The organism is Limimaricola pyoseonensis (assembly GCF_900102015.1).
GTDB classification, from domain to species: Bacteria; Pseudomonadota; Alphaproteobacteria; order Rhodobacterales; family Rhodobacteraceae; genus Limimaricola; species Limimaricola pyoseonensis.
In genome coordinates this window covers 112,265-167,144 of record NZ_FNAT01000004.1, presented here as the reverse complement: position 1 = coordinate 167,144, position 54,880 = coordinate 112,265, and the positions used below count along the sequence as shown (strand labels likewise).

At 72.4% G+C, this 54,880-nt stretch carries 52 protein-coding genes (2 of these 52 cut by a window edge); 31 read left to right on the top strand and 21 right to left on the bottom strand.

Annotated elements, in window-relative coordinates; translation table 11 throughout:
• Both BLT43_RS10565 and BLT43_RS10560 read right to left on the bottom strand, forming a co-directional pair.
• On the bottom strand, positions 1 to 312 hold the beginning of the coding sequence (locus BLT43_RS10565; protein ID WP_090113081.1) for a TRAP transporter substrate-binding protein. Its footprint begins 660 nt before the window's first position; the window shows 312 of its 972 coding nt (coding positions 1-312); its start codon is at positions 310 to 312; the stop codon falls past the left edge of the window.
• Between the two features lie 38 nt (positions 313 to 350).
• Positions 351 to 905 carry a gluconokinase gene (locus BLT43_RS10560; protein WP_090112654.1) on the bottom strand — a complete coding sequence of 185 codons (555 nt, stop codon included), beginning with the start codon at positions 903 to 905 and terminating at the stop codon, positions 351 to 353.
• 91 nt (positions 906 to 996) lie between these two features.
• Here BLT43_RS10560 and gntR point away from each other — a divergent pair, with 91 nt between their 5' ends.
• Positions 997 to 2,016, top strand: coding sequence for an HTH-type transcriptional regulator GntR (gntR, locus tag BLT43_RS10555; RefSeq protein ID WP_090112652.1), 1,020 nt, complete (start codon positions 997 to 999; stop codon positions 2,014 to 2,016).
• A gap of 86 nt (positions 2,017 to 2,102) precedes the next feature.
• Positions 2,103 to 2,735, top strand: a complete 633-nt coding sequence (locus tag BLT43_RS10550) for a nucleoside/nucleotide kinase family protein (RefSeq protein ID WP_090112650.1) — start codon at positions 2,103 to 2,105, stop codon at positions 2,733 to 2,735.
• A 58-nt stretch (positions 2,736 to 2,793) separates the two neighbouring features.
• Here the strand turns inward: BLT43_RS10550 and BLT43_RS10545 are convergent, their stop codons facing one another.
• Positions 2,794 to 4,053, bottom strand: a complete 1,260-nt coding sequence (locus tag BLT43_RS10545; RefSeq protein ID WP_090112648.1) for an aminotransferase class V-fold PLP-dependent enzyme — start codon at positions 4,051 to 4,053, stop codon at positions 2,794 to 2,796.
• Positions 4,054 to 4,258: 205 nt separating this feature from the next.
• Between BLT43_RS10545 and BLT43_RS19135 the strand changes: the two genes are divergently transcribed.
• Together BLT43_RS19135 and BLT43_RS10535 are read left to right on the top strand one after the other, a co-directional pair.
• Complete coding sequence (locus BLT43_RS19135) at positions 4,259 to 4,639, top strand: antitoxin Xre/MbcA/ParS toxin-binding domain-containing protein (protein ID WP_090112646.1); 381 nt, start codon at positions 4,259 to 4,261, stop codon at positions 4,637 to 4,639.
• 80 nt (positions 4,640 to 4,719) lie between these two features.
• Entirely contained in the window at positions 4,720 to 5,541 is an 822-nt protein-coding gene (locus BLT43_RS10535; RefSeq protein ID WP_165612587.1) for an alpha/beta fold hydrolase, read from the top strand.
• Positions 5,542 to 5,548: 7 nt separating this feature from the next.
• Here BLT43_RS10535 and BLT43_RS10530 read toward each other — a convergent pair whose 3' ends face one another.
• The gene (locus BLT43_RS10530) at positions 5,549 to 6,025 is read right to left on the bottom strand and encodes an Lrp/AsnC family transcriptional regulator (protein ID WP_090112642.1); all 477 of its coding nucleotides are present in this window, start codon (positions 6,023 to 6,025) and stop codon (positions 5,549 to 5,551) included.
• A gap of 108 nt (positions 6,026 to 6,133) precedes the next feature.
• On the opposite strand from BLT43_RS10530, the gene BLT43_RS10525 reads away from it, so the two are divergent.
• Positions 6,134 to 7,570 carry an aminotransferase class V-fold PLP-dependent enzyme gene (locus BLT43_RS10525; RefSeq protein ID WP_090112640.1) on the top strand — a complete coding sequence of 479 codons (1,437 nt, stop codon included), beginning with the start codon at positions 6,134 to 6,136 and terminating at the stop codon, positions 7,568 to 7,570.
• 8 nt (positions 7,571 to 7,578) lie between these two features.
• Here BLT43_RS10525 and BLT43_RS10520 read toward each other — a convergent pair whose 3' ends face one another.
• On the bottom strand, positions 7,579 to 8,442 hold the full coding sequence (locus BLT43_RS10520; RefSeq protein ID WP_090112639.1) for a LysR family transcriptional regulator: 864 nt from the start codon (positions 8,440 to 8,442) through the stop codon (positions 7,579 to 7,581).
• Between the two features lie 147 nt (positions 8,443 to 8,589).
• Here BLT43_RS10520 and BLT43_RS10515 point away from each other — a divergent pair, with 147 nt between their 5' ends.
• The 6 genes from BLT43_RS10515 to BLT43_RS10490 are packed head-to-tail and all read left to right on the top strand — an operon-like array spanning position 8,590 to position 14,241.
• Complete coding sequence (locus tag BLT43_RS10515; protein ID WP_242652275.1) at positions 8,590 to 9,420, top strand: putative hydro-lyase; 831 nt, start codon at positions 8,590 to 8,592, stop codon at positions 9,418 to 9,420.
• Between the two features lie 16 nt (positions 9,421 to 9,436).
• The gene (locus tag BLT43_RS10510) at positions 9,437 to 10,477 is read left to right on the top strand and encodes a TRAP transporter substrate-binding protein (protein ID WP_090112638.1); all 1,041 of its coding nucleotides are present in this window, start codon (positions 9,437 to 9,439) and stop codon (positions 10,475 to 10,477) included.
• A 4-nt stretch (positions 10,478 to 10,481) separates the two neighbouring features.
• Entirely contained in the window at positions 10,482 to 11,015 is a 534-nt protein-coding gene (locus BLT43_RS10505; protein WP_090112636.1) for a TRAP transporter small permease subunit, read from the top strand.
• Complete coding sequence (locus BLT43_RS10500; protein ID WP_090112634.1) at positions 11,012 to 12,289, top strand: TRAP transporter large permease; 1,278 nt, start codon at positions 11,012 to 11,014, stop codon at positions 12,287 to 12,289. The genes BLT43_RS10505 and BLT43_RS10500 overlap by 4 nt, the downstream gene beginning before the upstream one ends.
• 24 nt (positions 12,290 to 12,313) lie before the next feature.
• On the top strand, positions 12,314 to 12,967 hold the full coding sequence (locus BLT43_RS10495; protein ID WP_090112632.1) for a DUF2848 domain-containing protein: 654 nt from the start codon (positions 12,314 to 12,316) through the stop codon (positions 12,965 to 12,967).
• A complete protein-coding gene (locus BLT43_RS10490; protein ID WP_090112631.1) occupies positions 12,964 to 14,241 on the top strand; it encodes an amidase family protein in 1,278 nt (425 codons plus the stop codon). The genes BLT43_RS10495 and BLT43_RS10490 overlap by 4 nt, the downstream gene beginning before the upstream one ends.
• A gap of 46 nt (positions 14,242 to 14,287) precedes the next feature.
• Here the strand turns inward: BLT43_RS10490 and BLT43_RS10485 are convergent, their stop codons facing one another.
• The 4 genes from BLT43_RS10485 to BLT43_RS10470 form a co-directional block, all read right to left on the bottom strand.
• A complete protein-coding gene (locus BLT43_RS10485; RefSeq protein WP_090112628.1) occupies positions 14,288 to 15,049 on the bottom strand; it encodes a potassium channel family protein in 762 nt (253 codons plus the stop codon).
• A gap of 62 nt (positions 15,050 to 15,111) precedes the next feature.
• Positions 15,112 to 16,383, bottom strand: a complete 1,272-nt coding sequence (locus BLT43_RS10480; protein ID WP_090112626.1) for a hydroxysqualene dehydroxylase — start codon at positions 16,381 to 16,383, stop codon at positions 15,112 to 15,114.
• Positions 16,380 to 17,234, bottom strand: a complete 855-nt coding sequence (locus BLT43_RS10475) for a squalene/phytoene synthase family protein (RefSeq protein ID WP_090112624.1) — start codon at positions 17,232 to 17,234, stop codon at positions 16,380 to 16,382. Before BLT43_RS10475 ends, BLT43_RS10480 begins: the two co-directional genes overlap by 4 nt.
• A complete protein-coding gene (locus BLT43_RS10470) occupies positions 17,231 to 18,139 on the bottom strand; it encodes a squalene/phytoene synthase family protein (protein ID WP_207497501.1) in 909 nt (302 codons plus the stop codon). Before BLT43_RS10470 ends, BLT43_RS10475 begins: the two co-directional genes overlap by 4 nt.
• 113 nt (positions 18,140 to 18,252) lie before the next feature.
• On the opposite strand from BLT43_RS10470, the gene crtI reads away from it, so the two are divergent.
• The 4 genes from crtI to BLT43_RS10450 are packed head-to-tail and all read left to right on the top strand — an operon-like array spanning position 18,253 to position 23,282.
• A complete protein-coding gene (gene crtI, locus BLT43_RS10465) occupies positions 18,253 to 19,818 on the top strand; it encodes a phytoene desaturase family protein (protein WP_090112620.1) in 1,566 nt (521 codons plus the stop codon).
• Positions 19,815 to 21,347, top strand: coding sequence for a phytoene desaturase family protein (locus BLT43_RS10460; protein WP_090112618.1), 1,533 nt, complete (start codon positions 19,815 to 19,817; stop codon positions 21,345 to 21,347). The genes crtI and BLT43_RS10460 overlap by 4 nt, the downstream gene beginning before the upstream one ends.
• The gene (locus tag BLT43_RS10455) at positions 21,331 to 22,158 is read left to right on the top strand and encodes a lysophospholipid acyltransferase family protein (RefSeq protein ID WP_090112616.1); all 828 of its coding nucleotides are present in this window, start codon (positions 21,331 to 21,333) and stop codon (positions 22,156 to 22,158) included. The genes BLT43_RS10460 and BLT43_RS10455 overlap by 17 nt, the downstream gene beginning before the upstream one ends.
• Positions 22,158 to 23,282 (top strand): glycosyltransferase family 2 protein, encoded by a 1,125-nt coding sequence (locus BLT43_RS10450; RefSeq protein ID WP_090112614.1) that lies wholly within the window; start codon positions 22,158 to 22,160, stop codon positions 23,280 to 23,282. The genes BLT43_RS10455 and BLT43_RS10450 overlap by 1 nt, the downstream gene beginning before the upstream one ends.
• Here BLT43_RS10450 and BLT43_RS10445 read toward each other — a convergent pair.
• The 4 genes from BLT43_RS10445 to BLT43_RS10430 all read right to left on the bottom strand — a co-directional run bounded on the left by BLT43_RS10445 (position 23,279) and on the right by BLT43_RS10430 (position 27,953).
• Positions 23,279 to 24,652 carry an aldehyde dehydrogenase family protein gene (locus BLT43_RS10445; RefSeq protein WP_090112612.1) on the bottom strand — a complete coding sequence of 458 codons (1,374 nt, stop codon included), beginning with the start codon at positions 24,650 to 24,652 and terminating at the stop codon, positions 23,279 to 23,281. The two genes, BLT43_RS10450 and BLT43_RS10445, sit on opposite strands and share 4 nt — an antisense overlap.
• Positions 24,649 to 25,356 carry a DUF2238 domain-containing protein gene (locus BLT43_RS10440; RefSeq protein ID WP_090112610.1) on the bottom strand — a complete coding sequence of 236 codons (708 nt, stop codon included), beginning with the start codon at positions 25,354 to 25,356 and terminating at the stop codon, positions 24,649 to 24,651. The genes BLT43_RS10445 and BLT43_RS10440 overlap by 4 nt, the downstream gene beginning before the upstream one ends.
• 60 nt (positions 25,357 to 25,416) lie before the next feature.
• Entirely contained in the window at positions 25,417 to 26,409 is a 993-nt protein-coding gene (locus tag BLT43_RS10435) for a type I glyceraldehyde-3-phosphate dehydrogenase (RefSeq protein ID WP_090112607.1), read from the bottom strand.
• Between the two features lie 215 nt (positions 26,410 to 26,624).
• Complete coding sequence (locus BLT43_RS10430; protein WP_090112605.1) at positions 26,625 to 27,953, bottom strand: replication initiation protein; 1,329 nt, start codon at positions 27,951 to 27,953, stop codon at positions 26,625 to 26,627.
• A gap of 554 nt (positions 27,954 to 28,507) precedes the next feature.
• Between BLT43_RS10430 and BLT43_RS10425 the strand changes: the two genes are divergently transcribed.
• Both BLT43_RS10425 and BLT43_RS10420 read left to right on the top strand, forming a co-directional pair.
• Complete coding sequence (locus BLT43_RS10425) at positions 28,508 to 29,911, top strand: AAA family ATPase (RefSeq protein ID WP_090112603.1); 1,404 nt, start codon at positions 28,508 to 28,510, stop codon at positions 29,909 to 29,911.
• Positions 29,889 to 30,974, top strand: a complete 1,086-nt coding sequence (locus BLT43_RS10420) for a ParB/RepB/Spo0J family partition protein (RefSeq protein WP_090112601.1) — start codon at positions 29,889 to 29,891, stop codon at positions 30,972 to 30,974. The genes BLT43_RS10425 and BLT43_RS10420 overlap by 23 nt, the downstream gene beginning before the upstream one ends.
• 228 nt (positions 30,975 to 31,202) lie before the next feature.
• Here the strand turns inward: BLT43_RS10420 and BLT43_RS10415 are convergent, their stop codons facing one another.
• Entirely contained in the window at positions 31,203 to 32,504 is a 1,302-nt protein-coding gene (locus BLT43_RS10415) for an NAD(P)/FAD-dependent oxidoreductase (RefSeq protein ID WP_090112597.1), read from the bottom strand.
• Positions 32,504 to 33,850, bottom strand: coding sequence for a glutamine synthetase family protein (locus BLT43_RS10410; protein ID WP_090112595.1), 1,347 nt, complete (start codon positions 33,848 to 33,850; stop codon positions 32,504 to 32,506). Before BLT43_RS10410 ends, BLT43_RS10415 begins: the two co-directional genes overlap by 1 nt.
• A 114-nt stretch (positions 33,851 to 33,964) precedes the next feature.
• Between BLT43_RS10410 and BLT43_RS10405 the strand changes: the two genes are divergently transcribed.
• On the top strand, positions 33,965 to 34,645 hold the full coding sequence (locus BLT43_RS10405; protein ID WP_090112593.1) for a GntR family transcriptional regulator: 681 nt from the start codon (positions 33,965 to 33,967) through the stop codon (positions 34,643 to 34,645).
• Here BLT43_RS10405 and BLT43_RS10400 read toward each other — a convergent pair.
• Positions 34,639 to 35,355 (bottom strand): UTRA domain-containing protein, encoded by a 717-nt coding sequence (locus tag BLT43_RS10400; RefSeq protein ID WP_090112591.1) that lies wholly within the window; start codon positions 35,353 to 35,355, stop codon positions 34,639 to 34,641. The two genes, BLT43_RS10405 and BLT43_RS10400, sit on opposite strands and share 7 nt — an antisense overlap.
• A 102-nt stretch (positions 35,356 to 35,457) precedes the next feature.
• Positions 35,458 to 36,816: a formimidoylglutamate deiminase gene (locus tag BLT43_RS10395; protein ID WP_090112589.1), complete on the bottom strand. Its 1,359-nt coding sequence runs from the start codon at positions 36,814 to 36,816 to the stop codon at positions 35,458 to 35,460.
• Positions 36,817 to 36,921: 105 nt separating this feature from the next.
• Between BLT43_RS10395 and hutI the strand changes: the two genes are divergently transcribed.
• From hutI to BLT43_RS10370, 5 genes are read left to right on the top strand one after another with little or no spacing between them, the layout of a single operon-like run.
• Positions 36,922 to 38,130: an imidazolonepropionase gene (hutI, locus tag BLT43_RS10390; RefSeq protein ID WP_242652274.1), complete on the top strand. Its 1,209-nt coding sequence runs from the start codon at positions 36,922 to 36,924 to the stop codon at positions 38,128 to 38,130.
• Entirely contained in the window at positions 38,127 to 39,662 is a 1,536-nt protein-coding gene (hutH, locus tag BLT43_RS10385; protein ID WP_090112585.1) for a histidine ammonia-lyase, read from the top strand. The genes hutI and hutH overlap by 4 nt, the downstream gene beginning before the upstream one ends.
• Positions 39,659 to 40,477 carry an N-formylglutamate deformylase gene (hutG, locus tag BLT43_RS10380; RefSeq protein WP_090112583.1) on the top strand — a complete coding sequence of 273 codons (819 nt, stop codon included), beginning with the start codon at positions 39,659 to 39,661 and terminating at the stop codon, positions 40,475 to 40,477. The genes hutH and hutG overlap by 4 nt, the downstream gene beginning before the upstream one ends.
• Entirely contained in the window at positions 40,470 to 42,152 is a 1,683-nt protein-coding gene (gene hutU / locus BLT43_RS10375) for a urocanate hydratase (protein WP_090112581.1), read from the top strand. The genes hutG and hutU overlap by 8 nt, the downstream gene beginning before the upstream one ends.
• A 50-nt stretch (positions 42,153 to 42,202) precedes the next feature.
• Positions 42,203 to 42,637 (top strand): MarR family transcriptional regulator, encoded by a 435-nt coding sequence (locus BLT43_RS10370; RefSeq protein ID WP_090112579.1) that lies wholly within the window; start codon positions 42,203 to 42,205, stop codon positions 42,635 to 42,637.
• Between the two features lie 35 nt (positions 42,638 to 42,672).
• Here the strand turns inward: BLT43_RS10370 and BLT43_RS10365 are convergent, their stop codons facing one another.
• The 3 genes from BLT43_RS10365 to BLT43_RS10355 all read right to left on the bottom strand — a co-directional run bounded on the left by BLT43_RS10365 (position 42,673) and on the right by BLT43_RS10355 (position 45,830).
• Positions 42,673 to 43,728: a quaternary amine ABC transporter ATP-binding protein gene (locus BLT43_RS10365; protein ID WP_090112577.1), complete on the bottom strand. Its 1,056-nt coding sequence runs from the start codon at positions 43,726 to 43,728 to the stop codon at positions 42,673 to 42,675.
• Positions 43,729 to 43,738: 10 nt separating this feature from the next.
• Complete coding sequence (locus tag BLT43_RS10360; RefSeq protein ID WP_090112575.1) at positions 43,739 to 44,779, bottom strand: ABC transporter permease; 1,041 nt, start codon at positions 44,777 to 44,779, stop codon at positions 43,739 to 43,741.
• A gap of 85 nt (positions 44,780 to 44,864) precedes the next feature.
• Positions 44,865 to 45,830 carry an ABC transporter substrate-binding protein gene (locus BLT43_RS10355; protein ID WP_090112573.1) on the bottom strand — a complete coding sequence of 322 codons (966 nt, stop codon included), beginning with the start codon at positions 45,828 to 45,830 and terminating at the stop codon, positions 44,865 to 44,867.
• A 316-nt stretch (positions 45,831 to 46,146) separates the two neighbouring features.
• On the opposite strand from BLT43_RS10355, the gene bcoG reads away from it, so the two are divergent.
• Entirely contained in the window at positions 46,147 to 47,058 is a 912-nt protein-coding gene (gene bcoG, locus BLT43_RS10350) for a 3-dehydrocarnitine:acetyl-CoA trimethylamine transferase BcoG (protein WP_090112571.1), read from the top strand.
• Between the two features lie 6 nt (positions 47,059 to 47,064).
• Here bcoG and BLT43_RS10345 read toward each other — a convergent pair whose 3' ends face one another.
• Positions 47,065 to 47,754 carry a hypothetical protein gene (locus BLT43_RS10345; protein WP_090112569.1) on the bottom strand — a complete coding sequence of 230 codons (690 nt, stop codon included), beginning with the start codon at positions 47,752 to 47,754 and terminating at the stop codon, positions 47,065 to 47,067.
• A 240-nt stretch (positions 47,755 to 47,994) separates the two neighbouring features.
• On the opposite strand from BLT43_RS10345, the gene BLT43_RS10340 reads away from it, so the two are divergent.
• The 7 genes in view from BLT43_RS10340 to BLT43_RS10310 are tightly spaced (at most 9 nt apart) and all read left to right on the top strand, a layout consistent with a single transcriptional unit that may run on beyond the window.
• Entirely contained in the window at positions 47,995 to 50,868 is a 2,874-nt protein-coding gene (locus tag BLT43_RS10340; RefSeq protein ID WP_090112567.1) for a monovalent cation/H+ antiporter subunit A, read from the top strand.
• Positions 50,868 to 51,254: a Na+/H+ antiporter subunit C gene (locus BLT43_RS10335; RefSeq protein WP_090112566.1), complete on the top strand. Its 387-nt coding sequence runs from the start codon at positions 50,868 to 50,870 to the stop codon at positions 51,252 to 51,254. The genes BLT43_RS10340 and BLT43_RS10335 overlap by 1 nt, the downstream gene beginning before the upstream one ends.
• Positions 51,251 to 52,900: a monovalent cation/H+ antiporter subunit D gene (locus tag BLT43_RS10330; protein WP_090112564.1), complete on the top strand. Its 1,650-nt coding sequence runs from the start codon at positions 51,251 to 51,253 to the stop codon at positions 52,898 to 52,900. Before BLT43_RS10335 ends, BLT43_RS10330 begins: the two co-directional genes overlap by 4 nt.
• Position 52,901: 1 nt before the next feature.
• Positions 52,902 to 53,399: a Na+/H+ antiporter subunit E gene (locus tag BLT43_RS10325; protein WP_090112562.1), complete on the top strand. Its 498-nt coding sequence runs from the start codon at positions 52,902 to 52,904 to the stop codon at positions 53,397 to 53,399.
• Positions 53,396 to 53,665, top strand: a complete 270-nt coding sequence (locus tag BLT43_RS10320) for a K+/H+ antiporter subunit F (RefSeq protein WP_090112560.1) — start codon at positions 53,396 to 53,398, stop codon at positions 53,663 to 53,665. The genes BLT43_RS10325 and BLT43_RS10320 overlap by 4 nt, the downstream gene beginning before the upstream one ends.
• A 7-nt stretch (positions 53,666 to 53,672) precedes the next feature.
• Complete coding sequence (locus tag BLT43_RS10315) at positions 53,673 to 54,017, top strand: Na+/H+ antiporter subunit G (protein ID WP_090112557.1); 345 nt, start codon at positions 53,673 to 53,675, stop codon at positions 54,015 to 54,017.
• A gap of 9 nt (positions 54,018 to 54,026) precedes the next feature.
• Positions 54,027 to 54,880, top strand: partial view of an alkaline phosphatase D family protein gene (locus BLT43_RS10310; RefSeq protein WP_090112555.1) — the 5' portion only. It continues 559 nt past the right edge of the window; 854 of the gene's 1,413 nt are visible here — the first part of the coding sequence; the start codon lies at positions 54,027 to 54,029; the stop codon falls past the right edge of the window.

The following is a 54,880-nucleotide window of genomic DNA, read 5'->3' as shown; positions in this document are numbered from 1 at the left end:
GAAGTCGAACATCTGCTGCGGGTCCGACCAGGCGCCGACCGGGTTGGCGATCAGGCCGAAGGCCGCGTCCTTGCCGGCGAAGTAGGAGGTGTCGGTGACGTGGCCGTCGAGGATGCCGGCGGCGATCGCGTCCTGCGTCTCGTTATGCGCGACGATCGATTCGACCGGCAGCATCTCGACCGCGATGCGGCCGTCGGACATCTCGGCGACGCTCTCGGCCCACTCCTTCTGGAGCGCGAAGTTCGGGTTGCCGGCCGGGTCGGACGACTGGAAGCGGAAGCTGTGCTCCTGGGCGATCGCGGCGCCGGACATCAAGAGCGCGGCGGTCAGGGTGGTGACGAAGGTCTTTTTCACTGTTTCCTCCTGGGATGTGCCTGCCCGGACCCTTCGGGCCCTCCCTGCAGGCGGGGTGCGATGAGCGCCTCGGCGCGGTCGAGCACCTCCTCGGGGGAGGGTGCGACCGACAATTCGATGGCCCGTTCCTCGGGCGCCGGCGGCTCCAGCAGCGCGAACTGGCTGTCGAGCAGCGACACCGGCATGTAATGGTCCTCGCGCGCCTCCATGCGGGCGCGCAGCAGGTCGTAATCGCCGTGCAGGTAGACGATCGGGAACTCGCCGATCCGCTCGCGCAGCCGGTCGCGATAGGCGCGGCGCAGCGCCGAGCAGGCGATCACGGCGAAGGGTTGGGTGGCCTGCGCCACCTCGGCCAGCCGGTCGAGCCAGCCCCAGCGCATCGCGTCGGTCAGCGGCTCGCCGCGGCGCATGGCGGCGACGTTCTCCTCGGGGTGGTGGTCGTCGGCATCGACGTAGACGCCGCCCAGCCGCGCGGCCAGGCCCTTGGCCACGGTCGATTTTCCGACCGCGCTCACGCCCATCACCAGCACCGGTCTGCCCGCCTGCGCCATGCGTCCTCCCTTGCCGCGACGGGGGTCCGCCGCTACGATGACAGCGCTATCATTAGATGACAGCGCTGTCATCCGTCAAGGGGGAGGGAATATGGGTCGCAGGGTGACGCTGGCGGAGGTCGCGGCGCGGGCCGGGGTGTCGCCGATCACGGTCAGCCGGGCGCTCAGGCGCCCCGACACGGTCCAGCCCGAGACCCGCGCCCGGATCGACGCCGCGGTGGCGGCCCTCGGCTACGTGCCCGACCCGGCGGCGCGGGCGCTGGCGACGGGGCGCTCGGACGTGATCGGCGTGCTGATCCCATCGGCCACCAACGCGGTGTTCACCGACGTGCTGTCGGGGCTCTACGAGGGCATCGCCGAAAGCCGCTTCGACGTGCAGTACGGCATCACCCGCTACGACCCGGCGACCGAGGAGAACCTGCTCGGCGTGTTCCTGCGCCAGCGCCCGGCCGGGCTGATCGTCGCCGGGATCGACCAGACCCCCGCGGCGCGGCGGCTTCTGGACCGCGCCGCCTGCCCCGTCGTGCAGATCATGGAGACCGGCCCCGACCCGGTCGACATGATGGTCGGCTTCTCGCATCACGACGCCGCCGCCGAGGCGACGCGCCACCTGATCGCGCGCGGCTACCGCCGCCCCGGTTTCCTGGGCGCGCGGATGGACCCGCGCACCCGGCGCCGCTTCGCGGGCTTCCGCGCCGTGGCCGAGGCGGCCGGCCTCTACGACCCCGACCGCAGCGAGACCACCGAGACGCCCTCGAGCGTCGGGCGCGGCGGCGAGCTGCTGCGGGCGCTGCTCGCGCGCCACCCCGACACCGACGCGGTGTTCTGCAACAACGACGACCTCGCCATGGGCGCGCTGTTCGAGGCGATGCGCCTCGGCATCGCCGTGCCGGGCCGGCTCGGCATCTGCGGCTTCAACGATCTCGAGATGATGCGCGCCGCCGAGCCGCCGCTCACCTCGGTGCGCACCAACCGCTTCGAGATGGGCGCGCTCGCCGCGAAGATGATCCGCGCCCGGCTCGAGGGGCGCGACCCCGGCCCCGCGCTGGTCGATCTGGGCGCGCAGGTGCAGGCCCGCGCCAGCACCGCGGGCCCCGCAGCGGGGGATTGATCGCGGGCCGCATCGGATGTTCGATGCCGGCGCCCCCCCATCGCCCCCCGTGGCGCCGCCCGCCCCGCTCGAAAGGACGACCCGAGATGACCGAAACGACGACCACAGAGGCGCTGGCCGACCGGCTTTCGGCCATGGCGCGCGGACCAAAGCGCCGCTTCGTGGCGCTGGCCGGACCACCGGGCGCCGGCAAGAGCCATGTCTCCGAGGCGCTCGAGACACGTCTCGCGGCGGCCGCGCCGGGCGCGGCGGCGGTGCTGCCTATGGACGGCTACCATTTCGACGACATGCTGCTCGAGGCGCGCGGCGACCGGCCGCGCAAGGGCGCGCCGCACACCTACGACGTCGACGGCTTCCACGCGATGCTGACCCGGCTGGCCGCCGATGACGGCCGCGAGGTGGTGGTGCCGGTCTTCGACCGCGGGCTCGAGATCGCCCGCGCCGGCGCCCGCGTCATCGCGGCACAGACCCGGCTGATCCTGGTCGAGGGCAACTACCTGCTGCTCGACCGCCCCGGCTGGGACCGCCTCGCGTCGCTGTTCGACCTGACGGTGATGATCGACGTGCCGGAGCCGGTGCTGCGCGCCCGGCTCGAGCAGCGATGGGCCGACCTGCCGGCCGAGACGCGGCGCGACAAGCTCGAGGAGAACGACCTGCCGAACATGCGCGAGGTGCTGAACGCGAGCCGGCCCGCCGACCTGCGCCTGCCCAACGGCTGAGGCAGGCCACGGCCCTGCCCCGGCCGGGCGGGGGGCCGCCCGCGCTCGCCCCCCGCCTTCAGGCCGCGCGCGCGATGTCGCGCATCGCGGCGAGGAAGCGGATCACCTCGGCCTCGGTGTTGTAGTGGCACAGCGACACCCGCACGCAGCTTTCCATTCCCAGCGGCTGCAGGATGTTGCCCGAGTAGTGGTCGGCCTTGCGGATATGGGTGCGGATGCCGGCCGCGTTCAGCGCCGCGACGATCTCGCCCGCCGGCCGGCCGTCCAGCGCGAAGGAGACCAGCCCCTCGCGCCGCGGGTTGTCGATGCCGCCGAGGATGGTGATCCCCTCGAAGCTCGCCAGCCCCGGCAGGTTGCCCGCGCCGTGCAGCAGCGCCTCGGTCAGCGCCGTCTCCTGCGCATGGATCGCCTCGCCCGCCGCGACGATCCGCGCGCGCCGGTCGGCATCGTCAGAGACCCGCCCGCCGAGCCAGTCGAAATAGGCCACCACGTCCGAGAAGGCGGCATAGGCGCCGGCGTCGCGGGTGCCCAGCTCCCAAGGCGCGCCCGGCGCGCCCATCAGCCCGTCATGCGGCAGCGCCGCCAGCCGGTCCGACAGCCAGGCGATGCCGTAGCCATGGCGCGAGAACACCTTGTAGGGCGAGATCACGTAGCCGTCGACGCCGAGCGCCTCGAGATCCAGCCGGCCATGCGCGGCGTGCTGGATGCCGTCGACGATGATGTAGCAGTCGGGCGCCACGGCACGGATCTCGGCGGCGATGGCGGCGACGTCCACCCCCATGCCGGTCACCGGCGAGGTGTGCAGGATGGTGGCGACGCGGGTGTCGGGCGTGACCTCGGGCCGGTAGGCCTCGGGCCCGACCGAGCCGGCCGCGTCGTCATGCGCCACCAGCACGTGGCGCTTGCCGCCGATCGGCGCGTAGCGGTCGGCGGCCGAGCGGGTGGCCGGATGCTCGAGCGTCGAACCCAGCACGCGCCCGCCCTCGGGCGTGCCGAGACAGGCCGCGCCGATTAGCCGGAACAAGAGCTCGGTGCCGCTCTCGCCGGCGATGAACTGCCCGCCCGGCGCGTTGAAGAACACCGCCATGTCCGCCTTGGCGCGGGCGATCAGCTCGACCGCCGCCTGCCCGGCAGGGTTGTCGCGGCCGGGGTTGTCGGGGATGGCGGCGAAGCGGGCCGAGGTCTCGACCACCGATTTCAGCGTCAGCGCACCGCCGGCATTCTCGAAGAACACCCGCTCGCCCTGGAACGGGCAGCTCTCGACATGGGCGAAACGGTCGCGGATCTCCTCGATCAGCCCGGGCTGCGCGTCGATCATCGGTGGCCATCCTTCCAGTTGCAGACATGGGGTTCCGCACCGCCGCGGCGGCCGGCCGCACCGGTATCGGGCAGGACCATGCGGGCGTCAATCGGACATGCGCCGCCGCCGCGCCAGCCCGGCCCACGCACGGTAGCGCACAGAACCGCCGCCGCCCTTTCCGCCGGACGGCGCGCCGCTACTTCGCGCCACGGAGGATGATGCCATGCATGAACGCAACCTTGGCGCAAGCGGCGCGGCGCGCCTGCTCGACGCCGACGAGGTGGCCCGCGGCCTGCGCCGCTGGGTGCCGCTGGGCGCGAGCCTGGCCGAGAACTGGGCCCGCGAGGGCCGGGTGATCGGCGTCACCCGCGCCGGCCGGACGCTCTACCCCGCCTGCCAGTTCGACCGCGCCGGCCTGCCGATCGCGGCGATGCAGGAGGTGATCCGCGCGCTGCGTCCGCAGCGCGGCGCCGAGGGCGTGCTGGACTGGCTCCACGCCCCCTGCCCCGCGCTCGGCGGCCGCGCCCCGGCCGAACGTCTGCCCGAGACCCCCGCCGCCGTCGCCGCGGCCGCCGCCGCCGCGGCCAGGCGCCACGCGGCCTGAGCGCCGGCTCGGCAACCGCCCGGCGATCGGCTATGGTCGGAGGTGTCGCCCGACGCCCGCCCGACGTCAAAGGAGCCCCGATGCCGCGCCCCGACGCCCCCGTGACCGAGACGCTGACCACCCCAGACGGCGTGACGCTCGGCTACGACCGGCAGGGCGCCGGCCCGCCGCTGGTGCTGCTGCATGGCAGCTTCAGCGACCACCGCTCGAACTGGGCCGAAACCCGGCCGCTGCTGGCGCGGCATCTCACGGTCCACGCGCTGGCCCGGCGCGGCCGCGGCGACACCGACGCCACCTACACCCACGGCATCGAGGACGAGGCCCGCGACGTGCTGGCGCTGATCGACCGGATCGGCGTGCCGGTCCACCTGCTCGGCCATTCGCACGGCGCGCAGGTCGCGCTGGCCGCCGCGGCCATGGCCCCCGACCGCATCCGCCGCCTCGTGCTCTACGAGCCGCCCCACCCCGACGGCCCGAAGCGGGTGCTGGACGCCGAGCTTAAAGAGGCCGCGCGGCAGGAGGACTGGACGAGCGTGGCGCGGGCCTTTTTCACCAGCCTGCTCGACATGCCCGGCGAGACCTTCGAGGGGCTGCGCCTGTCCAAGGACTGGGAGCCGATGCTGGCCGATGCCCGCGCCTCGATCGGCGACATGCAGGCGATGGCCCGGATGGAATGGCGGCCCGAGCGATTCGCCGGGCTTTCCATGCCGGTGCTGCTGCAATCGGGCTCCGAGAGCCCCGCGCGCATGTTCGTCACCGACGATCTCGCCCGCGTGCTGCCCGATGCCCGGCGCGACACGCTCGAAGGACAGGGCCACGACGCGACCCTGACCGCGCCGGAGGCCTATGCCGCCTCGGTGCTGCGCTTTCTTCTGGACGGGCCAAAGGAGCGCCCGCGCTGACCCCGGCTCAGCGCAGCACCGAGCGGATCGCCAGCGGCCGGTTCTCGAGGATCGCCTCCATCGCGAAATGCCCGGTCACCGCCTCGATGTCGAAGCCCTTGATCAGCGCCTGGTAGAACCGGTCATAGCCCGCCATGTCGGGGCAGACCGCCTTGATCATGTAGTCCCAATGCCCGCCGATCCGGTGGAAATCGACCACCTCCGGCAGCGCCTCGACATGGGCGCGGAAGGCGCGCGCCCAGTCCGAGGCGTGGTGGCGGGTGCGGATCATCACGAAGACCGTAAGCCCGAGCCCCAACGCCGCCGGGTCGATATCGGCCCGCCGCCCCCTGAGCGCGCCCGCCTCCTCCAGCCGCTTCAGCCGCCGCCAGCAGGCGTTCTGCGACAGCCCGACCCGCGCCGCCAGCTCGCGCTGCGACAGCCCGCCCTCGCGTTGCAAGAGCTCCAGCAGTCTGCGGTCGATCTGATCGGTCTCGATGGCCATATCGATGCAATCTGACCCAATCGAGACCCCCAGACCAGATCAAATCGGTGTCGATCGATCCATGACAGCCATGAATGATCGCATCGACACCGCTCAGGAGGGACCGCCGTGACCGACATCTTCGCCCGTTTCGAGACTGCCCTGGCCGAGGCCGGCCCCGCCGCGCTGCGCGCGGGCCAGTTCGGGCGCGGCGCGCGGATCGACGGGCCGCTCGGGCCGGTGCCGCTGGTCTATGCCGACGACACCGCCTCGGGCCGGGCGCTGCGGCAGGTCGAGACGCTTTTGCAGGAGGAAGTCCTGCCCTTCTACGCCAACAGCCACACCGAGGCCTCGCATTGCGGCGGGCTGATGACCCGGCTGCGCCGCGCCGCCCGCGCCCGCGTGGCCATGGGCTGCGGCGCCGACGACGCCCACGCGGTGATCTTCTGCGGCGGCGGCGCCACCGCCGGGATCAACCGGCTCGTGGGCCTCCTCGGCATCCCCGCCGCGCGGGCGCAGGGCCGCCCGGTGCACGTGCTGATCGGCCCGTGGGAGCATCACTCCAACATCCTGCCCTGGCGCGAAAGCGGCGCCGAGGTGACAGAGCTGCCCGAGGGCCCGCACGGCCCCTGCCTCGACGCGCTGGACGCCGGCCTCGCCCGCGCCCGCGCCGCGGGTGCGCTCTGCGTCGTCGCCGTCTCGGGCGCCTCGAACGTCACCGGCGCCATCGCCGACACCGCCCGCGTCACCCGCGCGGTCAAGCGGGGCGGCGGGCTGATGGTCTGGGACATGGCCTGCGCCGCGCCCTACCTGCCGCTCGAGATGCGCCCCGGCGGCGCCGAGGCCGACGCCATGGTGCTCTCGCCGCACAAGTTCGCCGGCGGGCCCGGCGCCTCGGGCGTGCTCGTCATCCGCCGCGCCGCCTGCGCCGCCACCCGCCCGACCCAGCCCGGCGGCGGCACGGTGCGCTTCGTCGGACCCGAGACGCATGACTACCTGCCCGACCTCGCCGCGCGCGAGGAGGCCGGCACCCCCAACGTTCTGGCCGACCTGCGCGCCGCGCTGGCCTTCGCGGTGAAGGGCGCGATGCAGGCCATGGGGCTGCTCGAGACCGAGGCCACGCTCGCCCGCCGCGGCCTCGAGGCTCTGCGCGCCGCGCCCGGCATCGAGCTTCTGGGCTGCCCCGACCGCCCGCGCCTGCCGGTCTTCGCGCTGCGCGTCACCGCCGCCGACGGCGAGCCCGTGCACCAGCAGCTCGCCACGCGGATGCTGTCGGACCTCTCCGGAGTGCAGGCGCGCGGCGGCTGCGCCTGCGCCGGGCCCTACGTGCACCGCCTGCTCGGCATCGACGCGGCGGCCTCCGAGGCGCTGCGCGCCCGCATCCTCGCGGGCGAGGAGCTGGCCAAGCCCGGCTTCCTGCGCTTCAACCTCTCGCCGATGATGGAGGCCTATGAGGTCGACGCCGTGCTCGACGCCGTCGCCGCCCTGCCCGCGCAGGCGGTCCGGCACCGCGACGGCTACGCCGCCGACCCGGCCCGCGCCGTCTTCGGGCCGCGCGCCGCCTAGTTCGGGGCCTAGTTCCAGCTCTCGGCCACCTGCCGGGCGATCTCGGCCGCCTCGCTGGCGGTGGCGTTGTTCTCGTCGCCGATGAAGGAGGCCGAGAAGACCAGCGCCTCGGGCCGCCAGCCCGGGTCGAACTCGGCGATCCGCCCCTCGGCCACGTGGCGCCGCCCCAGCCGCTCGGGGATCACGCCGACCCCGAGGCCGGCCGCCACCATCTCGATCGCGGTCGAGAGCGAGTTCGACGGGAAGATCTGCGCCGCGCTGCCGTGGCGGGCATAGAGCTCGGCGGCGAGGTGGCGGTGCGGGCGCGACTGCCGGTTGTAGGTGATCACCGGCACCTGCGACAGGTCCGGCGCCGCCATCTCCAGCGGCCGGTACCACGCCAGCGGCACCGGCGGCAGCTCGACATTGTCGACGCTGTATTCCGAGACCGGCCCCATCAGGAAGCACAGGTCGAGCGCGCGGTCGAGCAGCGCCTCGCGCAGGTTGAGCGAGATGTCGACCGTGATCTCGATCTTCAGCCGCGGATAGGTGCTGCGCAGCCGGCGCAGGAACTCGGGCAGCCAGGTCTGCACGATCGTCTCGGCCGCGCCCACCCGCAGCAGAGAGGCGCGGCTGTCGCGCGGCGCCACCTCGGCGCGGATGCGCTCGATCGAGGTGGCGATCTGCTCGGCATGGGTGCGCAGCAGCACCCCCTCGCGGGTCAGCGTCACGCCATGCGGGCCGCGGGTGAACAGCGCCACGTCCAGCGTCTCCTCCAGCGCCGCGATCCGCGCCGAGATCGCCGGCTGCGACAGGTTCATCTGCTGCGCCGCGCGCCGCACGCCGCCGAGCCGCGCCACCCACAGGAAGGTCTTCAACTGGTCGAGCGTCATGCCGGGGCCCTCCTTCGCGGCCGGTGATCCGTGGCAGGTGATCTTCGATGGTGATCACCTCGTTCGATCACATCATAGAAGAAATCACGATTTGATCTTATTGCCCGCCGGCGTCTAGCGTGCCGGCGACGCCGAGAACAGGGCCAGATGCCGATCATGACCACCCATTCCGAGCTGCGAGAGCTGGCACCGCGGGCGCTGCGCGCCGCGTTCCGCGCGGGCCGCTACGCCGGCCACACCGCCGGGCTGGCGCCGGGCCGGCTGCAATGCAACCTCGCCATCATGCCGGCCGCGCAGGCCGAGGCCTTCGCCGAGTTCTGCGCGCTCAACCCGGTGCCCTGCCCGCTGGCGGGCCGCACCGCGCCGGGCGACCCGGCGCTGCCCGATCTCGGCCACGACATCGACCTGCGCCGCGACCTGCCGCTCTACCACGTCTACCGCGACGGCGCGCTGGCCGACCGGCCGCGCGACATCGCGGCGCTGTGGCGCGACGACATGGTGGGCTTCGCCATCGGCTGCTCCTTCACCATGGAATCGGCGCTGATGCGCGCCGGCTTCCCGATGCGCCACATCGAGCGCGACGTGACCGTGCCGATGTATCGCAGCAGCCTCGAGACCCGCCCCGCCGGCCCCTTCGGCGGCGCCGTGGTGGTCTCGATGCGCCCCGTGCACCGCGACCGGATCGACGAGGTCCGCGAGCTGAGCGCCCGCTACCCGATGGCGCATGGCGCGCCGCTGCATGTCGGCGACCCGGCGGCGATCGGCATCGACGTCGAGCGCCCCGACTGGGGCAGCGCGGTGCCGATCGGCCCCGATGAGCTGCCGGTGTTCTGGGCCTGCGGCGTCACCCCGCAGGTGGCGATGATGGGCGCGCAGCTGCCGCTCTGCATCAGCCACGCGCCGGGCGCCATGCTGATCACCGATCTCGATGACGGCACCCGTGCCGATGACGAACCGACCGACCGACAAGACCGATAACAGGGAGAACCACGATATGACCCGCACCCTTCTTTCGCTGAGCGCGGCCGCGGCCCTCATGGGCGGCACCGCCCTGCAGGCCGAGGAACTGGCCGTCGTCGGCAGCTGGAGCGGCCTGCCGCTGCACAAGCAGTACGAGGCGCCGTTCTGGACCGAGGAGCTGCCCGCCGCCACCGACGGCGCGCTGACCGCGACGCTGACCACGCATGACCAGATGGGCATCGACGGCGGCGACGTCTACCGCATGCTCGGCGACGGCGTGTTCGACGTCGGCATGACCGTGGCCGACTACGCCGTGGCCGACAGCGCCGCGCTCGAGGCGCTCGACGTGCCGCTTCTGGCCGAGGACGCCGCCACCGCCCGCGCCATGGTCGAGGCCGCCCGGCCGATGGTCGACGACATCTATGCCGACGTGTTCAACGCCAAGGTTCTGGGCATCGCGCCCTACCCGCCGCAGGTCGTGTTCTGCAACGGCGAGATCACCGGCCTCGCCGATCTCGAGGGCAAGAAGGTCCGCGCCTCCGGCCGCATGACCGCCAAGCTCCTCGAGGCGCTCGGCGCCGAGGGCGTCAATGTCAGCTTCGGCGAGGTGCCCGGCGCGCTGCAGCGCGGCGTGGTCGACTGCGCCGTCACCGGCGCGGGCTCGGGCTACTCGGCCGGCTGGTGGGAGGTCTCCACCCACCTGCTGCCGCTGCCGCTCGGCGGCTGGGACCCGGTCGTCACCGCGATCAACATGGACAGCTGGAACGCGCTCTCCGAAGAGCAGCAGCAGCAGCTCGAGACCGCCGTCTCCGAAAAGCTGCAGCAGCCCGCATGGGACGCCGCGCAGGACGCGCTGGAAAACGACATCGCCTGCCTGACCGGCAACGGCGAATGCCCGGCCGGCGAGGCGCGCGACATGACGCTCGTGGAGGCCACCGAGGCCGACACCGAGGCCGCGCGCGAGGCGCTGGTCAACGAGGTCCTGCCCGACTGGGCGGCGCGCGCCGGCGACGACTGGGCGCAGCGCTGGAACGACAGCGTCGGCCAGGTGGTCGGCGTCACGGTCGGGGGCTGAACCGATGGCGGGGATCATCCGATGGCTGAGCCGGATCAATGACGGCGTCGCCCTGCTGGCGGGCTTCGGCCTGATGGCCTGCGTCGCGCTGATCCTCGCCGAAATCGCGGCGCGCCGGCTCGGCGCGCCGCTGGGCGGCACCGACGAGATCTCGGGCTACGTCATGGCGGCGGTCACCAGCTGGGGCATCAGCTACGCCCTGACCGAGCGCGCGCATGTCCGCATCGACCTGCTGCGCGTGCGCGGCGGCTCGGGCTTCCGCGCCGCGCTCGACTGCCTCGCCATGCTGAGCCTCGCCGGCGTCGCGCTGGTCACCGCCTGGCACGGCTGGGCGGTGCTGGAGAAGACGCTCGGCACCGGCGCACGCGCCAACACCGCGCTCGAGACGCCGCTGTGGATTCCGCAGGCGATCTGGTGGGCCGGCTGGAGCTGGTTCGCGATCTCGGCGGTGCTGCTGTCCATCGCGGCGCTGCTTCTCGCCATCAAGGGACGCTTCGACGGCGTCGAGGACATCGCCGGCACGGAGACCACGGCATGATCGCATTCACCGCCATCGGCCTTCTGGGCCTGCTCGCGCTCTCGATCCCGGTGGGGATCGTGCTGTTCCTGCTGGGCTTCGGGCTCGACATCTTCTTCAGCCCCTTCCCGCTGATCCGCGGTCTCGGGCAGGTGGTCTGGTCCTCCTCGAACAGCGCCACGCTGATCGCCATCCCCTTCTTCGTTCTGCTGGGCGAGATCCTCGTGCGCAGCGGCGTCGCGGCGCGCACCTACGAGGCGCTCAACACCTGGGTGTCGTGGCTGCCCGGCGGGCTGATCCACGCCAACATCGCCACCTCGACCCTGTTCTCGGCCACCTCCGGCTCCTCGGTGGCGACCGCCGCCACCGTCGCCACCGTGGCGATGCCGCAGGCCGAGCGGCTGGGCTACGACCAGCGGCTGTTCTCCGGCGCGATCGCCGCGGGCGGCACGCTGGGCATCCTGATCCCGCCCTCGATCAACCTGATCGTCTACGGCTTCCTCACCGAAAGCTCGATCCCGCAGCTCTTTCTCGCCGGCCTGCTGCCGGGCCTCCTGATGGCGCTGGCCTTCATGGCGGCCACGGTCGTGCTGTGCGTGATCAACCCGCGCCTCGGCGGCCCGCGGCCCAGCTTCGGCTGGGGCCAGCGCATCGCCAGCCTCGCCGACCTTCTGCCGATCCTCGGCCTCTTCGTGGCCATCGTCGGCTCGATCTATGCCGGCTGGGCCACGCCGACCGAGGCCGCCGCGATCGGCGTCGCCATCGCGCTGCTGATCGCCGCGCAGCAGAAGGCGCTGAGCCTCTCGATGCTGCGCGACGCGCTGCGCGGCGCGGTCCGGACCTCGGCCATGGTGATGCTGGTGGTGATCGGCGCCTACGTGCTGAACTACGTGCTCACCGCCGCCGGCGTCAGCCGGGCGCTGCAGAACATGCTCGAGGGGCTCGACATCTCGCCCTTGGCCACGCTCTTCGTGATCATCGCCATCTACATCGTGCTGGGCTTCTTCATCGAGACCCTGTCGCTGATGGTGGCGACCATCCCGATCATCGTGCCGATCGTGGTGGGCTTGGGCTACGACAAGATCTGGTTCGGCGTGCTGATGATCATCCTGGTCGAGATGGCGCTGATCACCCCGCCGGTCGGGCTCAACCTCTACGTGGTGCAATCCGCCCGCAAGGGCCGCTTCACCGACGTGATGCTGGGCTGCATCCCCTACGCGCTGGTTATGCTGGGCATGGTCGGCCTGCTGATCGTGGCGCCCTGGCTCGCGCTCTACCTGCCCTCGACCTTCTGACACGCTGACTTCCAAGGACACCCAATGCAGTTCGATACCCCCGGCGGCCCCGTCGACATCGCGATCACCGACCTGACGGTCGCCGGCTGGACCGGGCGCGACCGCGCCGCCGTCGACCACCACATCGCCGAGCTGGCCGAGCTCGGGGTCGCGCCGCCGAGCCAGGTGCCGCTCTACTACCGCTGCGGCCCCGAGCTTCTGACCCAGTCGGCGCGGATCGACGTGCTCGGCGCCGACAGCTCGGGCGAGGCCGAGCCGCTCTTGGTCATGGCCGAGGGCAAGCTCTGGCTCGGCCTCGGCTCCGACCAGACCGACCGCGCGCTCGAGGCGCATTCGGTCGCCCATTCCAAGCAGGTCTGCCCCAAGCCGGTGGCCCGCGCGCTGTGGGCCTTCGACGAGGTGGCCGACCATCTCGACCAGATCGAGCTCGGCTCCAAGATCCTCGAGAACGGCGAATGGGTGAGCTACCAGAAGGGCACGCTCGCCGCGATCCGGCCGCTGGCCGACCTCGCGCAGGGCGGCGGTCTCGCCGATGGCGGCGCGATGCTCTGCGGCACGCTCGGCGCGATCGGCGGTGTGCGGCCCGCGACGCGGTTCCGGATGCGGCTCGCCGACCCGGTGCTGAACCGCGAGATCACCGCCGAATACGAGATGCGCGTGCTGCCGGTGGTGGCATGACCGCCGCGGGCTGGCGCCCCGAGACGGCGCCGGACCGGCTCGCGGCGCTGCTCGACCGGCTCGGCCCCGAGGGCGGCCCGCGCGGCATCTACACCTCGGTCTTCGCCGAGGCCGCCCGCGCCGATGCCGACGCGGCGCGCGGCAAGGCCGGCCCGCTGGCCGGGGCGCTGGTCTCGGTCAAGGGCCTCCTCGACGTGGCGGGCGAGATCACCCATGCCGGCACCCGCTTTCTCGAGACGGGCGCGCCCGCCCGCGCCGACGCCCCCGCCGTCGCCCGGCTGCGCGCCGCGGGCGCCGTGCTGACCGGCCACACCGCGATGTCGGAACTGGCCTATTCCGGCCTCGGCCTCAACGACCACCACGGCACCGCCGACAACCCGGCCTGGCCCGGCCGCATCCCCGGCGGCTCGACCTCGGGCGGCGCGGCCTCGGTCGCGGCCGGCCTCGCCGACATCGCGATCGGCAGCGACACCGGCGGCTCGCTGCGCATCCCGGCCGCCTTCTGCGGCCTGACCGGCTTCAAGCCGACCCAGTCGAGCGTGCCGCGCGAGGGCGCGGTGCCGCTTTCCGACAGCCTCGACAGCCTCGGCCCGATCGCCCGCGACGTCGCCGGCTGCGCCGCCGCGTGGCGGGTGATGGCCGGCCGCGCCGCGCCCGAGACCGCCGCCGCACCGCTGCGCCTGCGCGTGGCGCGCAACTTCGGCTTCGACGATCTCGACCCCGAGGTGGCCCAAGGCTTCGAGGCGCTGCTCGGCCGGCTGCGCGACGCCGGCCACGAGATCGACGAGACGCCGCTGCCCCTGCTCGACGACGCGGCCGCCATCCCGCCATGGCACCTCACCGCCGTCGAGTGCCGCGCGCATCACGAGGACGCCTTCCGTGAGCAGGCCCCGGCCTTCGACCCGCGCGTGCACGCCCGCATGGCCCGCGCCGACGAGGTCTCGGCCGTGGCCTACCGCCGGACGCTGAACGCCCGCGCCCGCTTCGCCGACGCCTTCGCCGGCGCGCTCGAAGGCCAGGCGCTGCTCTTGCCCAGCGTGGCGATCCTGCCGCCCCGGCCCGAGGATCTCGAGGACGACGCCGCGTTCAACCGGCTGAACCTGCTGGCGCTGCGCAACACCACGCTCGGCAACATCGCCGATGGCTGCGGCATCGCCCTGCCCTATCGCGAGGGCGGCACGCTTCTGAGCGCCATGCTGATCGCCGGGCGTGGCGCCGACGAGGCGCTGCTGTCGACCGCGGCCGGGCTCGAGCCCGCGCTCGCCGCCGCCTGAGACCGGCCCGGCCCGGGCCGGGGGGCCTTGCCGCCCCCGGCCCGGCTCAGATCTCGCCCTCGGTCGGGATGTGGATCGTCGCGCCGCAATGCTTGCAATGCACGGCGTCGGCGTCGTGCAGGATCAGCCCGCAGTCGCGGCAGGGCTGGCGCACCTTGAAGGGGCGGAACAGCACCTGCGCCAGCCGCAGAAACAGCGTCACGCCGCAGATCATGATCAGGATCGCGATCGCCCGCCCGCCCGAACTGTCGAGCGTGATGTCCCCGAAGCCGGTGGTGGTGAGCGCGGTCACCGTGAAGTAGAGCGCGTCGGCATAATTGCCGATCTCCGGGCTGGTGCGGTGCTGGGTGGCGTAGACCACCCCCGACATCACGAAGATGAACACCGCGAGGTTGGTGCTGGCGATCACCGTGCGCTCATGCGCGCGGAAGAAGGCCCAGTCCGCCCGCAGCCGGTCGCGCAGCTGGTACATGTGCAAAAGCCGCAGCGTCCGCAGCACCCGCAGGAAGGCAAAGCCCTCCCCCGCCAGTGGCGCGAAGAACGACGCCGCGCTGATGATGTCGGCCAGCGTGGTCGGGTAGACAAGGAAGCGCGCGGGCCGCGCCGCGATCGACAGCCGCGCCGCGATGTCGGCCACCACCACCGTGCCGAAGACGAGGTCGAAGACCTGCACCACCGGCCCGTAGGCGGTGAAGGAGGTCGCGACCACGAACAGGATCGCCACCACGTCGAACACCAGAAGCCAGTAGCGGAAGCGATGCGCGCGCGCCGTGTCGCCCTCGTATAGCTCTCTCAGCCTGTCGCGCATCGCGGCTCCGCGCCCCGTTTCTCCGGTCCTTGCCGGGCCAACGCCGCCCCGGCCCGGCCGGTTCAACCAGCCGTCGCCTCCTCCGGCGCGATCGCCGCGACCGGCGCGCGCAGCACCGCCTCGGCCGCCGCCCGGCCCGAGACCAGCGCCGCCTCGATCGTCGCGGGCAGCGGCCCGGCGATCCAGTCGCCCGCCAGCGCGAGGTTGGCCAGCGGCCGCGCCCCCGGCCGCGCCGCCAGCGCCTCGGGCGACTGGTCGGGTGTCGCGCCGCGCACCCGCACGAGCCGCGCCGCCTGCGGCACCTCGTCGGTGCCGAGCGCGCGCGCCACCTCGCGCCACAACGTATCGAGAAGCGCCGCCCGCTCCCCCGGCCCGGCGGCCGAGACGGTGACCGACAGCACGTCGCCGCGCCGGAACAGCCATTGCCCCCGGCCCGAGATCAGCCCCAGCAGCGGCGGCGCCGCCGCCGCCAGCCCCGGCGAGACGCGGTAATGGGCGTTGACGATGTCGCCGCCCCGGCCCGGCGCGGGCCGGCCCAGAAGCGCCGCCGCGGCCTCCGCGGGCAGCGCCAGCACCACCGCGTCCCCGGGCCCCAGCGCCACCTCCCGGTCGCCGAAGCGCAGCGCCACCGCCCGGCCTTCGCGCCGCGCGATCCCGGTCAGCGGCTGCCGCCATGCGGGCGCGATCCCCGCCTCGGCCAGCCGCGCCAGCGCCGGCTCCACCAGCGTCGGGCCCAGCCCGTCGGGCATCAGCACCGGCCGCGCCGCGCCGCGCCCGGCCAGCACGATGCGCCGCAGCACCTCGGCCAGCGGCCGTGCCGCCGCCCGCTCGGGCGGGGCGTTCATCACCGCGAGGCAGAGCGGCTCCCACAGCCGGGTCCAGGCCGCGCCGCGGCCGCCGATCGCCTGCGCCACCGTGGCGCCCGGCCCGGCCGCCAGCAGCCGCGCCGCATCCGGCCCCAGCCGCAGCGCCGTGCCCGGCGGCAGCGCCACGCCGCGCCGCAGCAGGTCCGACAGCCCCAGCGGCAGCCGCAGCCGCCAGCCGCGCCCGGTCTCGAGATCGTGGAAGGGCAGCGCCGCCGTCTCGGCCACCTCCAGCCGCGCCGCCGTGCCGATCCGCGCGCAATGCGCCATCACCGCGTCGTTGCCGGCCAGCACGAGGTGGCTGCCATTGTCGATCAGCCGGTCGAGCCGCGCGTCGTGAAAGCTCCAGCAGCGCCCGCCGGCCCGCGCCGTCGCCTCCCACAGCGACACGCGCGGCCCGCCCGCCTCGGCCAGCCGCAGCGCCGCGGCCAGCCCGGCGAGGCCGGCGCCCACCACGTGCACATGGCTCACGAGGTCTGGCCGTTCAGCGCCAGGCAGCGCAGCCCGTCCACGAGCTTGCCCAGCCCGCTGCGGCGCGGCGGCGGGCGCTCGCAATCGGCCTCGATCCGGCGCAGCAGCCGCTCGTAGGGCCCCATCATCAACAGCGCCGGCGCCAGCCGCAGCCGCGGATGCGCGGCGATCTCGCGCGCCGCGGCGCCGTAGGCGGCGCGCGCCTGCACCGCCAGAAGCCGCCGCGCCACCGGCAGGCCCGGCGCGCCCGGTATCCGCGCCGGGTCCGCCGGCAGCCCCGCTTCCGCGAGGATCTCGGCCGGCAGGTAGAGCCGGCCCATCGCCGCGTCCTCCTCGACGTCGCGCAGGATGTTGGTCAGCTGCAGCGCCTCGGCGAGCGCCAGCGCGAAGCGCTGCGAGGCGGCGCCGCGCCACGCGCCGAAGACATGCATCGACAGGATGCCGACCGCCCCCGCGACCCGGCGCACATAGGCGTCGAGCCGGGCCTGCTCGGGGCCGACCACGCCCTCGAGATCCATCCGCATCCCCTCGAGCACCAGCTCGAACTCCGCCAGCGGCAGCCCGTGGCGCGCGATGGCGCGCTGCAGCTCGCGCCCGACCGGGCTCTGCGCCCGGCCCGCCCCGACCGCGTCCAGCTCAGCCGCCCAGGCCGCGAGCGCGGCGCGCTTCTCCTCCGCCGGGGCCGGCCCGTCGACCACGTCGTCGATCACCCGGCAGAAGGCATAGACCGCGAGGATCGCCCGCCGCCGGGCCGGCGGCAGCAGCCGCATCCCGGCGCGAAAGCTGCTGCCCGCGCCGCCGGTGATCTCGGCCACGCTCATCCGCATCTCGGCCGGTCGCGGCGCGCTCATCGCCCCGCCCCCTGCCGCGGCCGCGCCAGCTCCGCCGCCGCCGCCAGCGCCGCCGCCAGCGCGTCGCCGCGCGCGGGCGCGACGCGCCCGGCCAGCGGGTCGGCCCGGCGCAGCCGCCGCTGCAGCCGCCGCGCCAGCACCACGATCGCCCGCGCCTCGGCCGCCAGCCGGCGCGAGCGCAGCCGCCCCGGCAGATGCGCCGCCTCGGCCAGCAGCGGGTCGCAGGCGTCGAGCGCGCGGTCCACCGCCGCGCGCAGCGCCGGGTCGAGGCGGCGGGCCGCCAGCCCCTCGGCCCGGCCGCCCGCCGCCGCGATCATGTCGGCCGGAAGATACACCCGGCCCAGGTCGCGCCGGTCCTCGCCCAGATCCTGCAGGTGGTTGAGCACCTGCAGCGCGCAGCACAGCGCGTCCGAGGCCCCCTGCCCGTCCCGGCCCTCGCCATGCAACTCCAGCAGGAAGCGCCCGACCGGCACGGCCGAGCTGCGACAATATGCCATCAGCGCTTCCCAGTCGGCGCAGGGCCGCGCCGCGACATCGGCCCGGAAGGCGTCGAGCATCGCCAGCGCGTGCCGCTCGAGCCCCGGCCGCCCGACCTCGGCCAGCGCCGCGCGCAGCGCCGGGCCGCGCGGGTCGCCGCCGGCCCGCCCGCGCAGCCCCGCCTCGATCGCGTCGAGCCCGGCCAGCTTGGCGCGCGCGGCCATGTCGGGCGCGTCGGCGATGTCGTCGGCAGCGCGCACCACGCGATAGAAGGCCATCACCGCCGGGCGCAGCCGGGCGGGCAGAAGACGCGAGGCGACGGGGAAGTTCTCGTGCCCGGCACCGCGGGCCCGGGCCGGGCCGGTCGCGGCCGTCGGAAGAGGCGGTGGCAGGGGCGGCCCGGGCCGCATCGTGACAATTTTTTCCATGCCCTCGCACGTCGGTGAACTATGTAGCCGTCCGGCCCCAGCGGCTTGAGTGTAAAGGACGGACGACGCAGATGGTAGACGGGCGCAGGCCGCAGGCAAACGGGTTATCGAGCATGGCGGCACCGCCGCTGCCCCCCTCGGGCGCGACCGCGTCGCGACGGGTTCTGGTGATCGGCGCGGGCCCCGGCGGGCTCGCCAGCGCCATGCTGCTGCGCGCCGCCGGCGCCGAGGTGACGCTGCTCGAGAAGGAAGACCAGCCCGGCGGCCGCACCGGCGCGATCCGCCGCGACGGCTTCACCTTCGACATCGGCCCGACCTTCTTCCTCTACCCCGAGATCCTGCGCGAGATCTTCTCCGCCTGCGGCCGCGACTTCGACGCCGAAGTCGAGATGACCCGTCTCGACCCGATGTACCGGCTGCAGTTCGACGACGGCCGCGCCATCGAGGCCACCGACGACGTCGAGCGCCTGACCGCACAGGTCGCCAAGATCGACGCCCGCGACGCGAAGAACGTCGCCGCCTATCTCGAGGAGAACCGCGCCAAGTTCGAGGCCTTCCGCCCGATCCTGCAGCGCCCCTTCGCGGGCTTGGGCGACCTGATGCGCGGCGACATGATGAAGGCGCTGCCGAAGATGCGGCCCTGGTCCACGGTCGACCGCGACCTCAACCGCTGGTTCCGCAACCCCGACGTGCGCGTCGCCTTCTCGTTCCAGTCGAAATACCTGGGCATGTCGCCCTTCAAGTGCCCCTCGCTCTTCACCATCATCGCCCATGTCGAATACGGCTTCGGCGTGTTCCACCCCAAAGGGGGCTGCAACGCCATCACCGCCGCCATGGCGCGCATCGCGCGCGAGATGGGGGTCGACGTCCGGCTCTCCGAGCCGGTCGAGAAGCTGAAGATCGAGGGCCGCCGCGCCACCGGCGCCGTCACCGCCAAGGGCGACTACGACGCCGACGCCGTGGTGATGAACGCCGATTTCGCCCATGCCATGACGACGCTGGTGCCCGACACCGCGCGCAAGCGCTGGACCGACGCGCGGATCGCCTCCAAGAGCTACTCCTGTTCGACCTTCATGCTCTACTTGGGCATCGAGGGCAGCCTGCCGGAGATGCGCCACCACACCATCGCCTTCTCCAGCGACTACGCCAAGAACGTGGCCGAGATCGACGCCGGCCGCGCACCCGAGAACCCGACCATCTACATCCAGAACGCCTCCGTCACCGACCCGACGCTGGCGCCCGAGGGGCATTCGGCGCTCTACGTGCTGGTGCCGGTCGGCAACCTCACCGGCGGCGCCGACTGGAGCGCGCTGGCGCCGGCCTACCGCGAGAAGGTGCTCGATCGGGTCTCCAAGCTCGCCGGTCGCGACATCCGCGCCGCGATCCGCACCGAGCTGATGTTCACCCCCGACGACTGGCAGTCGAAGCTCTCGGTCTACGAGGGCGCGACCTTCAACCTCGCCCACAATCTCGGGCAGATGCTGCACTACCGGCCGCGCAACCGCTTCGAGGACATCGACGGCGTCTACCTGACCGGCGGCGGCACGCATCCCGGCTCCGGCCTGCCCACGATCTTCGAAAGCGCCCGCATCGCCGCGCGGCTCTGCGGCGAAGACCTTTCCCTGCCCGGCGCGGCCGGGCTATCAACGACACTACCCCCCATGGAGGCGGCGGAATGAGCAGAACGGCGATCATCGGCGGAGGCCTGGGCGGCCTGGCCGCCGCCTGCACGCTGGCGGCGCGCGGGCACAAGGTCGTGCTCTTCGAGAAGAACGACTGGCTCGGCGGCAAGGCCGCGGTGCTCGAGGAGGACGGCTACCGCTTCGACATGGGGCCGACCATCCTGACCATGCCGCGCGTGCTCGAGCGGATCTTCTCGGAGGCCGGGCGCGACCTGCACCGCGAACTCGACCTGCGCCGCCTCGACCCGCAATGGCGCTGCTTCTACGACGACGGCACCGTGCTCGACCTGCGCGACGACCCCAAGACGGCGGCGGAGGAGATCGGCAAGCTCTCGCCCCCCGACCGCGAGGGGTTCGAACGCTTCATGCAGGTGGCCTCGCGGCTCTCGGACGTCTCCGACCGCTTCTTCTTCTGGAAGTCGGTCGAGGACCTGCGCGACACGATGGACCTCAAGGGCAGCATGAACCTCTCGACCCTGTCGGACGTGCTGGCGCTCAGGATGCACCGCACCGTCGCGGGCCAGATCAAGCGCGACGTCAAGGACCGCCGCGTGGCGCAGATGCTCGAGCATTTCATCCAGTATGTCGGCTCCTCGCCGCTGGCCTCGCCGGCGGTGCTCTGCGGCATCGCCCAGATGCAGCAGGGCGAAGGCGTCTGGTACCCGATGGGCGGCACCCGCGCCGTGCCGCTGGCGCTGCAAAGGCTGGCCGAGGAGCTCGGCGTCGAGATCCGCACCGGCACCGGCATTTCCCGGATCGAGGTCGAGAACGGCCGCGCCCGCGCCGTGATCACCGAAGACGGCGAGCGCGTCGCGGCCGACAGGGTCGTGTCGAACATGGACAGCGTGCGCACCTATCGCGAGCTGGTCGGCGGCCCCGCCAAGGAGGCCTTCGAGAAGACCCGCAAGCGCGAGGCCGCCTGCTCGGGCGTGGTGCTCTATCTCGGGCTCGACCGCGCCTACGAGCATCTCGCGCACCACAACTTCGTCTTCTCGCGCGACCCCGAGGAGGAGTTCGCCGCGATCTACGACCGCGGCGAGCCCGCCCCCGACCCGACCGCCTACATCGCCGCGCCCGCCCGCACCGAGCCCGGCGTCGCGCCCGAGGGCGGCGAGGCGCTCTACGTGCTGGTGCACACCCCCTACCTGCGCGACCACCACGACTGGTCGAAGATGCTGCCCGAGTATCGCCGCACCATCCTCGACAAGCTCGGCCGCGCCGCCGGCATGGGCGACATCGAGGCGCGCATCAAGGTCGAGCGCACCCTCACCCCGCAGGACATCCACGAGCGCTACCGCGTGCTCAACGGCGCGATCTACGGGCTGGCCAGCCACGGCAAGGTGCTCGGCGCCTTCAAGCCCGGCAACCGCTCGCGGCAGGTCGAGGGGCTTTACCTCGCCGGCGGCTCGGCGCATCCCGGGCCGGGCATGCCGATGGCGCTGATGTCGGGCTGGATCGCCGCCGACACCGCCGACCAGGACGCGGGCGGGGTGCCGGCACGGAGCCGCGATGTCGCGGCCGAGTGACGACGACCCGGTGGCACGCCGCTCCGACGCGGCCTGCCGCTTCTTCGCGCGGGTGATGCGGCGCGAGCTGTCGCGCCACTTCCGGGCGGTGCGCATCGCCCGCCCCGGCCTGCCCGCCCTGGCCGAGAACCGGCCGGTGATGATCTGCGCCAACCACCCCTCGTGGTGGGATCCGGCGATGTTCATCGCGCTGCATCCCGAGCTGTTCCCCAAGCGCGAGGGCTTCGGGCCGATCGACGCCGCGATGCTCGAGCGCTACCGCTTCATGGCGCGGATCGGCGCCTTCGGCGTGCGGCAGGACGATGCCCGCGGCGGCGCCGATTTCCTGCGCACCGCCCGCGCGCTGATGACCGTGCCGCGCCGGGTGCTGTGGATCACCGCGCAGGGCCGCTTCGCCGACCCGCGCACGCGGCCGCTGGACCTGCGCCCCGGCGCCGCGCATCTGCTGGCCCGCGCGCCGCAGCTGGTGGCGGTGCCGCTGGCGCTGGAATACCCGTTCTGGGGCGAGAAGCGGCCCGAGGCGCTGGCGCTGTTCGGCCGCGCGATCGAGGCTCGCCCCGGCGAGCGCCCCGCCGAGATCGCCGACCGGCTCGAGGCCGGCCTGACCGAGGCCGCCGACCATCTCGCCGGGCTTTCCATGGCGCGCGACCCGTCCGCCTTCCGCGCCGTGATCGGCGGCGCGCGCGGCGTCGGCGGGGTCTACGGGTTGTGGCAGCGCGGCCGCGCCGCGCTCGACGGCCGCACCCACGCCCCCGACCACGTGCCCGACCCCACGCCCGACCCCGCGCCCGACCCCGCAAAGGAGAACTGATGCTGCTGGCCCTGTCGCTGATCGGCCTGGCGCTGGCCGCGCTCTTCGCGGTGATGTGCCTCGTCAACCTGTCGGTGCTGCGCCCGCCCGAGGCCGGCGAGGGCCCCCTGCCCGCCGTCTCGATCCTGATCCCGGCGCGCGACGAGGCCGCCAATATCGGCGCGGCGCTCGACGCGGCGCTGGCGCAGGCGGGCACGCAGGTCGAGGTGGTGGTGCTCGACGACGGCTCGACCGACGGCACCGATCGCATCGTCGAAGACTACGCCGCCCGCGACGCCCGCGCCCGGCTGCTGCGCGGCGCCGATCTGCCGCAGGGCTGGATCGGCAAGCAGCACGCCTGCTGGCAGCTCGGCCGCGCCGCGCGCCACCCGGTGCTGCTCTTCGTCGATGCCGATGTCCGCCTCGCCCCCGACGCCGCCGCCCGCATGGCAGGGCAGATGCAGGAAGACGGGCTCGACCTCGTCAGCGGCTTTCCCCGGCAGATCACCGGCACATGGGCCGAGCGGATCGTCATCCCGCAGATCTTCGTGACGCTCCTGGGCTACCTGCCCCTGCCGATGGCGCGCGCCTCGACCGACCCGTCCTTCGGCGCGGGCTGCGGCCAGCTTCTGGCGATCCGGGCCGAGGCGTGGCACGGCCTCGGCGGCCATGCCGCCTTCCGCGACCGGATGCATGACGGGCTCGAGCTGCCGCGCCGGGTGCGCGCGCGGGGCGGCAGGAGCGATCTGTGCGACGCCACCCCGATCGCCGCCTGCCGGATGTACGACACGCCCGGCCAGATCTGGCACGGCTTCATGAAGAACGCGACCGAGGGGATGGCGACGCCGCGCGCCCTGCCGGTCTGGACGGTGCTGCTGTTCGGCGGCCACGTGCTGCCGCTCCTGACGCTGGTCGCCGCGCTCGCCACCGGTGCCGCGTGGTCGCTCGCCGCTTCCGGGCTGGCCTGTGCGCTGCTGCTCGCGGCGCGCATCGCCATGGCGCGGCGGCTCGACCAGCCCTGGCTGTCGGTCGCGGCCCACCCGCTCGGCGTGCTGGTGGTGCTGGCGATCCAGTGGAGCGCGCTCTTCGGCGCGCGCCGGGGCCGGCAGGCAACCTGGCGCGGCCGAAGCTACGGCATGAACTAGCGCAAGAGCGAGGCGATGACCCGCTCAACCGCGCGGCCATAGGGCGGGCGGGCCAGCCGCGCCAGCGACCGGCGCGCCACCACCACGCTGCGCGGCCGGGTGAAGGCGCGGAAGCCCTCGTCGCCGTGATAGGCGCCCATGCCCGACTCCCCCGCCCCGCCGAAGGGCAGCTCCTGCACCGCGACATGCAGCACCGCCTCGTTGATCATCGCCCCGCCCGATCGGATCGCCGCCACCTCGGCCTCGGCCGCCGCGACGTCGCTGCCGTAGACATAAAGCGCGAGCGGCGTCGGCCGGGCATTGACGAAATCGCGCGCCGCCGCCGGCGCGTCGTAGGCCAGCACCGGCAGCACCGGCCCGAAGATCTCGTCCTGCATCGCCGGGTGGTCGGGCGCCGGGTCGATCAGCGCCCAGGCCCCCATGCGCGGCGCAGCCGGCATCCGCGCCATCAGCGGCTCGGCCCGCGCGCCCTCCAGCAGACCGGCCAGCCGCGCGCGATCCGTCTCGCGCAGGATGGCGGCGTAGTCCGGCCCGTCCGGGTCGGGATAGAGCCGCGCCGTCGCCCGCTTTAGCGCCGCGACGAAGTCGTCCATCCGGTCGCGCGGCACCAGCGCGTAGTCGGGCGCGATGCAGGTCTGCCCGGCATTGAGCAGCTTGCCCGCGACGATCGAGGCCGCCGCCTCGTCGAGATCGGCATCGGGCATCAGCAGCGCCGGCGACTTGCCCCCGAGCTCCAGCACCACCGGCACGAGGTTCTCGGCCGCCGCCCGCGCCACCTTGCGGCCCGTGGCGGTCGAGCCGGTGAAGAACAGCCCGTCGAGCGGCGCCGCCGCGATCGCCTGCGCCTGCTCGGGCCCGCCATCGAGCACGCGCACCCGCTCGGGCACCGCGTCCGCGACGATCCGGGCGATCAGCGCCCCGGTGCGCGGCATGTGCTCGGAGGGGTGCAGAAGCACCCGGTTGCCGCCCGCCAGCGCCGCCACCAGCGGCTGCAGCGCCAGCTGGAACGGGTAGTTCCACGGCGCCAGGATGCCGACCACGCCGAGCGGCTCGTGCAGCACCCGCCCGCGCGAGGGCCACAGATGCGGCGGCAGCCGCACCCGCCCCGGCCGCATCCAGCGCTTCAGGTTGCGCCGGGCGTGGCGCAGCGATTCCAGCACCAGCCCGACCTCGGCCAGCATCGTCTCGGGCCGCGGCCGTCCGCCGAAATCGGCGTCGATCGCCTGCGCGATCTCCTCGGCATGGGCGCGCACCTCGCGCGCCAGCGCCGCCAGATGCGCGTCACGCGCCGCCCGATCAGGGTCCGGCGCGGCAGCGCGGAGCGCGGCCAGAGCCGGCCCGACCCCGGTGGCGTCGTTGATGTCCTTCATCGCGTTCCTTCCCGCTCCGGCCCCGGTCGTCGGGGCGTGAAGGGCCGGCCGGTCCAGCCCCCGTAGATCACCTCGTTGCGCGCGCAGAACTCGGCCAGCAGCCCCGAGAGCGGCCAGCGCGCGCCGAAGCCCAGCCGCCGCTGCGCCGCCAGCGCGCCATAGGTCGCGCCGGCGAGGTTCACCGCCATGTCGCCCATCGTGTCGGGCAGGCCCGAGCGCTGCGCGTTGGTGCCGAACAGCGCGTCGATGCCGAACTCGAACAGCTCCCAGCCCGCGCCGACCAGCGCCGCGAAGCCGACCCCGAGCGTGCCGAGGATCCACAGCGGCGTGCGCGGCGGCGCCCCGGCGGTGGGCAGGAGCGCCAGCGCCACCCCCACCAGCGCCAGCACCGCCGAGGCGGTGAGATGCAGCGCCATGTCCCACCAGGCGCTAGTGCGATACAGCCCGCCCGCCTCGCCCAGCACGAAGGCGCAGAGGCAGAAGACGAGGATGCCCGAGCCCAGCCCCGCCGGCATCTCGATCCCCGAGATCCGGGTGTAGCCGCGCGGCAGCAGCGCCAGCACCACCGCGCCCGCGGCACCGAGCGCCAGCAGCCACTGCCCGAGCGCGGCCGCCGCCGCGGCGGTCGCCACGGCAGCGCCCCAGGCCGCCGCGCGCCACAGCACGGGCAGGACGGGTCGGCTGCGGACGGTGATGCGCTCCATGTCGCGGCCCTCCTTGACCCGGCACAGCTAGGCCGCCGGGCGCGCCCGCCAATGCGGCGTCTAGCTGCGGCCCGCCGTCGCGCCCATGCGCAGCGCGAGATCGATCATCCGGTTGGAGAAGCCCCACTCATTGTCGTACCAGCCGAACAGCCGCACCAGGTCGGGGCCGGCCTCGGTCTCGGGCCCGGCCAGCACCAGCGACTCGGGCCGCGCGCGCAGGTCGGTCGAGACCAGCGGCCTGTCGGTCCAGCCCAGCACCGGGCTTTTCGCCACCGCCTCGCGCAGCCGCGGCTCGAAGCCGTCGCGGTCGCGCAGCCGCACCACGAGGTCGACCGAGGACACGCTGGCCACCGGCACCCGGAGCGCCCGGCCCGTCACCCGGCCGGCGAGGTCGGGCAGCACGGTCGCGGTGAGCCGCGTGGCGCTGGTGGTGGTCGGCACCATCGACAGCGCGGCGGCGCGGCTGCGCGCCGGGTCGGGGCGCGGCGCGTCGACCGTCGGCTGCGAGCCGGTGTAGCAGTGGATCGTCGTCATGTGCCCCGAGATCAGCCCGAACCGGTCGTCGAGCAGCCGCAGGAGCGGCGCCAGCGCGTTGGTGGTGCAGGAGCCGCAGGACACGATCCCCTGCCCCGCCAGAACGTCGTCGTTGGCGCCGCGCACCACCGTCGCTTCGGCCGCGGCCGAAGGCCCCGAGATCAGCACCCGGCCCGCCCCGGCGTCGAGCCCGCGCATCGCGATGGCGCGGCTCTCGGCCCGGCCGGTGCATTCGAGCACGATGTCGACGCCCGAGAGGTCGAGCCGAGACAGGTCGGCCTCGTTGTGAAACGGGATCGCCCGGCCATCGACCACCAGCGCCCCGGCCTCGGTCGCGACCTCGCCCTGATAGGGGCCGAAGACGCTGTCGTATTCGAACAGGTAGGCGCAGCTTTCGAGCGGCGCGATGTCGTTGATGCAGGCGATCTCGATCCCCTCGCCCGCGCGCGCGGTGGAAAGGAGGCGCAATATGGTGCGGCCGATCCGGCCGAACCCGTTGATGGCGATGCGCAGCGGCATGTGCTGTCCCGAGACCTCCTTGTGCGCGCCTCATCGGCACTCGTGTTCCGCGCGCCTTTGGCGCATGTTCGTGCGCGCCTTTGGCGCATCTTCAGTGCGCGCTTCCAGCGCGTCCTTGATGCGCGCTTCCAGCGCGACTGCAACCTTTCCCAGCCCGGCGCAAAGGGCAAGCGCCGAGGCACGCCGAGGGCGGGGGGAGGTTTCGCCGCGAAACCTCAGGCCGTTTCGTCGGGCATCTCCGGCAGCTCGTCGAACAGCCCCGGCTGCATCTCCTCCCAGAAGGCGAAGATGGCGCGGGCGTTGAGCGCGCTTTCCCAGCCGTGGCGGCGGAAGTCCTCGCGCTCCAGCTCGTCCTCGATCTGGCTCAGGAACAGCCGGCGGTCGGCGTCGCGCTGGGTCGGGTTGCGCCGGCGCGCGACCTCGGCCACCGCGGCGAAGCGCGCGACGCGGGCGGCGCGCACCGCCGCCCGGCGGTCGGCCTCGGCGTCGCGCTCGGCCGCCGCGGCCCGGCCGCGCGCGGCGGCGGCGCGGGCCTCTGGGCCGGGGGCCGGCGCGGGCTCGGACGTCTCGCCCCCCCGCTCGTCGGACAGCGCCGCGCGCAGGTAGCCCACCGGGCTGCGCACGCCTTCGCGCGCCTGCATCCGCTCGAGCTTGTCGGCCACCGCCTCCGCCCCGTGCTCGGCGATCCACTGCCGCGCCAGACGGTCCGACACGCCCTGCGCGCGCAGCCGCTCGTAGACCGGCTCGCGCCGCACCCCCTGCCCGTCATCGATCTCGAGCATGGCGAGCTGCGGGTTCTCGCGGATCTTGAAGCGGATCTCGGCCACGGCGCGGCCCAAGCGCTTGAACTCGGGCTCGACCAGGATGTTGGAGGAGCGGTTCACCTCCGCCACCGCCGGCTTGATGATCTTGGCGTTCAGGTGCTTGAAGCTGCGGTAGTAGTCGCTGTCGTTCACCCCCATCAGCCGCCGAAAGATCTCGAGCGGCCACCAGCCGGTCGAGCCGGTGCGCACGAAGCGGTAGCAGTTCTCGTAGAGCGCGAGGCCATGGCCGGAGGTGAAGCGCCGCTGGATGTCGAGGTTGATCAGCGCGAAGACGCGCGGGTCGTGCAGCTTCTCGGCCAGCGCCGGCGAATAGGCGTAGTCGCAGACCCCGTCGCGCAGCCGCGCATGCGCCAGAAGCGCCGAGACGCCCCATTCCTGCCGCCCCTTCTCGTCGAGCATGTCCCACTCGGCCACGGTCTCGGCGAGGCCCCGCAACGCGTCGCGCAAGCTGTCGATGTCGTTCGAGTTGTAGCCGATCATCAGGCACAGCGTGCGGGCGTCGATGCGATGCACGTTCTGGCTCAGCAGCGTGTCGTAGGCGTTGAGCAGGAGCACGTTCGACAGCTTGCGCTGCAACAGCGTCAGCTTGCCGCCGATATGGATCGCGGCGACGTTCTTCTTGACGGTGTTGCGCCTGAGCGCGCCGTCCAGATCCCCCCGGTCCGGCTTGGCCGCCGTGCCCGCCATGGCCGGCAGCCGGGTCTTTGCCTCGCGCGCCATGCGCCGCTCCTTGCCCGCGGGGCGGACCCCGATTCCCTGCGCCGAGACTGTCAGCCGCGGCACCCGCAGGCAAGCCCGGCGCGGGTACCTTTGCCGCAATGCGTGGCGCTCCTGCAAACGGGTACCTTTGCGCCGGCGCAGCTCCGAAGGCCGGGATCGGCCACCTGTGCACCCCCCACCGCGCGCTCTGGCCACGAAATCGCAGGCCCCGGCGGCGATGCTGTCCCGGAATCGGGCGCCATTGCTCCTGCAAACGGGTGCCCTTGGCCCCGGAATCGGCGACCCTTCGCCCTGCAAACGGGTACCCAATGGTGTTTTACTTTCGTGATATCAGTGAGATGCAGAGCGGAAAGACTCTAAATATCTCAAAGAGAGTCAAACAGGCTGGGCTTGATTTTCGATCTGAAGATCGGCGCCAGCGGGCAGGTTTCGCGGCGAAACCTTCCTGCAACGCCCGGCGGCACGGGTATACGGCGCGTATTTCGCGCGTGGCGGCGATGTGCGATGGTCCGCGCAATCACAGCCGGAACGGCGCACATGACCAGAGGCCGCGCATGAGCAGAAAAGCCGACACGACCCCCCCACCCTTCCACAACATCGACCCGGCCCGCGCCGCGGCCAAGCTCGGAGAACGGGTGGACACCACCCGCTTCGCCAAGGCCGCCGCCTTCTGCGCGCGCGGCCGCGACGACATGGCCAAGCGCGGCTACGCCCCCGACGGCGCCAAGCGGCTCAGGAAGTTCTCGATCTGGGAGATCACCCGCTACCTGATCCCGGTCGCGGCCGGGCATCTGCGCCGCGTGCTGAAGGCGCATCCCGAGCTGCCGCAGGGCGAGGGCGAGGCCGGGGCCAAGTGGTTCAGCCTCGACGAGGTGCTGCGCCTGCGCGAGCATTTCGACCGCGAGGGCGCCGCCAACAAGGAGTACCGCCCGTGGCGGCCCGAGGGGCAGCCCGCCAAGATCACGGCGGTGGCCAACTTCAAGGGCGGCTCGGGCAAGACCACGACCTGCGCGCATCTCGCCATGGCCGCCGCGCTCGACGGCTACAAGGTGCTGGTGATCGACCTCGACAGCCAGGCCTCGATGACCTCGCTGCTGGGTGGCCAGGTCGCCGATGAATGGCAGACCGTCTTCCCGCTGCTGGCGCGCGACTACGCCCGCGCCGTGCTCGAGGAGAACCGGGTGCGCGAGGCGCGCGGTGAAGAGCCCCTGCCGCTCGACGAGACGCTGACCGAGGCGCTGGAGGTTTCGCCGCGAAACCTCATCCAGACCACGCACTGGCCCAACATCGACCTGATCGGCGCGCAGCTGAACCTCTACTGGTCGGAGTTCCAGATCCCGGTCTGGCGCACGGGCCTGCGCAGCTGGTCGCTGTGGGACGCGCTCAACAACGCGCTGAGCGAGGAAGGCGTGCTCGACGAGTACGACATCGTCTTCCTCGACACGCCGCCGGCGCTCGGCTACCTGACGATCAACTCGCTCTCGGCCGCCGACATCCTTCTGGTGCCGCTCGGGGCGAGCTTCCTCGAGTTCGACTCGACGGGGCGGTTCTTCGACATGCTCTACTCGACCTTCGCCTCGATCGAGGAGGGCGAGAACGCGCAGCGCCGCCGCGCCGGCCTGCCCGAGATGCGGTTCGAATGGGACGTGGTGCGCGCCATCATCACCCGCTACGACGCCGCGCAGCAGACCGACCTCGCCAACGTGATCCAGGCCTATTTCGGCGACTTCATGACCGCCTACCGGCAGGAGTTCACGGCGCTGGTCGGACAGGCCGGAGAGCAGATCAACGGCATCTACGAGGCCGATTACCGCGACTTCAACCGCGAGACCTACCTGCGCGGCCGCGAGGCCTTCGACCGCACCTATGCCGAGTTCAAGGAGCTGCTGCTGGGCAGCTGGCACCGCGACATGATGGAAGACGAGGAGGAGGCCCATGGCCAGACGCAGGACGCTTGAGGCACCCGATCCGGCGGCGCTTGCCGAGATCGAGAAGGGTTTCGCCGCGAAACCGGGGGCGGCGCCGATGGGGCTCGGCGCGCCGATCGCCAAGGTCGCGTCCGAGACCGCGCAGAGCCGCGACGCCCGCAGCGCCGAGGAGCGCGCGGCCGAGGCGCGCCGCGCCCGCGACGCCGAGGCCTATGCCCGCGCGCAGGCCGAGGGCCGGGTGATCGAGACGCTGCCGATCGAGCGCATCCGCATCAACCACCTGACCCGCGACCGCGCCGAGGCCGATGCCGAGGCGATGGAGGAGCTGATTGCCTCGATCCGCGCCAACGGCCAGCGCCTGCCGGTCGAGGTGGTGGCGCTGGAGGACGGGCAGTACGGGCTGATCTCGGGCTGGCGCCGGGTGCGGGCGCTGTCGCTTCTGGCGGCCGAGGCGGGGCGCCCGGCCGAGGCGCGCGCCATCGTGCGCCCGCCGGTCGAGGCCGGGGCCGCCTACGCGGCGATGGTCGAGGAGAACGAGGTCCGGGCCCAGCTCACCCCCTACGAGCGCGGCCGCATCGCCGCGGTGGCCGCGCATCTGGGCGCGTTCGAGAGCATGGAGGCGGCGGTGGACGAGATCTTCGCCGCGGCCTCGAAGGCCAAGCGCTCGAAGATCCGGGGCTTCGCGCTGGTGCATTACGAGCTGGGCGACGTGCTGGGCTTCGGGCGCGAGCTGTCGGAGGTGGCGGGCATGAAGCTCGCCGGCGCGCTGCGGGGAGGTTTCGCCGCGAAACTGCGCGCCGCGCTCGAGCACCGCAGCGCCGGAAGCGCGGCCGAGGAATGGGCGCTGCTGGCGCCGGTGCTGGCCGAGGCGGAGGCCGCGCCCGCGCCCAAGGCAGCAGTCGCCCGTGGCGGCCGACCCAAGCGCGAGACCGCCGCGCCGCTGGCCGAGGGCGCGCTGCCCGGCGGCGGCCGCGTCGCGGTGCACGAGGAGGGCGGCAAGCTGGTGCTGAGCCTCGACGGGCCGGGGACCGACCGGCAGGCGCAGGCCGAGCGTCTGGTGGCGCTTCTGGCCGAGCACGGGCTGGCAGGCTGAAGGGCAGGGCACGCGTAAGCGGGGCATCCCGTAAACGGGTGCCTTTGCCGCCCACCGCAGGGGCCCCGGTGCGGCCGGGGCCGTCCTGCAAACGGGTGCCTTAGCGGGCAGGGGCGATCCCGAAGACGGGTACCTTTGTAGCCTTGGCCGGTCCCGAAAACGGGTGCCTCAACGCGAAAGGCCGCCCCGCGAGGGGCGGCCTTTTTGGGCCGGGGCAGGGGGCGCGGCTCAGATCCCGAGCCGGTCGCGCAGCCCGTAATACCAGCTGCCCATCACCGAGTAGGGCACCCGGAAGGTGCGCCCGCCGGGGAAGGGGATCCAGGGCAGCGCGGCGAAGACGTCGAAGCGCGCGGCGTCGCCATGGATCGCCTCGGCGAGGATCCGGCCGAAGGTGTGCGAGCCGGTGACGCCGTGGCCGGAATAGCCATGCGCGAAATAGGTGTTGGACCCGATCCGCCCCATCTGCGGCACCCGGCTGAAGGACAGCGCGAAGTTGCCCGACCAGGCGTAGTCGATCCGCGCGCTCTTCAGCTGCGGGAAGACCTTGTCCATGTTGCGCTTGAGCTTGGCCTTGATGTCGCGGGGGTCGGTGCCGCCATAGACCGTGCCGCCGCCGAACAGCATCCGCTTGTCGGCCGAGAGGCGGTAGTAGTCGAGGATGTAGCGCACGTCCTCGACGCATTCGTCCTTCGGCAGCAGCTCGGCCGCCAGATCGTCCGAAAGCGGCTCGGTCGCCATGATCTGGGTCGAGACCGGCATGACACGGGGCGCGAGTTCCGGCACGACATGGCCGAGATAGGCGTTGCCGCACAGCACCAGCCGGTCGCAGCGGATCGTGCCGCGCTCGGTCTTCACCACGGACCGCGCGGCCTGCGTGTCGACCGAGACCACGGGCGACATCTCGTGGATGGTGCCGCCATTGCGCTCCACCGCCTCGGCCTCGCCGAGCGCGAGGTTGAGCGGGTGGATATGCCCGCCCGAGCGGTCGAGCAGGCCGCCGGCGTAGAAGTCGGAGCCGACATGGGCGCGCAGCTGCGTCTTGTCGAGCATCTGCTGGTTGTCGATGCCGTAGCCCTGCCAGAGCTTCTGCCGCGCCTCCAGCTCGCGCATATGCGCGCCGGTGATGGCGGTGAAGATGTTGCCCTGCTTGAGGTCGCAGCGGATGTCGTAGCGCGCGACGCGCTCGCGGATGATGTCGCCGCCCTCCTGCACCAGGGAGGCCACGAAGGTCGCGGTGTCGCGGCCGTAGCGCTTCTCGATGGTGGTGAGCGAGGCGTTCAGCCCGTTGACGATCTGGCCGCCATTGCGGCCCGAGGCGCCCCAGCCGACGCGCGCGCCCTCGAGCATGGTGACCTTGTGGCCCTTCTCGGCGAGGTGCAGCGCGGTCGAGAGGCCGCTGTAGCCCGCACCGACGACGCAGATCTCGGTGTCGTGCTCGCCCGAAAGCGCGGGGCGCTCGGGCGAGGGGTTGGCGGAGGCTGCGTAGTAGGAGCCGGTGTGGCGCCCGTCGCCGGCATAGGATGCGGCCATCAGACGATCTCCAGGTAGCTGTGGAATTCCAGTTCGGTGACGTGGCGGTTGAAGCGGGCCTGTTCCTGCTTCTTGCATTCGACGAACATCTTCTGCAGCCGCCGCGAGTAGATCTCGGGCACCAGCTTGCCGTGCTGGAAGGCGCGGATCGCGGTGGCCCAGTCGAGCGGCAGGTGCGGCAGGTCGAGGCTGTAGGCGTCGCCGGTGATGGCCGGCGGCGGCGTCAACTCGCGCTCGATGCCCAGGAGCGCGCCGCCCAGAACGGAGGCCAGCACGAGGTAGGGGTTGGCGTCGGCGCCGGCGACGCGGTGCTCGATCCGCCGCGCGCGATGGTCGCCGCCGGGGATACGGATCGCCACGGTGCGGTTCTCGTAGCCCCAGGCGACGTTGGAGGGCGCATGCGCGCCCGGAAGCAGCCGGCGGAAGCTGTTCTCGTGCGGCGCGAAGGTGAGCGCGTTCTGCTGGATCGTCTCCAGCAGCCCGGCGACGGCGTTGAGCATCATCGGCGTGCCCTGGTCGCCGCCGTCGTCGAACAGGTTGCGCCCCTCGGCATCGGCCAGCGACATGTGCACGTGGAAGCCCGAGCCCGCGCGGTCACCGTAGGGCTTGGCCATGAAGGTGGCGGCGAAGCCGTGCTGGCGGGCGATGCCGCGCACCACGCGCTTGAACAGCAGCGCGTCGTCGGCCGCGCGCAGCGGGTCGGCGAGGTGGCGCATGTTGATCTCGAACTGGCCGGCGCCGTTTTCCGAGATGGCGCTGTCGGCCGGGATGCCCTGGCTGTGGCAGGCGGCGTAGACGTCGTTGAGGAAGGCGTCGAAATGCTCCAGCTCGTCGAGGCAGAGCGCGCCGTCCGAGGTGAGCCGCTTGCCGGTGATCGGCGAGCAGGGCGGGGCGGGGAGGTCGCCCGAGGGGTCGATCAGGTAGAATTCGAGCTCGGTCGCGACCACCGGGGTCAGCCCCAGCGCGCGGTAGCGCTCGACCACGTTGGCCAGCGCCCGGCGCGGGTCGCCGAGGAAGGGCGCGCCGCTTTCCTCGTTCATCCACAAGGGGATGAGTGCTGTGGGCTTGCGGGTCCAGCTCATCGGCATGGCGCCGCGGCCGGTCGGCACGCAGACGCCGTCGGCGTCGCCGGTCTCGAACACCATGGCGCCGCCCTCGATGTCCTCGCCCCAGATGTCGAGGCCGCAGATCGACAGCGGCATCCGCACCGAGCCCGCCATCACCTTTTCGAGCTGGTCGGCCGGCATGCGCTTGCCGCGCAGCACGCCGTTGAGGTCGCACACGCAGCCGAAGATGTTCTCGAGCGCCTCCTCGGGCGGAAGGTCGAGCGCGGATTCGGCGGTCATGGCGGGCTCCCGTGGGGCTGGAAAAGGAATGTGATATCTTTTTTGGAAATGACATCACGCTCCGGATCGTGTCAATCGGTATCGCGCGCCACCGGCAGGAGACGAGGAGCCCGGATGCTGGACCTTCCCGAGATCGACCGCGCGCCGTCGATGACGGCGCAGGAATACGTCTATGCGCGGCTGCGCAACGCGGTGATGGTCGGCGCGGTGCAGCCCGAGAGCCCGCTGACCATCCGCGGGCTGGCGGCCGAGCTGGGCATCAGCCCGACCCCGATCCGCGAGGCGCTGCGGCGGCTGAGCTCGGAGCGGGCGATCGCGCTTCTGGAGAACCGGCGGATCACCATCCCCGAGATGACCGGGCCGCGCTTCGAGGAGATCGTGCAGCTGAGATGCGCGCTCGAATGCCACGCGGCGGCGCGCGCGCTGCCGCATGTCAGCGCGGTGCTGGTCGACCGGATGCGCGAGGTGGACGACCGGATGGACGCGCATGTGCGCGCGGGCGATCTCGACGCGCTGACCATCGACAACCACGCCTTCCATTCGCTGCTCTACACCGCCAACCCGCACCAGACGGTGATGCCGGTGATCGAGAGCGTCTGGCTGCAGCTCGGCCCCTTCCAGCGGCGGGTGCTGGGCGGGGTCGAGCGCTACTACGAGGTCGACCGGCACAAGGAGATCCTCGCCGCGCTCGAGGCGCGCGACGCGGGCGCGCTGGTCGCGGCGATCGCCGCCGACATCCGCGACGGGATCGAGCGGGCGGGGCTGGCGGTGCTGCGGGGGCAGGCGGCTCAGTAGCGCGTGGTCATGCGGTGGCCGGGGCGGTGGCTGAGCCGGGCATGGGTGACGGCGCGGCCACGCAGCCAGGTGGTGCGCTCGATCGCGAAGACCGGCGCGCCGGGGGCGAAGCCCAGATGCGCGACCGCCTCGGGCCCGGCGGCGGCGGCCTCGAAGGCGATCTCGACCTCGGTGTAGGGCACGGTGGCGACGAGCCATTCGTTCGGGCCGCTGTCCGCGAAATCCTGCGTTTCGGCCTGCGGCAGCGCCGCGAGGCTGATCCAGCGCTGTTCGAGCTGGTAGGGCAGGCCGTCGGCGAAATGCAGGCAGGTGAGGCGCAGAAGCCGCGCGTCTTCGGGCAGCTCCATCCGGCCGCGCAGCCTGTCGCTCGCCGGCGTCACCGCGCGGTCGAGCAGGGCGTAGCGGTAGCGCGCGCCGGTGGCCTCGATCTCGGCGCGCACCAGCGGGATGCGGAAGCGCGCCTCGCGCAGCGGCGCGGCGCGCACGCGGGTGCCGGCGCGGCGGCGGCGTTCGACCAGACCGGCCTCGGCGATCTCGCGCAGGGCGCGGTTGACGGTGGCGCGGGCGCAGCCGAATTCCTCGGCCAGCTCGACCTCGCCGGGCAGCAGCGTGCCGGGGCCCCAGCGGCCGCTCTCGATCCGGTCGCGGATCTCGGACTTCACGGCGCGGAAGCCAGTGCGTTCGGGGGGGCGTTCGGGAGGGCGGGTCATCGGGCGGGGGCTCGGGTCGGCATGGCGGCGGTGATAGGCCGGCCGGTGCGGGGCGGGCAAGGGCCGGGGCAGGGGGCGAGGCGGGGGCCGTGACAGGTGCGCTCAGGCGGCATCGGCGAGCCTTCGCATCGCGCGCCGCCAGGTCGCGACGATGGCGTTGCGCGCGACATGGCGGCCGCCTTGGACCACGTGGCGTCCGGCCGACCACAGGTCGGTGATGGCGTCCGGCGGCGCGGCGAAGACCAGGCCGTCGAGCAGCTGTTCGGGCGCGAGCGCGCAGAGCGCCGGGTGGCGGGGGTCGATCGCCACGAGGTCGGCGAGCCGGCCCGGTTCGATCGCGCCCGCGTCGCGCCCCAGCGCCCGTGCGCCGCCATCGGCCGCGCCGCACCAGAGCGCCGCGCCGGTGCGGCCGCCCTCGGGCGCCATGACGTTGCGGGCGAGGTCGCGCAGGCGCTGCGAATATTCGAGCATCGCCAGCTCGCCCGAAAGCGAGACGCGGATGTTGCTGTCGCTGCCGACGCCGAAACGGCCTTGCGCGGCCAGCCAGCGCGGGCCGTCGAAGGGGCCGTCGCCGAGATCGGCCTCGGTCAGCGGGCAGAGCCCGGCGATGGCGCCGATGGCGGCGAGGCCGGCGGTCTCCTCGGGCGTCATGTGGGTGGCGTGGATCGCGCACCAGTTCGGGCCGAGGGGCGCGTGCGCCAGCAGCCATTCGACCGGGCGGGCGCCGAGCCAGCCCGAGATCTCGGCCACCTCGCGCGGCTGCTCGGCCACGTGGATGTGGACCGGGCCGTCGCCGGCCAGTTCGAGCACGGCCGCGAGGCTGGCGGGGGTGACGGCGCGCAGCGAATGCGGCGCGAGGCCGAGCCGGGTGTCGGCGGGCAGGGGGGCGAGGGCGGCGCGGGCGGCCGCGTGCAGCCGGGCGAAGCCCTCGGCGTCGGTGCCGAAGCGCGCCTGCCCGCCCGAGAGCGGCTGCCCGCCGGCGCCGCCATGGGCGTAGAACACCGGCAGGTGGGTCAGGCCGATGCCGGTGGCCTGCGCGGCGGCGGCGATGCGCGCCGTCATCTCGGCCGGATCGGCATAGGCCGCGCCGCCGGGGGCGTGGTGCAGGTAGTGGAACTCGCCCACCGCGGCGAAGCCGGTCTCGAGCATCTCCATGTAGGCGAAGGCGGCGATCGCCTCGACCTCCTCGGGGCCGAGCCGGTCGAGGAAGCGGTACATCAGCCGCCGCCAGCTCCAGAAGCCGTCGCGGCCCGGCGCGCGCTGCCCGGTCATGCCGGCCATGGCGCGCTGGAAGGCGTGGCTGTGCAGGTTCGACACCGCCGGGACGAGCGCGCCGACGCGGAGGTCGCCCGGGGCCGGGGCTGCGCCCGGCGCGACCTCGTGAAGCCGGCCCCCGGCCAGCGTCAGCCGCACGTCGCGCGCCCATCCCCCGGGCAGCAGGGCCAGTTCGGCAAAGATCATGGTCGCCTCATTATGTATAGACATAATAGCTATACGCCTATACCCATCGAGTCGAGAGGCGGTTTCGTCGCCGCCCTGCCATCCGCCGTTCCACAGGAGGCCGCCTTGCCCGAGACCGCGCTGCGATTGACCAACTGCCGCGCCGCGACCCTGCCGGCCGGGGGCGGCTACGGGCTGGTCGAGCGGGCGGCGCTGGTGCTCAGGGACGGGCGGATCGACTGGGTCGGGCCGGAGGCGGAGATGCCGGCCGATGCCGCGCATCTGCCGGCGCGCGACCTCGGCGGGCGGCTGGTGACGCCGGCGCCGATCGACTGCCACACCCACGCCGTGCATGGCGGCGAGCGCGCGGGCGAGTTCGAGATGCGGCTCGAAGGGGCGAGCTACGAGGAGGTCGCCCGCGCCGGCGGCGGCATCCTGTCGACGGTGCGCGCCACGCGCGCGGCGGGGGAGGAAGCGCTGGTCGAAGGCGGCCTGCGCTTCGTCGACGCGCTGATCGCCGAAGGGGTGGCGACGGTCGAGATCAAGTCGGGCTACGGGCTCGACCGCGAGACCGAGCTGCGGATGCTGCGTGCGGCGCGCGAGATCGGGCGGCGGCGCGACGTCGCGGTGCGCACCAGCTTCCTCGGCGCGCACGCGGTGCCGCCCGAGTACAAGGGGCGCGGCGGCGCCTATCTCGACGAGGTCTGCATTCCTGCGCTGCGCGCCGCCCATGCCGAGGGGCTGGTGGATGCGGTGGACGGGTTCTGCGAGGGGATCGCCTTTTCGCCCCCGGAGATCGACCGGCTCTTCGCAGTGGCGGCGGAGCTGGGGTTGCCGGTGAAGCTGCATGCCGAGCAGCTGTCGAACCTCGGCGGCGCGGCGCTGGCGGCGCGGCACGGGGCGCTTTCGGCCGACCATCTGGAACATCTCGACGAGGCCGGGGTCATGGCGATGGCCGGGGCGGGGACGGTGGCGGTGCTCCTGCCCGGCGCCTTCTACACGCTGCGCGAGACCATGGTGCCGCCGGTCGAGCTTTTGCGCCGCCACGGCGTGCCGATGGCGGTGGCGACAGACATGAACCCGGGCTCCTCGCCGATGGCGTCGATCATCTTGGCGATGAACATGGCCTGCACGCTGTTCCGCCTGACCCCGGCCGAGGCGCTGGCGGGCGTGACCCGCCACGCCGCCCGCGCGCTGGGGCTCTCCGATCGCGGCAGCCTCGCGCCCGGCCTCAGGGCCGATCTCGCGGTGTGGGACTGCGAAGGCCCGGCGGAGCTGGCCTATCGCATCGGTTTCAACCCGCTTCATGCCCGGATCATCGGAGGTGCCGCTTGACCCCCATCACCCTCACCCCCGGCGCGGCGACGCTTGCCCAGCTCGAACGCATCTGGCGCGAGGAGGCGGCGGCGGTGCTCGACCGCGACGCCCGGCCCGGCGTCGAGGCCGCGGCCCGCGCCATCGCCGATGTCGCGGCGGGCGAGGCGCCGGTCTACGGCGTCAACACCGGCTTCGGCAAGCTGGCGAGCCTGCGCATCGCGCCCGGCGACACGGCGGTGCTGCAGCGCAACCTCGTGCTGTCGCATTGCTGCGGGGTGGGGGAGGCGAGCCCGCGCGCGCTGGCGCGGCTGATGATGGCGCTGAAGCTTTTGAGCCTCGGGCGCGGCGCCTCGGGCGTGCGCTGGGACCTCATCGAGCTGATCGAGGCGATGCTGGCGCGCGGCGTGACGCCGGTGATCCCGGCGCAGGGCTCGGTCGGGGCGTCTGGCGACCTCGCGCCGCTGGCGCATATGGCGGCGGTGATGATCGGCGCGGGCGAGGCGGAGGTCGAGGGCCGGGTGCTGCCGGGGGCGGAGGCGCTGGCCATTGCCGGGCTCTCGCCCCTCGCGCTTGGGCCCAAGGAGGGGCTGGCGCTGATCAACGGCACCCAGTTCTCGACCGCGCATGCGCTGGCTGGGCTGTTCGAGGGCTGGCAGGCGGCGCGGGCGGCGCTGGTGGTCTCGGCGCTCTCGACGGATGCGATCATGGGCTCGACCGCGCCGCTGCGCGCGGAAATCCACACGCTGCGCGGCCAGCCCGGCCAGATCGAGGCGGCGGCGGTGATGCGGGCGCTGCTCGACGGCTCGGAGATCCGCGAGAGCCACCGCGAGGGCGACACGCGGGTGCAGGACCCCTACTGCATCCGCTGCCAGCCGCAGGTGACGGGGGCGGCGATGGAGGTGATGCGGCAGGCGGGCCGGACGCTTGAGATCGAGGCCAACGCCGCGACCGACAACCCGCTGGTGCTGTCGGACGGCAGCGTCGTCTCGGGCGGCAACTTCCACGCCGAGCCCGTGGGCTTCGCCGCCGACATGATCGCGCTCGCCATCTCGGAGATCGGGGCGATCGCGCAGCGGCGGGTGGCGCTGATGGTCGACCCGACGCTGAGCCACGACCTGCCGCCGTTCCTGACGCCCGAGCCGGGGCTGAATTCGGGGCTGATGATCGCCGAGGTGACGACCGCGGCGCTGATGAGCGAGAACAAGCACCTCGCCAACCCCTGCGTCACCGACAGCACGCCGACCAGCGCCAACCAGGAGGATCATGTGAGCATGGCCGCGCATGGCGCGCGGCGGCTGGAGCGGATGGCGCGCAACCTCGTGCATATCCTCGGGGTCGAGGCGATCTGCGCGGCGCAGGGCGTCGAGTTCCGCGCGCCGCTTGCGACCTCGGCGCCGCTGGCGGCCGTGGTGGCGCGGCTGCGCCGCGAGGTGCCGGTGCTCGAGGGCGACCGCTACATGGCGCCCGATCTCGAGGCGGCGGCGGGGCTGGTCGCCTCGGGCGACCTGGCGGCGGCCAGCGGCGTGGCCTTGCCGGAGCTTTCGGCATGACCCCGGTCGAGGTGATCGAGGGCGAGGGCGCGGTGATCCTCGGCCAGCCGCATGGCGGGACGTGGCTGCCCGACACGGTGGCGGCGCGGCTCAACGCGCGGGGCCGGGCGCTCGCGGACACCGACTGGCATATCGGCCGGCTCTATGACGAGCTGCTGCCCGGCGCGACGGTGGTGCGGGCGAACTTCCATCGCTACGCGATCGACGCCAACCGCGACCCCGGCGGCGGCTCGCTCTATCCGGGGCAGAATACCACCGGGCTCTGCCCCGCGACCGATTTCGACGGCCAGCCGATCTGGCGGCCGGGTGCTGCGCCGGGGGCCGGGGCGGTGGCGGCGCGGCGCGACGAGCTGCACGCGCCCTACCACGCCGCGCTGGCGGCGCAGGTCGAAAGGGTGCGCGCGAGGCACGGGGTGGCCGTGCTCTGGGATTGCCACTCGATTCGCTCGGAGATCCCGTTCCTGTTCGAGGGGCGGCTGCCGGTGCTGAACATCGGCAGCGATGGCGGCGCGACCTGCGACGCGCGGATCGAGGCGCGGGTGGCGGCGGCCTGCCAAGGCTCGGGGCTGGAGACGGTGCTGAACGGCCGCTTTCGCGGCGGCTGGACCACGCGGCATTACGGCCGGCCCGAGAGCGGCGTGCACGCGATCCAGATGGAGATCGCGCAGCGCGCCTACCTCGCCGCGGAAGCGCCGCCATGGGCCTTCGACGCCGAGCGCGCCGCGCCGCTCCGGACGCTGCTGGCCCGCATCCTGACCGATCTCGACCATCTCGCGCGCTCGGGCGCGCTCGCCACGGGAGCCCACCATGCTTGACCGCAAGAACAGCCGCGACGTCTTTCCGCCGACCGGGCCGGAGCGGACCGCGAAGACCTGGCAGGCCGAGGCGGCGCTGCGGATGCTGATGAACAACCTGCACCCCGACGTGGCCGAGAACCCGCATGAGCTGGTGGTCTATGGCGGCATCGGCCGGGCGGCGCGCAGCTGGGGCGATTTCGACCGGATCGTCGAGACGTTGAAGACGCTGGAGGCCGACGAGACGCTAATTGTGCAGTCGGGCCGGCCCGTCGCGGTGATCCGCACGCATGAGGACGCGCCACGTGTGCTGATCGCCAACTCCAACCTCGTGCCGCACTGGGCGACATGGGCGCATTTCAACGAGCTCGATCGCAAGGGGCTGATGATGTACGGCCAGATGACGGCCGGGTCGTGGATCTACATCGGCACGCAGGGCATCGTGCAGGGCACCTTCGAGACCTTTGCCGAGGCCGGGCGGCAGCATTACGGCGGCGACCTTTCGGGCCGCTGGATCCTGACCGCCGGTCTTGGCGGCATGGGCGGCGCGCAGCCGCTGGCGGCCGTGATGGCCGGGGCCTGCTGCCTCGCGGTCGAGTGCGACGAGAGCCGGATCGATTTCCGGCTGCGCACCCGCTACCTCGACGCCAAGGCGCGCGATCTCGACGAGGCTCTGGCGATGATCGCCGACTGGACCACCAAGGGCGAGGCGAAGTCGGTGGGCCTTCTGGGCAACGCGGCGGAGGTGTTTCCCGAGCTTCTGCGGCGGATGCAGGGCGGCGGGCCGCGCCCCGACATCGTCACCGACCAGACCTCGGCGCATGACCCGCTGCACGGCTACCTGCCGGAAGGCTGGGGCGTGGGCGAATGGCGCGCCAAGCAGGAGAGCGCGCCCGCGGAGGTCGAGCGCGCGGCGCGGGCCAGCATGACGCGCCATGTCGCGGCGATGGTGGGGTTCCACGAGGCCGGCGTGCCGACGCTCGATTACGGCAACAACATCCGGCAGGTCGCGCATGAGGAGGGGCTGGAGAACGCCTTCGCCTTCCCGGGCTTCGTGCCGGCCTGCATCCGGCCGCTCTTCTGCCGGGGCGTCGGGCCGTTCCGCTGGGTGGCGCTGTCGGGCGACCCGGAGGACATCCGGAAAACCGACGCGGCGCTGAAGCGGCTGTTTCCCGACCACGCGCATCTGCATCGCTGGCTCGACATGGCGGGCGAGCGGATCGCCTTCCAGGGCCTGCCGGCGCGGATCTGCTGGCTGGGTCTGGGCGAGCGGCACAAGGCGGGGCTGATGTTCAACGAGATGGTGGCCTCGGGCGAGCTCTCGGCCCCGATCGTGATCGGGCGGGACCATCTCGACGCGGGATCGGTCGCCAGCCCCAACCGCGAGACCGAGGCGATGAAGGACGGCTCGGACGCGGTGTCGGACTGGCCGCTTCTGAACGCGCTGATGAACACGGCGAGCGGCGCGACTTGGGTGTCGCTGCATCACGGCGGCGGCGTCGGCATGGGGTTCTCGCAGCATGCGGGCGTGGTGATCGTCGCCGACGGCACGGAGGCCGCGGCGAAGCGGCTGGAGCGGGTGCTGTGGAACGACCCGGCCTCGGGCGTGTGGCGGCACGCGGATGCGGGCTATGACGAGGCGCTCGACTGCGCGAGGGAGCACGGGCTGCGGCTGCCGGGAATCCTGGGCAACTGACGGCGCGCGGATGGTTGCGCGCGCAACCATTCGCGGTCAGGGTCGGGCGCATGGCGCAGCCCGATTTCGACCTGAGGGATTTCACCCCCTACCTGCTGGCGGTGGCCGGAGAGGTGGCGAGCCTCGAGTTCGCCGCCGTCTACAAGGCGCGCTACGGCATGACCCGTTCCGAGTGGCGGGTGCTGTTCCATCTCGGCCGCTACGGCCCGATGACGGCGACCGAGATCGGCGCGCGGGCGCGGCTGCACAAGACCAAGATCAGCCGGGCGGTGCGGGCGCTGGAGCTGAAGCGCTTCGTCTCGCGCGAGACGCTGGAGGAGGACAGGCGCAGCGAGCGGCTGGCGCTGCGGGCGCCGGGGCGGGCGGCCTATGCCGATCTCGGCACGGCGGCGGCGGCGTTCGAGGCGCGGCTGGAGGCGCGGCTCGGGGCCGAAGAGGCGCGCGACCTGAGGCGGATGCTGCGCCGGCTGGCGGATCTGGACTGATCGGGGGGCGGGCAGGGGCCCGCCCCCCGGCCCGGTCAGGAGGCCAGCGCCCGGTCCGGGTCGCGCTCGGAGGGCACGAGAGCGCGCACGAGGTCGCGCATGTGCAGCACCCCGACCTGCCGGCCGTCGCGCATCACGCGGTAATGCTTGGCGGTGTCGCCGCCGGCCAGCGCGATCACCGATTCCAGCGTGTCGTCATGGCCGACCTCGCCGTCGAGCCCCTCGACCGGGGCCTCGGTCTTCTCCATCACCGAGCGGGTGCGCAGCACGCGGGCGCGGTTGATGTCGCCCACGAAGTCCTCGATGTAGGGATCGGCCGGGTTCAGCAGGATGTGCTGCGGCTCGCCCTGCTGCACCACGAAGCCGTCCTTCAGGATCACCAGGTGATCGGCGAGCTTGAGCGCCTCGTCGAGGTCGTGGGTGATGAAGACGATGGTCTTGTGCAGCTCGGCCTGCAGGTCGATCAACAGGTCCTGCATGTCGGTGCGGATCAGCGGGTCGAGCGCCGAGAAGGCCTCGTCCATCAGCATGATGTCCGAGTTCGAGGTCAGCGCGCGGGCGATGCCGACGCGCTGCTGCATCCCGCCCGAGAGCTGGTGGGGATACTGGTCGCCCTGGCCCTGCAGCCCGACCCGGTCGAGCCACTTGGTCGCCTCGTCGGCGTAGTGGCGCGGCTTCTTGCCCTCGATCGCCGGGGCGAGCCCGGCATTCTCGAGCACGGTGCGGTGCGGCAGCAGCGCGAACTTCTGGAACACCATCGACATGCGGTGCTGGCGCAGGTCGCGCAGCGCCTTGGGCGAGTAGTCGAGGATGTTCTCGCCATCGACCAGCACCTCGCCCGCGGTGGGCTCGATCAGCCGGTTGAGGTGGCGGATCAGCGTCGACTTGCCCGAGCCCGACAGGCCCATGATCACCGTCGTCTTGCCGGCCGGCATGTCGACGTTGATGTCGTTGAGGCCGAGCACGTGGTTGTGGTGCTCGAGCAGGTCGGACTTGGAGATGCCCTCGCGCACATGCGAGAGCGCCTGCTGCGGCGCGTCGCCGAAGATCTTGTAGAGGCCGCGGATCGCGATCTTGGTGTCGTCTGCCATCTCGGCCTCCTCAGTTTTGCGACGCGTTGATGCGGGCGAGCGCGGCCTTGGTCACCCGGTCGAGGATGATCGCCAAGAGCACGATGCCCAGGCCCGAGACCAGGCCCACGCCCAGCTCGAGGCTGCGGATGCCGCGCAGCACCAGCACGCCGAGGCCCGGTGCGGAGACCAGCGAGGCGATGACGACCATGGCGAGGCTCATCATGATGGTCTGGTTCACGCCGGCCATGATGTTGGGCAGCGCCAGCGGGATCTGCACGCCGAACAGCTTCTGCCGGTCGGTCATGCCGAAGGCGTCGGCGGCCTCGATCACCTCCTTGTCGACCATGCGGATGCCGAGATCGGTGAGACGCACCACCGGCACGATGGCGTAGAGGATGATCGCGATGCCGTAGAGCTTGGGCTCGGTCACCGAGAACAGGAAGATGAGCGGGATCAGGTAGACGAAGGGCGGCAGCGTCTGCAGCATGTCCAAGACCGGGATCATGGTGCGCTGCACCCGGTCGTTGCGGGCCATGGCGATGCCGATCGGCACGCCGAACAGCACGCATATGAAGGCGCAGACGAAGATGATCGCCAGCGTCTGCATGGTGTAGTCGTAGTAGTCGATGAAGGCGAGCAGGGCGAAGGAGAGGCCGACCAGCCCGACCAGCCTGAGCGAGCGGCCGACCGCGAAGGCCACGACCATCAGCAGCGGGATCATGATCCACCACGGCACCGCCTGCATCAGCCACAGCGCGTTGCGCAGCGCCCAGCTCAGCGGCTGGGTCAGCGGGTCGACCACCACCTGCAGCCCGTCCTTGATGGCGAGGAAGCCGTCCTCGAGCCCGGAGGTGAGGTCGCGCGATTGCGGCATCGCATCGCAGGCCTCGTGCAGCGCGTCGAGCGAGGGGAAGGGGGTCTCCCAGAGCGAGACCTCGGCCTCCTCGCCGCGCGCCTGGCTCATCAGGGCGTCCATCGAGAGCGGGGCGTTGCCGCCCGCCCCGCCGTCGCTGCCGCCGCACCATTCTCGCAGGCCGAGCCCGTCGAACACGAAGTCGTATGTCGCCATGAAGGTCCTTTCCCGGCCGTGGCGGCCTTGTCCCTGACTGTCCGGTTGCCGGAGGGGCGGCGGTGCCGCCCCTCCGCGTCGGATCTTATTTCAGCAGCGCCGAGAGGTTCTCGCGCGCGGCGTCGTTGAGCCAGCCCGACCAGACGTCGGGGTTGCTTTGCAGGAAGTAGACCGCGGCTTCCTCGTTCGAGGCGCCGTTCTCGTCGGCCCAGGCGAGCAGGCCGCTCATGGTGTCGGTGTCGAAGGTCACCTTGCTCATCAGCTCGGCGATCTCGGGCTCGCGCTCCTGGAAGTCGGCGACGATCGCGGTGATCACCTCGGCGGCCGGGTAGCCGGTGACCTGCGGGTTCGGGTTGTCGGGGTTCTGGTTGGCCTCGTGGGCCTCCTGGTTGTACTCGCCCAGCTCGACGCGGGTCATGTCGAACTTGCCGAGCGGCACGGTCGGGGCCCAGTAGTAGCCGAACCACGGCTCCTCGCTCTGCACGGCCGAGGCCATCGAGGTGGCCAGCGTCTCGCCCGAGCCGTGGTCGAACACCTCCATGCCGCTGTCGCGCAGGTCGAGCGCGCGGATCAGGTTGTCGTTGGCCACCCGGCAGCCCCAGCCGACGGGGCAGTTGTTGAACTGGCCGCCGACCAGCTCGGGGTTGGCCAGCACCCCCTCGATGGTGGTCAGCTCGGGATGCGCCTCGGCGAGGTAGGTCGGAATCCACCAGCCCTCGATGCCGCCCGGGTTCAGAACCCGGCCCAGCTCGATCACCCGGCCGGCGTCGCGCAGCTCGCGGTAGACGTCGCCGACGCCGTTCAGCCACAGCTCGGTGACGATGTCGGGCTCGCCGTTCTCGGCCAGCGAGGTGACGGCCGGCACGGTGTCGGAGGGCACCACGGTGACCTCGCAGCCATAGCCCTGCTCCATCAGGAACTTGGAGACCGCGGTGACGATCTCGGACGAGGCCCAGTTCATCTGGGTGATCGAGACCTCGCCGCATTCCGCGGCGGCGGCGCCGGGCAGGGCGATGGCCGCGACGGCGGCACCGATCAGCTTCTTCTTCATGTACCTCTCCTCTGTTGTTTGGCCCCGGGCGCGCCATGGCGCGCTGATCGCCCCGCAGGAGGCACGACATGATCCGCAGCGGCCGCCGCGCGGTCGCCGGGATCCCGGGTGATATGCTTCGATTGCGGGGCAGAGCCTAGCGCGTATGGCCCGGAGTGCAAGTGTTAGGACAGTCTTTCTGTCCTGTCGTGGCGGCCGCGCGGCTTTCCGGGGCGGGGCGAAGCATGGCACGAAAGGGTATCGGGGGGGCATCGGGAGGCATCCGGCCACGCCCCGCGACCGGGCCGGTCCGGCCTGACACAGGAAGGGAGGATCCATGCCGCTGCAGATGAATCGCGAGGTCTTCGTCACCTGCGCCGTGACCGGCTCGGGCGCGACGCAGGACCGCAGCCCGCACGTGCCGCGCAGCCCCGCCGAGATCGCCGCCGCCGCGATCGAGGCCGCGAAGGCCGGCGCGGCGATCGTGCATTGCCACGTGCGCGACCCCGAGACCGGCGCGCCCTCGCGCGATCCGGCGCTGTTTCGCGAGCTGACCGAGCGGATCCGCGACAGCGGCACCGACGTGGTTCTGAACCTGACCGCCGGGATGGGCGGCGACCTCACCTTCGGTTCGGTCGAGGCGCCGCTGCCGCCCGACCCGGCCGGCACCGACATGGCCGGCGCGGCCGAGCGGGTGGCGCATGTCGCGCAATGCCGGCCCGAGATCTGCACGCTCGACTGCGGCACGATGAACTTCGCCGAGGCCGATTACGTGATGACCAACACGCCCGGCATGCTGCGCGCCATGGGGCGGATGATGACCGGGATGGGCGTGCGCCCCGAGATCGAGGCCTTCGACACCGGCCATCTGTGGCTGGCCAAGCGGCTGGTCGAGGAGGGCGTGCTGGAGGGGCCGGCGCTGGTGCAGCTGTGCATGGGTGTGCCGTGGGGCGCGCCCAACGACCTGCACACCTTCCTCGCGATGGTGCAGGCGGTGCCGCGGGACTGGCACTGGTCGGCCTTCAGCCTCGGGCGCGACCAGATGGCCTACGTGGCGGCGGCGGTGCTGGCGGGCGGGCATGTGCGGGTCGGGCTCGAGGACAACCTGATGCTCGACCGCGGCGTGCTGGCCACCAACGCGCAGCTGGTCGAGCGCGCGGTCGGGCTGATCGAGCGGATGGGGGCGCGGGTGATCGGGCCGGAGGCGGTGCGCGCGCGGCTCGGGCTCGTCAAGCGCGCGCCGCTCTAGCGGGCCCTATCGGGCGGGGACCGGGTCGGGCAGGGCGGCGGGGCGGAAGGCGCCGAGCGCGTAGGCGGCGAGCAGGCTCAGAAGCATGTTCTCGCCCGCCCCCTCGATCACCATGAAGGCGCCGCCGACCAGCGGCCGGCCCGGCAGCGCCAGCCCCGCCAGCGTGTGCAGCGTGTCGACCCCCATCGCGAAGAGCGCGACGCCGAGAAACAGCGCGCCGAGCGGCCGCAGCCTTCGGCGCAGCGCCGCGTCGGCGCGGCGCCAGCCCATGACCAGAGGCAGCAGGCAGGCCAGACCCAGCGCCGCCCAGACCGCGATCTCGCCCAGCTGGAAGGCCAGCCCGCCGAGACGTTCGTGCAGGCCGGTGGCCAGCGCCAGCGCCACGCCGCCGCGCTCGTGCAGCTGCAGCGCGTCGTCGGCGCAGGCCAGCGCCATCACGAAGGCCGCCGCCAAGAGCACCGGCGCCCGGCCGCGCCGCCAGCCGGCCAGGAGCACCCCGGCGGCGAGCAGCCACTTGCCGTAGTTCAGCATCTCGGCCAGCCCCCAGTCATGGTCGAACTGCCACAGCTCGGGCCAGGGCGCGGCCGGGTCGCGCGCCTGCGCGAGACCGTAGGAGACGCCGACCGCGAGCAGCAGGGCATCGGCCGCCAGAAGCAGCAGGGCGGCGCGGAGGTCGAGGCGGCGGAGCGATGTCATGCGGGGCGTCTTGGCGGCAGGGTGGATGCGGGCGCGGAAGGGGCGCCCGGCACCATGGCACGGCCCGCGCCGCGCTGTCGAGCGTCGCCGCGACCGGGGCGAATGGTCGCACCCCCGGACCCGGCGGCGCGGCGGGGGGCGAAATTTTTCGGGGGCCAAGGGGGCGAGAAATCACGTTTTGCCCCTGCAATCTCCCGAGAAGGACTGGTAGGCAGCGGCAACGAATTAGATAGTCTGTCCATGTCGCTGTTCATAATCGTCCTGCTGCCCTTCCTCGGCGCCCTGCTGCCCGGCCTGATGATCCGCGCCGGCCGGCAGGTCTGCTATACCACCACGATGCTCGTCACCGGCGCCGCCGCGATCGGGCTGGCCACACACGCCCCCGCGATCCTGCGCGGCGAGACGGTGACGGCCAAGCTCGACTGGCTGCCGGGGCTGGGGCTGAACGCCAACCTGTTCCTCGACCCGTTGGGCTTCATGTTCGCGGCGCTGATCCTCGGGATCGGCCTGCTGATCGTCGCCTATGCGCGCTACTACCTGTCGCGCGAGGACAACATGGGCGAGTTCTACGTCTACCTGCTGCTGTTTCAGGGCGCGATGGTGGGCATCGTGCTGTCGGACAACATCCTGCTGCTGCTGATCTTCTGGGAGCTGACGTCGCTCTCGTCCTTCCTCTTGATCGGCTACTGGAAGCACCTGCCCGAAGGCCGGCAGGGCGCGCGCATGGCGCTGGCCGTGACCGGCATGGGCGGGCTGGCGCTGATCGGCGGCATGCTGCTTCTGGGTCAGATCGCGGGCAGCTACGACCTGACCGTGATCCTCGAGCGGCGCGGCCAGATCCAGGACTCGCCGCTCTACTTGCCGGCGCTCCTGCTGATCCTGCTGGGCTGCTTCACCAAGTCGGCGCAGTTCCCGTTCCACTTCTGGCTGCCGCACGCCATGGCGGCGCCGACGCCGGTTTCGGCCTACCTGCACTCGGCCACCATGGTGAAGGCGGGGCTGTTTTTGATGGCGCGGCTCTGGCCGGTGCTGTCGGGCACGCCGGAATGGACGGCGCTGGTCGCGGGCGCAGGCCTTCTGACCATGGTGCTCGGCGCGCTGATCGCGATCTTCAAGCACGACCTGAAGGCGCTCCTGGCCTTCTCGACCGTCTCGCATCTGGGCCTGATCACCTTCCTTCTGGGCACCGGCACCGCCTTCGGCGCGATGGCGGCGGTGTTCCACATCCTCAACCATGCGAGCTTCAAGGCCGCGCTCTTCATGAGCGCGGGCATCGTCGACCACGAGGCGCATACCCGCGACATGCGCAGGCTCGGGGGCTTGCGGAAGCTGATGCCGATCACCTTCTCGATCGCGCTTCTCGCGGGCCTGTCGATGGCGGGCATCCCGCTTCTCAACGGCTTCCTGTCGAAGGAGATGATGCTCGAGGAGGCGACGCACACCACGCTCTTCGGCTCGCCGATGCTGGTGACGGTGGCCGCGACCGTGGGCGCGCTGTTCTCGGCGGCCTACTCGTTCCGGCTGATCGCCCACACCTATTTCGGGCCCGAGCGCGACGACTACCCGTCGCACCCGCACGACCCGGGCGCGGGCATGTGGCTGCCGCCCGGCCTGCTGATCATCCCGGTCGTGGTGATCGGCCTCTTCCCGGCGCTGGCCGAGCCTTTCGTCAAGCTGGTGACCGGCGCGGTGATCGGCAACGCCGCCGAGCTGCCCGACGCGCATCTGAAGATCTGGCACGGCCTGGTGCCGGCGCTGTGGATGTCGGTGATCGCGGTGATCGGCGGCGCGCTGCTGCTGATGGCGTTCCGGCCGCTCTCGAAGGCTTGGGAGGCCGCGCCGCGGCCCGAGGCCAAGGCGATCTTCGACGACGTGATCGCCGGCAGCGTCGCGCTGTCGCGCGGGCTGACGCAGCGGCTGCATGACGGCGCCTTCACCCGCTACGCCGCGATCATGGTGGTCACGGTGGTGGCGATCGGCGCGCATGCCTGGTTCACCGGCACGGCCGGCCTGCCGACGCGCGAGATGCTGCCGATGACGCCGATCGCGGTGGTGGCCTGGGCGATGCTGATCGCGGCGGCGGCCTTCCTCGTGGCGGCGCATCGCAACCGGCTCGCCGTGCTGATCCTGATGGGGATCATCGGCCTGATGGTCTCGGTCGGCTTCAACCACTTCTCGGCGCCGGACCTCGCGCTGACGCAGATCTCGGTCGAGGTGGTGACGATCATCCTGCTGCTGCTGGCGCTGAACTTCCTGCCCAACCGCACGCCGGCGGAATCGGGCGCGCCGCGGCGTATCCGCGACGGCGTGATCGCGCTGTCAGGCGGGGCGGCGGCGGCCGGGCTGATCTACACGATCCTGATGTCGGACTTCCCGCTCGGCACGATCTCGGACTACCACCTCGCCAACTCCTACAAGGGCGGCGGCGGCGACAACGTCGTCAACGTCATCCTCGTCGACTTCCGCGGCTTCGACACCTTCGGCGAGATCATCGTGCTCGGCATCGCCGCGCTGGTGATCTACGCGCTGACCGAGACGCTGCTGTCGAGCAAGGTGCGGGCGCGGCTGCTGAACCGCGGCTACGAGACCGAGCAGGCCGGCGACGCGCATCCGCTGATGATGGTGGTGCTGACCCGGGTGATGATGCCGGTCGTGCTGATGGTCGGGGTCTACATCTTCCTGCGCGGCCACAACGAGCCGGGCGGCGGCTTCGTCGCCGGCCTCGTCGTCGCGATCGCGGTGGTGATGCAGTACATGGCCTCGGGCTTCGCCTGGGCGGCGCGGCGCCAGCGCTACCCCTATCACGGCATCATCGGCGCGGGCGTGCTGGTGGCGGGCCTGACCGGCATCGGCTCGTGGTTCGCGGGCGTGCCCTTCCTGACCTCGGCCTTCGGCTATTTCCGCATCCCGCCGATGCAGGAGTTCGAGCTGGCCACCGCCATGGGCTTCGATCTCGGCGTCTTCCTCGCCGTGGTCGGCGCGGTGATGCTCTCGCTCGAGAGCTTCTCGCGGCTGGCGCGGCGGCAGGACACCGAGGACAGCGAATACGCCATGGATATCGATCCCTCTCGCGGCGCCGAGCTGGTGCCGGGCCGCGCCAAGGAGGAGAACTGATGGAACTTCTGATCGCCACGGCCGTCGGCGCGCTGACCGCCGCCGGGATCTACATGGTGCTCAGACTGCGCACCTTCCCGGTGATCATCGGCACCTCGCTTCTGAGCTATGCCGTCAACGTGTTTCTCTTCGCCTCGGGGCGGCTGGCGCTGAACGCGCCGCCGGTGCTGCGCGACGGGGTCGAGACCTACACCGACCCGCTGCCGCAGGCGCTGGTGCTGACCGCGATCGTGATCTCCTTCGGCATGACCGCCGTGGTGGTGATCATCGCGCTCGGCTCGTGGCTGTCCTCGGATGACGACCTCGTCGACGTGCCCGCCGTCTCGGACGGCGACGCCGCAGAGCCCGCGCTGCCGCGCGAGCAGCGACAGGAGGCCGCGCAATGAGCCACTGGATCGTCTCACCGATCGTGCTGCCGGCGATGCTGGCCGCGATCCTCGTGCTGATGGTGCGCCGCCACCTGCTGCCGCAGCGGGTGCTGTCGATGGCGGGCTGCGTCGCGCTTCTGGGCATCGCCATCGGCCAGTTCTGGCAGGCCGCGGGCGGCGATGTCACGATCTACCAGCTCGGCCACTGGCCCGCGCCCTTCGGCATCGTGCTGGTGGCCGACCGGCTCTCGACGCTGATGGTGCTGGTCACGACGCTGCTGGCGCCGCTGGTGCTGCTCTACGCGATCGGCTCGGGCTGGGACACGCGCGGGCGGCATTTCCACCCGCTGTTCCAGTTCCAGCTGATGGGCATCATCGGCGCCTTCCTGACCGGCGACCTGTTCAACCTCTTCGTCTTCTTCGAGGTGCTGCTGATCGCCTCCTACGGGTTGATGATCCACGCGGGCGGCGCCGAGCGGCTGCGCGCGGGCACGCAATACGTGCTGTTCAACCTCTTGGGCTCGACGCTGTTTCTGTTCGCGCTCGGCACGATCTACGCGCAGACCGGCACGCTCAACATGGCCGACCTCGCGCTGCGGGTGGCCGAGCTCGACGCCGGGGCGAACGCCGGCATCCGGGTGGCGGCGGTGCTGCTCCTGATGGTCTTCGCGATCAAGGCGGCGCTCCTGCCGCTGCATTTCTGGCTGCCGGCGAGCTACGCGCTGGCGCCGGCGCCGGTAGCCGCGCTCTTCGCGATCATGACCAAGGTGGGCGCCTACGGCATCATCCGCGTCTACACGCTGGTCTTCCCGCCGGAGCTGGCGATCACCCAGGGGCTGTTCGACACATGGCTGATGCCGGCCGCGCTCCTGACGCTGGCGCTCGGCATGATCGGCGTGCTGGGGGCGGTGCGGATCGAGCGGCTGGTGGCCTTCGCGGTGATCGGCTCGATGGGCCTCTTGCTGGCCTCGGTCGCGGTGTTCACGCCCGACGGCATCGCCGCCGCGCTCTACTACGCGATCCATTCGACCTTCGCGACCGCGGCGCTGTTCCTGCTGGTCGACGTGATCCAGAGCCGGCGCGGCGAGACCGCCGGCCGGCTGGTGCGGGCGCGGCCCTTCGAGGGCGCACCTCTGGTGGCGGGGATGTTCTTCGTCGCGGCGATCGCCATGACCGGCCTGCCGCCGCTCTCGGGCTTCGTCGGCAAGCTCCTGATCCTCGACGCGGCCTTCGCCGACCCGCTGGTCTGGTGGGTCTGGGCGGTGGTGCTCTCGGCCTCGCTGGTGGCGGTGGTGGGCTTCGCGCGCGCGGGCTCGATCGTCTTCTGGAAGGCGCATCAGCAGGGGCCCGAGCCCGAGGAGACCGACCCGACCAGCGCGCCGCCGGTCGAGGACGAGACCGCGCAGAACGGCTCGGACGAGCCGGCCGTGCCGCGCCCGGTGCTGCCGATGGTGGCGGTGGGCGGCCTCGTCGCGATGCTGGTGGCGCTGACCATCGGCGCGGGGCCGGTGAACCGCGCGCTCGCGGCCACGGCCGAGCAGCTCTTTTCGCCCGCGCCCTATCTCGAGGAGGTGCTCGCGACCGAGGGCAAGGTGATCAAGGACGACGCGCATGGCGATGAAGACCACGCCGGCGACGAGCATGCCGACGAGGGGGAGCACTGAGATGGGTCTGACCCGCAAGATCTTTCCGCACCCGACGCTGAGCGTGCTGCTGCTGCTGGTCTGGGTGCTGCTGGTGAACCACCTCAGCCTCGGCACGGTGGTGTTCGGCGCGATCCTCGGCGTGCTGATCCCGATCCTGACCGCCGCCTACTGGCCGGACCGGCCGCGCTCGCCCCGGCCGTGGCTGCTGCTGTCCTATATCGGGGTGGTGCTGTGGGACATCCTCGTGGCCAACCTGCAGGTGGCGCGGATCGTGCTGTTCAAGCGCAACGCCGACATGGCGCCGAACTGGGTGGTGGTGCCGCTGGAGCTGCGCACGCCCGAGGCGATCACCATGCTGGCGGGCACGATCACGCTGACCCCCGGCACGGTCAGCGCAGACCTGTCCTGCGACGGCCACGCGCTTCTGGTGCACGCGCTCGACGCGCCCGACCCCGACGCGGTGCGCGACGAGATCAAGAACCGCTACGAGCGCCGCCTGAAGGAGATCTTCGAATGATCGATCTGTCTCTCTACGTCGCGCTCGGCATGGTGGGCCTGGCGCAGCTGATGGCGATGGTGCGGCTGGTGATCGGCCCCGACACCGGCGACCGGATCCTGGCGCTCGACACCATGGTCATCAACGCCATCGGCCTTATCATCCTGGGCGGGGCGATCTGGGGCACCCAGATCTACTTCGAGAGCGCGATGATCTTCGCCATGCTCGGCTTCGTCTCCACCGTCGCGATCGCGCGCTTCGTGCTGCGCGGCGACATCATCGAGTGAGGGCCCCATGCTGATCGAGATCCTGATCGCCCTGGTGATCCTGAACGGCGCCGTCTTCACTCTGGTGGGCTCCTACGGCCTGCTGAAGCTGACCGGCCCGATGTCGCGTTTGCACGCGCCGACCAAGGCCTCGACGCTGGGGGTGGGCTCGCTGCTGCTGGGCTCGATCCTGCATGCCTTCGCCTCCGGCGAGGGCTCGATGCACGAGGTGCTGGTGATGGCGTTCCTGTTCGTCACCGCGCCGATCTCGGCCAATTTCATCGCCAAGGTGAACCTGCACCGGCTGCGTGGCCGGCCCGAGCTGCCGCCGCCGCCCGAGAGCCGCGACTGGGCGACCTATGCCGAGAAATAGGGCGCGGCCGTGAGCTCGTCCGACGCGCCGGGCCTCGGCCCGATCCTGCATTTCCGCGGCCATGACGCGGCGGGGCTGCGGTTGGCGGCGGTGGTGGTGCGGCCAGAAGGGGCCGAGGTCGGCACGCTCGACGTCGAAGGCGCCGAGATCGCGCCGCGGCGCATCGCGCTCTTCGCCGGTCACGCGGTCTGGCGCTTCGACTTCGTGCTGGCGCCGGGGCAGGCGGCCTACGTCTTCGAGGGCGAGCGCTTCGAGGTGAGCGCGCCGGATAAGGCTGATCTGCGGATCGCCTTCACCTCCTGCAACGGCGAGGAAAACGGCGATCTCGACCGCGAGGCGGGCGAGCGCAACGCCATGTGGGACCGGCTCGCCGCCGAGCACGCGGCGCGGCCCTTCGCGCTTTTGCTGCAGGGCGGCGACCAGATCTATGCCGACGAGGTGACGCGCGGCCACCCCCTGAGCGCGGGCTGGCCCGAGGAGCTGCCGGCGCGGCCCTCGGCCGCCGATCTCGAGGATCTCGGCGCGCATCTGCGTCGGGCCTTTCTCGAGCGCTACCTCGCGGTGTTCGGCTGCACGGGGTTCCGCGAGATGGCGGCGCGGGTGCCGACGCTGGCGATCTGGGACGACCACGACATCTGCGACGGCTGGGGCTCGCTGCCCGGCGAGCCGATGGAGACGGCGGTGGGGCAGGTGCTGTTCAAGGCGGCGCGCGAGGCCTACCTGCTGTTGCAGCACGGCGCGGCCGAGGCCGACATCGCCGAGGTCTTCGCCGACCCGTCGGGCCAAAGCCTCGGCTGGCGGCGGGAGCTGCCCGGCCTGACGCTGATCGCGCCGGACCTGCGTTCGGAGCGCGGGCGCCAGCA

Excerpts from the sequence above, each read along its gene's own strand:
- BLT43_RS10420 (WP_090112601.1), top strand. The coding sequence starts at position 29,889 with ATGGCCAGACGCAGGACGCTTGAGGCACCCGATCCGGCGGCGCTTGCC.
- BLT43_RS10400 (WP_090112591.1), bottom strand. The coding sequence starts at position 35,355 with ATGACCCGCCCTCCCGAACGCCCCCCCGAACGCACTGGCTTCCGCGCC.
- BLT43_RS10500 (WP_090112634.1), top strand. The coding sequence starts at position 11,012 with ATGATCGCATTCACCGCCATCGGCCTTCTGGGCCTGCTCGCGCTCTCG.
- BLT43_RS10415 (WP_090112597.1), bottom strand. The coding sequence starts at position 32,504 with ATGGCCGCATCCTATGCCGGCGACGGGCGCCACACCGGCTCCTACTAC.
- gntR (WP_090112652.1), top strand. The coding sequence starts at position 997 with ATGGGTCGCAGGGTGACGCTGGCGGAGGTCGCGGCGCGGGCCGGGGTG.
- BLT43_RS10445 (WP_090112612.1), bottom strand. The coding sequence starts at position 24,652 with ATGAAGGACATCAACGACGCCACCGGGGTCGGGCCGGCTCTGGCCGCG.
- BLT43_RS10365 (WP_090112577.1), bottom strand. The coding sequence starts at position 43,728 with ATGGCAGACGACACCAAGATCGCGATCCGCGGCCTCTACAAGATCTTC.
- BLT43_RS10505 (WP_090112636.1), top strand. The coding sequence starts at position 10,482 with ATGGCGGGGATCATCCGATGGCTGAGCCGGATCAATGACGGCGTCGCC.
- BLT43_RS10535 (WP_165612587.1), top strand. The coding sequence starts at position 4,720 with ATGCCGCGCCCCGACGCCCCCGTGACCGAGACGCTGACCACCCCAGAC.
- BLT43_RS10490 (WP_090112631.1), top strand. The coding sequence starts at position 12,964 with ATGACCGCCGCGGGCTGGCGCCCCGAGACGGCGCCGGACCGGCTCGCG.
- BLT43_RS10475 (WP_090112624.1), bottom strand. The coding sequence starts at position 17,234 with ATGAGCGCGCCGCGACCGGCCGAGATGCGGATGAGCGTGGCCGAGATC.
- BLT43_RS10520 (WP_090112639.1), bottom strand. The coding sequence starts at position 8,442 with ATGACGCTCGACCAGTTGAAGACCTTCCTGTGGGTGGCGCGGCTCGGC.
- BLT43_RS10335 (WP_090112566.1), top strand. The coding sequence starts at position 50,868 with ATGGAACTTCTGATCGCCACGGCCGTCGGCGCGCTGACCGCCGCCGGG.
- BLT43_RS10345 (WP_090112569.1), bottom strand. The coding sequence starts at position 47,754 with ATGACATCGCTCCGCCGCCTCGACCTCCGCGCCGCCCTGCTGCTTCTG.
- BLT43_RS10460 (WP_090112618.1), top strand. The coding sequence starts at position 19,815 with ATGAGCAGAACGGCGATCATCGGCGGAGGCCTGGGCGGCCTGGCCGCC.
- BLT43_RS10450 (WP_090112614.1), top strand. The coding sequence starts at position 22,158 with ATGCTGCTGGCCCTGTCGCTGATCGGCCTGGCGCTGGCCGCGCTCTTC.
- BLT43_RS10550 (WP_090112650.1), top strand. The coding sequence starts at position 2,103 with ATGACCGAAACGACGACCACAGAGGCGCTGGCCGACCGGCTTTCGGCC.
- BLT43_RS10560 (WP_090112654.1), bottom strand. The coding sequence starts at position 905 with ATGGCGCAGGCGGGCAGACCGGTGCTGGTGATGGGCGTGAGCGCGGTC.
- BLT43_RS10495 (WP_090112632.1), top strand. The coding sequence starts at position 12,314 with ATGCAGTTCGATACCCCCGGCGGCCCCGTCGACATCGCGATCACCGAC.
- BLT43_RS10360 (WP_090112575.1), bottom strand. The coding sequence starts at position 44,779 with ATGGCGACATACGACTTCGTGTTCGACGGGCTCGGCCTGCGAGAATGG.
- BLT43_RS10425 (WP_090112603.1), top strand. The coding sequence starts at position 28,508 with ATGAGCAGAAAAGCCGACACGACCCCCCCACCCTTCCACAACATCGAC.
- BLT43_RS19135 (WP_090112646.1), top strand. The coding sequence starts at position 4,259 with ATGCATGAACGCAACCTTGGCGCAAGCGGCGCGGCGCGCCTGCTCGAC.
- BLT43_RS10430 (WP_090112605.1), bottom strand. The coding sequence starts at position 27,953 with ATGGCGCGCGAGGCAAAGACCCGGCTGCCGGCCATGGCGGGCACGGCG.
- BLT43_RS10515 (WP_242652275.1), top strand. The coding sequence starts at position 8,590 with ATGCCGATCATGACCACCCATTCCGAGCTGCGAGAGCTGGCACCGCGG.
- BLT43_RS10370 (WP_090112579.1), top strand. The coding sequence starts at position 42,203 with ATGGCGCAGCCCGATTTCGACCTGAGGGATTTCACCCCCTACCTGCTG.
- BLT43_RS10470 (WP_207497501.1), bottom strand. The coding sequence starts at position 18,139 with ATGGAAAAAATTGTCACGATGCGGCCCGGGCCGCCCCTGCCACCGCCT.
- BLT43_RS10330 (WP_090112564.1), top strand. The coding sequence starts at position 51,251 with ATGAGCCACTGGATCGTCTCACCGATCGTGCTGCCGGCGATGCTGGCC.
- BLT43_RS10530 (WP_090112642.1), bottom strand. The coding sequence starts at position 6,025 with ATGGCCATCGAGACCGATCAGATCGACCGCAGACTGCTGGAGCTCTTG.
- BLT43_RS10440 (WP_090112610.1), bottom strand. The coding sequence starts at position 25,356 with ATGGAGCGCATCACCGTCCGCAGCCGACCCGTCCTGCCCGTGCTGTGG.
- BLT43_RS10405 (WP_090112593.1), top strand. The coding sequence starts at position 33,965 with ATGCTGGACCTTCCCGAGATCGACCGCGCGCCGTCGATGACGGCGCAG.
- BLT43_RS10410 (WP_090112595.1), bottom strand. The coding sequence starts at position 33,850 with ATGACCGCCGAATCCGCGCTCGACCTTCCGCCCGAGGAGGCGCTCGAG.
- BLT43_RS10510 (WP_090112638.1), top strand. The coding sequence starts at position 9,437 with ATGACCCGCACCCTTCTTTCGCTGAGCGCGGCCGCGGCCCTCATGGGC.
- BLT43_RS10320 (WP_090112560.1), top strand. The coding sequence starts at position 53,396 with ATGATCGATCTGTCTCTCTACGTCGCGCTCGGCATGGTGGGCCTGGCG.
- BLT43_RS10435 (WP_090112607.1), bottom strand. The coding sequence starts at position 26,409 with ATGCCGCTGCGCATCGCCATCAACGGGTTCGGCCGGATCGGCCGCACC.
- BLT43_RS10455 (WP_090112616.1), top strand. The coding sequence starts at position 21,331 with ATGTCGCGGCCGAGTGACGACGACCCGGTGGCACGCCGCTCCGACGCG.
- bcoG (WP_090112571.1), top strand. The coding sequence starts at position 46,147 with ATGCCGCTGCAGATGAATCGCGAGGTCTTCGTCACCTGCGCCGTGACC.
- BLT43_RS10315 (WP_090112557.1), top strand. The coding sequence starts at position 53,673 with ATGCTGATCGAGATCCTGATCGCCCTGGTGATCCTGAACGGCGCCGTC.
- BLT43_RS10355 (WP_090112573.1), bottom strand. The coding sequence starts at position 45,830 with ATGAAGAAGAAGCTGATCGGTGCCGCCGTCGCGGCCATCGCCCTGCCC.
- BLT43_RS10325 (WP_090112562.1), top strand. The coding sequence starts at position 52,902 with ATGGGTCTGACCCGCAAGATCTTTCCGCACCCGACGCTGAGCGTGCTG.
- hutU (WP_090112581.1), top strand. The coding sequence starts at position 40,470 with ATGCTTGACCGCAAGAACAGCCGCGACGTCTTTCCGCCGACCGGGCCG.
- BLT43_RS10485 (WP_090112628.1), bottom strand. The coding sequence starts at position 15,049 with ATGCGCGACAGGCTGAGAGAGCTATACGAGGGCGACACGGCGCGCGCG.
- crtI (WP_090112620.1), top strand. The coding sequence starts at position 18,253 with ATGGCGGCACCGCCGCTGCCCCCCTCGGGCGCGACCGCGTCGCGACGG.
- hutG (WP_090112583.1), top strand. The coding sequence starts at position 39,659 with ATGACCCCGGTCGAGGTGATCGAGGGCGAGGGCGCGGTGATCCTCGGC.
- BLT43_RS10545 (WP_090112648.1), bottom strand. The coding sequence starts at position 4,053 with ATGATCGACGCGCAGCCCGGGCTGATCGAGGAGATCCGCGACCGTTTC.
- BLT43_RS10395 (WP_090112589.1), bottom strand. The coding sequence starts at position 36,816 with ATGATCTTTGCCGAACTGGCCCTGCTGCCCGGGGGATGGGCGCGCGAC.
- BLT43_RS10340 (WP_090112567.1), top strand. The coding sequence starts at position 47,995 with ATGTCGCTGTTCATAATCGTCCTGCTGCCCTTCCTCGGCGCCCTGCTG.